The organism is Streptomyces sp. WMMC940, from assembly GCF_027460265.1.
In the GTDB taxonomy this organism is placed as follows: Bacteria; Actinomycetota; Actinomycetes; order Streptomycetales; family Streptomycetaceae; genus Streptomyces.
Genome location: NZ_JAPZBC010000001.1, coordinates 1,199,324 through 1,256,583 on the forward strand (window position 1 = coordinate 1,199,324; position 57,260 = coordinate 1,256,583).

A 57,260-nucleotide genomic window follows, 5' to 3' on the forward strand; every position below is an offset into this window, starting at 1 on the left:
GGACGACGTCGGTGAGGGCGCCGGCCGTGAAGCCGGCGGGCAGCAGCAGGATCAGCGCCGGAATGCGCAGCCTGCTCGCGACGATCTGGGAGCCGACCGCGAGCAGCACGGTCAGGGCGATGCCCAGGAGGAACTGGTCGGGGGGCAGCACGACGGGGCCGTCACTCGCTCCCGGCGGGGCCGGCGCCCCCGCCCTGCCGGAGATCGGACTCGGACAGGGACTCCAGCTCTCCGTGGGTGTCGAGCCAGTAGAGCAGGACGAGGGCCGGCCCGACGAGGAGCACCGCGACGAGGGTGACGATCAGCAGCCACACCAGCGTCGAGGGAGCGCCCGCCGCGTCCTCGACGGTCAGCGAGGTCGGGATGAGGTAGGGACGCTGGGCGACGCCCCAGGCGAGGACGGAAGCGGCGACCACGCCCACGGCGGTGAAACGGGACCAGCGGGCGTGTCCCCGCAGGAGCATCACCGCCGTCGCCACCGTGCAGGCCACGGCCACGAGGGCGAACACGAGCCCGGCTCCCCGGGTGAGCCCGCTCCACAGGTGGGGGGCGTCGCTCGGGACGACGAAGAGGGCGGCCACGCCGAGCAGCGCGGCGACGGCCAGGGAGGCCAGCGCCCGGCGCCGGAAGTAGCCGACGAGGTCGGGGGCGTCCCAGCGTTCGGCGTCGCAGGAGAGGAACACCGCGCCGAGGAAGGCGGTGGCCGTCACCGTGAGCAGCCCGAAGAAGAAGGACGTCGGGTTGGCCCAGGCGTCCGCCGACGCGGTGGTGCCGGGCGCGACCCGGCCGGAGGCGACGCCGCCGACGGCGGCGCCGAGGAAGTACGGGGTGAGCAGCGAGGAGACGGCGAACATCGCGCCGTACAGCCGCCGCCCGGCCACCCGCTTGATCGGCTTGCGCAGGGCGAAGCCGGCGCCCCGCAGGACCAGGCCGACCACGGCGAGGGCCAGCGGCAGCCACATCGACGAGAACACCGTCTGGAACAGCACCGGGAATCCGGTCCACATGATGACGAGGACGAAGATCAGCCAGACGTTGTTGACCTCCCACACGGGTGCCATGGCGTGGTCGATCAGCCACCGCGGCCGCTTGCCCCGCTCGGCGCCGCCCGCGGTGAGGTCCCAGAACCCGGCGCCGTAGTCGGTGCCTCCGGCGCAGGCGTAGGCGGCGACGGCGAGCAGCAGCACCAGGGCGACGATGCCTGCGGTCGTCATGGCGTACCGCCCTCGCCCGCCCGGGCCCCGGCGCCGGCGGCCGCGTCCGGCACGTCACCGCGAGGGCCGTAGGGCGTACCGGTCTCCGGGGCCTCGGCCGGGGGGCCCGTCCCCGCCGCCGCGTCCGCGAGCCGCCACCGGGTGCGCATCTTGAGCAGCACCGCGAGGAAGGAGCCGAAGATGAAGACGTACACGACGATCACGACGCCGAACATGATCCAGAGGGTGGAGGAACGGGTCGCCGTGACCGCCTCGGCGACCCGCATGTTCTGGTACACGATCCAGGGCTGTCGCCCCACCTCGGTGGTGATCCAGCCGCACTCGACGGCGATGACGGAGGCGACCCCGGCACAGGCCGCGCTGCGGTAGAACCACCGGGAATCCGGGAGCCGTTCGGCCGCGGGACGCTTCCGTCTGCGCCACACCACCCACGCGTACCAGAGCACGAGGAGCATCATCAGCGAGCCGATGACGACCATGATGTCGAAGGCCCAGTGGGCGATCGTGGCCTGGGTGGGGTTGGGCCGGTCGGAGGCGGGCACGGAGGTGAGGCCGGTGACCTCGGTGTCGGGCCGGAACCCCGCGAGGATGGAGTCGAGTTGGGGGATCTTGATGCCGCCGGTGACGGTGCCGTCCGGGTGCAGCCGGCCGAAGATGTACTCGGGCACGTGGGTGTCGGTCTCCCACACCAGTTCCATCGCGGCGAACTTCACCGGCTGCTCGTGGAACACGGAGCGGGCGATGGAGTCGCCGAGCACGAACTGGACGGGCGTGAGGACCGCGGCGACGGTGAACGGGACCGCGAATCCGAGGCGGTGGTAGCGGTCCCTGCGGCCCTTCAGGATCCCCACGGCGTAGACCCCCGCGACGACGTACCCGGCCGTCAGGAACATCGCCACGACGAAGTGCCAGTACTGCGGCCCGAACATCGGCGTGAAGATCGCCTTCCAGACGTCGACGTCCACGGGGTTGCCCGCGGAGTCGAGCCGGAAGCCGCGGGGGGTGTTCATCCAGGAGTTGGCCGCCAGGATCCCGAAGGCCCCCAGCAGGGCGGTGGCCGGCAGCGGCACCCCGAGGAGGAAGTGCGTCCGCGCCGGCAGCCGTCGCCAGCCGTAGAGGTAGACGGCGATGAGGACGGCCTCCAGGAAGAACGCCCATGCCTCCACGCCGAACCCGATGCCGAAGACGTCCCCCCAGCGGCCCATGAGCCCCGGCCAGAGCAGCCCGAACTCGAAGGAGAGCACGGTGCCGGTGACCACGCCGACGGCGAACTGGACGGCCATGACGGCCGACCACCGCCGGGCGAGCAGCAGGGCGGTGGGGTCGTTCCGGCGCAGCCCGCGGTAGTGCATGATCAGTGTGATCAGCGGCAGCGCCACTCCCATGGGCACCAGGATGATGTGGGAGGCGAGCGTGAACGCCATCAGCTCCCGGGCCGGGAGCAGCTGGGCGGGTGCCTCCGCGAGCAGCAGGTGCGCCCCGGCCGGCAGGGATACCGGATTGTGCATGTGTGCCTTCGGTCGTCGGAGCCCTTGAGGTCGGTCGCGGCGTCAGCCGCCGGTGGCGAACCCGGGGAAGAGGGTCATGCCTCCGTCGACGTACAGCGTGGTGCCCACCACGTAGTCCATGAGGTCGGACGCGAGGACGGCGACGGCGTGCGCGATGTCGTCGGGCTCCCCGACGCGGGCGTACGGGATGAGCGTGAGGAGGTCCCGTTCGGCGTCGGGCGTGTCCCAGGCGTCGGTGTTGATCGGGGTCTTGATGGCGCCCGGCGCGACGGCGTTGACCCGGATCTTCTTCGGCGCGAGCTCCTGGGCGAGGGTCTCCATCATCATCTGCACGCCGCCCTTGGAGGAGGCGTAGTTGACGTGGCCGGCCCAGGGGATGATCTGGTGGACCGAGCTCATGCAGACGATCTTCCCGGCGGCGCGCGACACCTCGGGGACGACGCCGCGCCGCAGGAACTCCTTGACCGCCTCCCGGGCGCACAGGAACTGGCCGGTGAGGTTGACGTCGATGACCTTCTGCCACTGGGCGAGCGTCATCTCGGTGAGCGCGGCGTCCCGCTGGAGGCCGGCGTTGGCGACGAGGATGTCGATGGTGCCGAACTCCTCGACCATCCGCCGCGTCATCGCGACGACCTGCTCCTCGTCGGAGACGTCGGCCTCGTGGGCGTAGGCGCGCACTCCGGCGGCGGTGATCTCCTTGACGACCGCGTCGGCCGCCTCCTGACCGGCCACGAAGTTGACGACGACGTCCGCGCCGGCCCGGCCGAGGGCGATCGCCGTCGCCTTCCCGATGCCCGAGTTGGCGCCGGTGACCAGCGCCTTCTGACCCTTCAGCAGCTGCGGAACCGGGTACGGTGCCGCTCCGGCCTGGGAATTCACGATGCCTCCTGGGACGTGCCTGCCTACGGCCCGGGGCCGAGGCGGCGACGGACGGAACCCGCGCGCAACGGAACCACCGGCGCGGGCCGCCGGGCGGACAGCGCACGGCCGCGTGGGCCGTTGGATGGCCGATGTTCGCCCGGTCGGCTCAGCCGCGGAGCCGCTCGGCCAGATGGTCCCCGACGCGCAGGGCGTTGGCGATGGCGGTGAGCGACGGGTTCACCGCGCCGATGCTCGGGAAGAAGCTCGTGTCGACCACGTAGAGGTTGTCGAGGTCGTGGGCCTTGCAGTTGACGTCCAGGGCGGAGCTCGTCGGGTCGTTGCCGAAGCGGACGGTGCCGGCCTGGTGGGCGGTCGCCCCGATGGGCATGCCCTTGTGCAGGTAGATGCTGTGCGGCAGCAGATGGTGCTCGTGCATTCCCAGCCGGCCGAGCATGCCCTGGAGTTTGTGGCGGAGCCGGTTGAGCGCGGTGATGTTGTTCTTCTCGTCGAGCGCGAGGTGGATGCCGCCGTCCCGGTCCAGGGTGACGCGGTTGCCGGGGTCGGGCAGATCCTCGCCGCACAGCCAGAAGTCGACGGCGTGGTGGGCCAGCACCTCGAAGGGCATCCCGGGCGTCACGGCGCCGGCCCAGCGCGGTGCCTCGCCGTGGATCTGCTCGGCGTCGGACTTGCCGAGCATCTGGATGCCGCCGAGGGGGTACTCCCAGTCGTCCGCGCCCAGGTACCAGTCGTGCAGGGCGAGGGTCTTCTGGAAGCGGGTGTCGTTGGGCTCCTTCGACACCGCCATCAGCGCCATGTTGTTGTGCCGCATGTAGTGACGGCCCACCACGCCGGAGCTGTTGGCGAGCCCGTCCGGGTGCCGGTCGCCGGCCGAGGCCAGCAGCAGGGCCGCGGTGTTGACGGCGCCGCAGGCGACGGCGACGAGGTGGGAGGAGAACCGGGCCTCGGTTCCGTCGGAGAGCTCCGCGACGACCGTGGTGACGCTGCGGCCCGTGGCGTCGGTCTCCAGCCCGGTCACGCGGGCGTCGGTGATCAGCTCCACGTTGGGGTGCTCCAGGGCGGGCTCCACACAGATGACCTGGGCGTCGGACTTGCCGCGCACCAGGCAGGGGAAGCCGTCGACCCGGTCGCACCGGATGCAGACGCTGGAGTGGGTGGCCCGGCCGTCGCGGTCCTGGACGAGGTTGACCCCGATGGGCAGGTGGAAGGGGTGCAGCCCCAGCTTCTCCAGGTCGTCGCTCAACCGCTGGATGCGGGGCTCGTGCGCGACGGGCGGGTGGAGGTACTGGCCGCTCACCATGCCCTCGGTGGGGTCCTCGCCGTGGTTGCCGTGCACGAGGTAGAGGTGCTCGGCCTGGGTGTAGTACGGCTCCAGGTCCTCGTAGCTCAGCGGCCACGCCGGGGACACGCCGCCGTGGTGGCGCAGTACGCCGAAGTCCTCCGGGCGCAGCCGGAAGAGGGCCGCTCCGTAGAACTTGGTGTTGCCGCCGACGTAGTAGTTGACCTCCGGCGGGAAGGTGTTGCCGTACTTGTCGTACCAGAACTCGGGCGCGCGGTACTTGCCCTTGACGAAGACGGCGGTGGAGTCCCAGTTGTCGCGTTCCCGGGGGAGGTAGCCGCCGCGTTCCAGCAGGAGGACGCGGCGCCCCGTGGGGGCGAGCCGATGGGCGAGCGTGCCGCCGCCGGCTCCGGTGCCGATGACGATGACGTCGTAGTGCGGGGATTCGGTCATGGCAGCCACCGTTCTCGCGGGTCCGGGCCTGGGACCGGGGTTCCGGCCCGGATGCGGGGGTCTCGGGATCGGCGTCGGGGGGTGGGGGCCGGGGGCGGCGTCGGGGGTCTGCTCCACTGGCTCCCGGCCGGGGACCGGCTTCGCTGAGGCGGCGTCACGGGACGGGGATTCACAGGACGGCGACCGGGTTGACGGGCGAGCCGGTGGCCCCCGGCAGCCGCAGCGGCGCGACCGCGCAGAGGAAGCTCCAGCGGCCCTCCTGCTCGCAGACCGGTGCCAGCTCCTCGAACTGCAGATAGTCCATGATGTGCATCCCGAGGGCGTGGACGGTCAGGACGTGGACGGGGAAGTCGACTCCTTCCACGGTGCTCGGTGCCGTGTCGCTGTTGCCGTCGCTGCCGAGCATCGCGACGCGCCGGTCGACGAGGAACTCGACGGCCTCCGGGTGGAGTCCGGCGCGTGCCTCCGCGGCGTTCCAGGGACCGAGTTCCCGGCGTCTGAGCCGGTGGCCCACCCGGACCAGCAGGACGTCCCCGGGTCCGGTGTGCACCCCCTGGGCGGCCTCGGCGGCTGCCAGATCGGCGGCGGTGACCTGGTCCCCCGGCTCCAGCCAGGACACTCCCCGAAGCCGGGGGATGTCCAGGAGCACTCCTCGGCCCACGACGCCGTCGCGTACGACGTCGACACCGAGCTCGGTGGCGCCCTCCGGGGTCACACTGCCGGCCGGCACGCCGTTGTACAGCGTTCCGTCGAACAGCACGTGGCACAGCGCGTCGAGGTGGCTGTCGGCGTCCCCGTGCACGTTCATCGCGAAGCGGTCGAGGGCGAAGGCCAGCCCTGCGGACGGCTGCCGACCGGGGCCGGGCGCCGTCATCCGGTGCCGGGCCGGCTCCGGGTTGTCGGGGCCGGGCCGGGTGTCCACGGGTGCGGAGAGCGAGACCGTCCGCCCGGTCATGACCTCGCGGGTCGCCGCCACCACCCGGGCGGGGGTGAGGTGGCCCAGGGTGCCGCGCCGGTCGTCGGGGCCGCGCCTCGTCCGCTCGCGGACCCGCTCGCAGAGGGCCCGGAACGCCTCGGCGCTCATGCTCCCGCTCACGACGCTCCCCGGGCCGCGCCGGCCGAGGTCGCCGGAGCCGACTCCGGTGGCGGCGCCCCGTGGGCCCCCGGCAACAGTTCGGTGGTGGTGATCGCGACCACCGCAGCCAGGATCACCACCGGCGTCATCGAGATGCTGCCGAGCAGCAGGGCCACGAGCACCACGCTGCTGACGGGCAGGCGCAGTGCGGCGCCGGCCGAGGCGGCCATGCCGGCCGCCATGCCCGGGATCACGCCGAGACCGGGCAGGGGCGCCAGCAGGACGCCGGTCGCGGCCCCCAGGAACAGCGCCGGGAAGATGGGACCACCGCGGAGGCTGCCCAGGCACAGCGCGTACGCGAGGCCCTTGAAGGCGAGGACGGCGACGAGCGCCCCGATCCCCCAGGAGGCCGGGTCGGACGCCAGTTGCACCATCGTGCTCTGGCCGGACGAGGCGACGTCGGCCGGGGTCCGGCCGGTGATCCCGGTGTAGAGGGCCGCGCAGACGCCCGCGCCCAGGGCGCAGAGGACGGTGAAGGGCACGGGCCGGGTGCGGACGAGACCGGCCGCCAGCCTTCCGCCGACCTGGATCCCGTGCACCAACACCCCGACGACCGCGCCGATGAGCAGGGTCCAGCCCACGTCCCCGGCGTCGAGATGCGGGAAGCCCCCGGACAACGGCAGCCGGAGGCTGCCCGTCTGCAGCCCGGTCCAGCGGCCGAAGCCGGTGAACACCAGTGAGCCGACGCCGCTCGACAGCAGCGCCGGGAGCATGACCGCGACCAGTCGGGGACCGCCCACGCCGATGATCTCCATCAGCAGTACGGCGGCGATCACCGGGTTGCCGAGCACGACGGCGATGGCCGCCCCGGCACCGGCGGCGCCCAGCAGTGCGGTGTTCTGCGACGTCGCATTGCCGCGGGCGAGGTTGCGGAACAGCAGCGCGAGACCGCCGCCGAGGGCGATGAGCGGTGCCTCGGGGCCGAGGGTGGCGCCGAGCGGCAGACTCGCGGTGGCGGCGATGACCACGCCGGGCAGGGCCTTGGCCGAGGCACCGCCGGGCTGGAGCCCGTAGGCGGGGACGTGGCCGCCCGCGCCGGGCAGCCGGGTCACGACCAGGCCGACGATCAGTCCCGCGACCGGGAGCAGCACCAGCGGCCACCACCACGGCGGGACCGGGCTCCCGAAGAGCGCCTTCGGCACGTGGTCCCACATCAGGTGCTCGAGCTGGTGCAGCGCGACGAGGAACCAGAACGCGATCAGCGAGATCGGGATCCCGATGAGCGCGGAGAACAGCAGAACCCGGCGGTAGGAGGCGCTGAGCAGAAGACCGCGCAGCACGTCGGGCTCCGGCCGGGGGCTCCCGGGCGCGGCGTTCTCCCGCTCCGGCCCGGCCTGCGGCTGCGTCATCGGCGGCGGCCCTCAGCCGAGGACCTTCTGCTTCTCGGCCGCGAACTCCTGCTCGGTGAGCAGGCCCTGGGCCTTGAGTTCGCCGAGTTCCTTGAGCCTGTCGATCTTCCGGCCCATGTCGTCGTCGGGCGGCATCGGCGGGGGTACGGCCGCCTGGGACGTGCCCGGGGCCGCCGCCCCACCCGGGGCCTGGGCCTGCTGCTGTTGCTGGTCCTGCTGTTGCTGGTCCTGCTGGGCCCAGCGGCCCGACTGCCGGCGCGACACGCGGTTGGACACCGCCGTGGCGGTGCCGGCGATGGCGGCGGTGCGGACCACGCTGCGGATGAGGCGGGGCATGTCGTCCTCCCGTTCGGGTGAGGCGAGGTCTCCGGTGTGTGTGACGGCGGCGCTGCGACGGAACCGCCCAGGGGCGGAGTGCGTCCGGCGCCGGCCGTCCGGTGCTCAGGCCGCCGACGTTCCCCGGCCGGACCCGCCCTCGACCTCGTCCAGCGCGGAGAGCAGGGCCTGGACGGGAATCCGCCCTCCCGCCACCAGCTGCGCCCCGCTGCGCCGCATGGCGCGGGCGAGCGGCGCGGCCCAGCTGTTCTCGTACACGAGGACGGCGGCGGAGTTGCCCGGCTCGACGGCCGCCGCGGCCTCTTCGACGTCGTCCTGGCCGAGCAGGCCGGAGGATGCTCCTTCGAAGACGGTCAGGTCCAGCGTGCCGTCGCCGTCCAGGTCGGCGAGTTCCAGGGCCGTGACGGTGCCGTCGGCGTCCTTGCGGACGAACAGCAGGTCGAGGATGCGGATGATCTTCCGGTCGACGAGGTCGACGAGCAGCGGAAGGCCCTCGCCCGTCATGCGGTTGCCCGGGAATTCGACCACCAGGTAGTCGACGGGTCCCATTTCTTCGAAGTCATCGCTCATGACCACTCCTTGCGAGCGCATCAGCGGTCCGGGGCGGCTCGCCTGCCGAACGCTCGGCGCGCCCTCGGGGCGCGTCCCGTAAGCCATTGGAGCACTCGCCCGAATGCTTCGCACCTCCGGCCGGGTGGCCGCCGTGGCCCGCGCCCCGGCCGGTACGAGGGGCGTTCGGCCGGCTCCCGCGACCGGGTCCGGTCCGGACGTGCCGAGCTCCTGCCGGCGGCCACGGCACCGGGTCTCCGCGGCCGAGGGCTCCCCTCAGGCGGTGAGCTGGTAGATGCTGTTGCCCGTCAGCCACAGGCCCATCACCAGGCAGCCGACGATGATGGCGGGCTCCTGGTGCTCCTGCAGCCAGCTCCGGAGCCGCCTCAGCCGCACCCCCGCCGCCTCGGGCGCGAACACCGTGTACAGCTCGGCCGTGAGCAGACTGGCGGTGGCGAGGAGGCAGAACCCGAACAGGGCCGCGTAGGACGCGAAGTGGGAGAGGTCCGCACGCACCACGACGGTCGCGGCGGCCGCGACCAGGCCCCAGGGCTGGAGGAAGACGGCGAGGGCGGCAGCCGACCAGGGCGAGATCCGGCCCGAACCGCCGTGCGGGTCGGCCGCGTGCCTGGCCCGGCCCTGTGGCTCGGCGGCCACGGGGGGTTCCCGGCGCTTGCGCCGGCGGTACTCGCCGTACCCGACCAGCCCGACGCCGATCGCGAGCTTGGCCGCGAGGGCGACCGTGGAGGGCGGCGACCTGGGCGGCGGCGGCTGACCGCCGGTGAACAGCAGCACCATGGCGATCACGGCGACGAGACAGGCCAGCCAGGCCAGGATGAAGACCAGTCCCCGCCACACGCCCCGGTATGCGGAGAGCACCAGCACGAAGGCCATGATGGGCAGCGGGTCGAGGGTGATGGCGACGGCGATGAGCAGCAAGTCGAGGACCATGACGCTCCCTCCGGCGGGTTCCCACGCCGTGCGGGCCGCTCGCGGGCCGGGACCGTGCCGCCGGCCGCCCCGCTCGAACGCGGGCCGTTTCCGGCCCGCTCCGTCCATGGTCACCTCCGGTGATGTCCGCCCGCAAACAGAGCGCCGCGCTCCCCCGGGCGGCAGGCGAGCGCTCCGTCCCGAGATGCCGGTGCGGTCCGGCTCCCGCACTCTTGGTGGCAGGGAAGGAGCAGGCCATGACCACGCGGCGCCGGGCTCCGGCCTTCCTCCGCCCGTCGTGGTGGTCGGGACGCTTCACGTCGTGGGGGGCCTCCGCGCGGTCGGCGGCCGAACGCACCGAGACCCGCTTCCCCGTCGTCACCCATCTGACGGCCCGTATGATCTCGGTCAACATCTTCGACTCCGCCACCCGGCTTGCCGCGCAGTGCTTCCTCACCGCCGTGCCGCTGCTGTTCGTGGTCGGGTCGTTCGCCCCCGAGGCGGTACGCGATCAGCTGGTCAGCTCGGTGTCGGCGATCTTCGGACTCACCGGGGCCTCGAAGGACCTGCTCGAACAGGTGTACAGGGCCACGGACGACAACCTCCGCGAGGCCACCGGCCTGATCGGTGCGCTGATGGTGCTGCTGTCCGCCACGGCCTGCAGCCGGGCGATGCAGCGGCTGTGCAAGCGGGCCTGGCTCGTCCCGAGGTCCGGGGTGCGGATCGCTCCCTGGCGCTGGCTGGCGTGGATCGGGGTGTGGCTGTCCGTGCTGCTGATCCAGGGGCCGGTGCGCGAGGGCTTCGGACTCGGGCTGTGGCTGGCCGTCCCGGTCACCATGTTGTCGCAGATCCTGTTGTGGTGGTGGTCCCAGCATCTGCTGCTGGGCGGGCTCGTCGGGTGGCGGCCGCTACTGCCCGGTGCGGTGCTTACGGGCTTCGCCGTGACGGCGTTGTTCATCGGCAGCAAGTACTACATGCCCCGCGCCATCGACAAGAGCCTGTCCGAGTACGGGACGGTCGGCACGGTCTTCACCCTGCTGTCGTGGCTGATCGTGCTGTGTGTCGCCATCGCGCTCGGTGTCACGACCGGGGCGGTCCTGGCGAGGGAGCCGTGGCTCGCGCGAAGACTCGGTGACACCGGCCCGAGCTGGACCGCGGCCGACGCCGGGTGGCGGCGCGGAAGGGCGGGCGGGGAGGACTGACCGCGGGCAGGCACGGGCGCCGGGCCGCGCGGAAAGGCGAACGGCCCGAAAGGGCGAGCCGCGCGGAGAGGCGAACGGGGACGAGTGACCGCGGGCAGGCACGGGCGCCGAGCCGCGCGGAAAGGCGGTCGGCGACCGCACCCGGCCGCGCGGGAGTGGGGCGGGGCGGTGGGGGACGGCCGGGCCGGGGGCCGGTGCCCCCCGTCCCGTCAGTGCCCCAGGTCGTGCCCTCCGACGTGCCGGGGAGCGGGGGCGCGCTCCAGTTCGTGGCGCAGGTCCTCCAGCTCGCTGCCGCCCGCCATCTGCCGGGTCAGCTCGTCCAGGGTGATCTCCGACTTCTTGTGACTCCCGGCCATCACCCCCCGCTTGAGCAGGACGAACCGGTCGCCGACGAGATACGCGTGGTGCGGGTTGTGGGTGATCAGGACCACCCCGAGCCCGGCGTCGCGCGCCGCCGCCACGTACTTCAGCACGACCCCGGACTGCTTGACGCCGAGCGCGGCCGTCGGCTCGTCGAGGACGAGGACCTTGGCGCCGAAGTAGACGGCACGGGCGATCGCCACGCACTGACGCTCGCCGCCGGACAGGGTGCCGATGGGCTGGTCGACGTCCCGCAGGTCGATGCCCATGCGCAACAGCTCGGCGCGGGTGGTCTCGCGCATGGTGCGGACGTCGAGCCGCCGGAAGGGCCCTCTGCCCCTGGTCGGCTCCGAGCCGAGGAAGAAGTTCCGCCAGACGGGCATCAGCGGGACGACCGCGAGGTCCTGGTAGACCGTGGCGATCCCGCGGTCGAGGGCCTCGCGCGGGGAGCCCAGCGAGGTCTCCTCGCCGTCGATGGCGAAGGTGCCGGAGTCGTGCCGGTGCAGCCCGGCGACGATCTTGATCAGGGTGGACTTGCCGGCGCCGTTGTCGCCGAGGACGCAGGTGATCCCGCCCGCGTGGACCTCCAGTGACACGCCTTCCAGCGCACGGATGTTGCCGTAGTACTTGCTGACGTCGTCGAGTTCCACGAGGGCCGTCATGTCGTCGCCTCCGCGCGCTTGCGGACCCATGCGTTCAGCAGGGTCGCCAGGAGCAGCATGGCTCCGAGGAAGAACTTGAACCAGTCCGGGTTCCACTCCGCGTACACGATGCCCTTGCTGGTCATGCCGAAGATGAAGGCACCGACCGCGGAGCCGATAGCCGAACCGTAGCCGCCGGTGATCAGACAGCCGCCGATGACGGCCGCGATGATGTAGATCAGCTCGTTGCCGACGCCCTCGCCGGACTGGACGACGTCGAACGAGAACAGCAGGTGCTGGCCGGAGATCCAGGCGCAGAAGGCCACGCCCATGTAGAGCAGGATCTTGGTCCTGGCGACCGGGACGCCGACGGCCCGCGCCGCGTCCGCGCCGCCGCCGACGGCGAAGATCCAGTTGCCGAAGCGGGTGCGCAGCAGGATCCAGGTGGCGAGGGCGACGAGGGCGATCCACCACAGGATGGTCGTCTTGACGTCGACGCCGCCGGCGGTGAACGAGGCGAAGACCTTCTTGGCCGCGGGGAAGCCCTCCATGTCGGCGATGGTCTTCGTCGACACCGTGCCGCTGACCAGCTTGGTGAAGCCGAGGTTCATGCCGGTGAGCATCAGGAACGTGCCGAGCGTGATGATGAAGCTCGGCAGTTTCGTGCGCACCAGCATGACGCCGTTGAAGGCGCCGATCGCGAGGGTGACCAGGAGCGACACCAGGGCGCCGACCCACACGTTCGCCGTCATCTGGTAGCTGAACATCGAGGAGACCAGCGCGGAGCTGGTCACCAGCACACCGGCGGAGAGGTCGAACTCACCGCCGATCATCAGCAGGGCGACCGGCACGGCCATGATGCCGATGGTGGACGCCGCGTACAGCACGGTGCTCAGGCTGGACGCGCGCAGGAAGGTGTCGGCCACGATCGAGAAGAAGAGGAACACGGCGGCCGCGCCGACGACCGAGCCCAACTCGGGGCGGCCGAGCAGCTTCTTCCACGACGAGGTGCGCAGCAGCCGCTCGTCGGACGGGCCGGTGCTGTCGTGGGCCGGTGGTGCGGTCGCGGTCATCGGGTCCCCCGCTCCGTGTAGTCCTGCAGTTCGGCGGCGTCCTTCTCGGTGATGATCTGCGGGCCGGTGAGGACGGGCCGTCCGCCGCCGAGCACATCGGCGTTGTAGCGGTAGAGCCACAGCAGGTCCACTGCCTCGTAGCCCTGGAGGTAAGGCTGCTGGTCGACGGCGAAGCCGAGGTCGCCGGCCTTGAGCCCGGCGGCGACCTTGGCGTTCAGGTCGAAGGTGTCGATCTCGGCCTCGCTGCCCGCGGTCCGCTTCGCCTGGACGGCGGCGTCGGCGAACGGAGCGCCGAGGGTGACGACCGCGTCGATGGACGGATCGGTCTGGAGCTTGGCCTCGATCGCCGCCTGGACGTCGGGCATGTTGGTGCCGTCGACGTAGAGGTTCTGCAGCGCGCCGTCGAAGGTCTTCCCCGCCCCCGAGCAGCGCTGCTCGTGGCCGACGTTGCCCTGCTCGTGCAGGACGCAGAGCGCCTTCTTCCGCCCGCGCCGGTCGAGCTCCTCGCCGACGGCCTCCCCGGCGACGGTCTCGTCCTGGCCGATGTGGGTCAGGGCCCCGTACGCCTTGGACTCGGCCGAGCCGGAGTTCACGGTGATCACCGGGATACCGGCCCTGTTGGCCTTGGCGACGACGTCCTTCATGGCGTCGGGCTTGGCGAGCGTGACGATCAGCCCGTCGACCTTCTGGTCGATGTACGTCTGGACCAGCTGGGCCTGCTGCTGCGCCTCGTCGCTGTGGGCGTACAGGAACTTGACGTTGTCCTTCACCGCGGCCTGCTTGGCGCCCTTCTGGACGATGTCCCAGAAGGTGTCGCCGTCTCCCGAGTGGGTGACCATCGCGAACGTCCAGCGCGGGGTGTCGACCGCCGCCCGGCCCTGCGCCTCCGCCGCCCTGCGGGCGTCCTCGGCGCGTTTGCCGCCGGTGGCGCTGCACCCCGCGAGGGAGGCCCCGAGCACCGCCGCCAGCACCGCGCCGATCGCACGTACCCCTGTCCGAACCCTTGCCACGACGCCGTGCCCCTCTTGCTCCGCCTGCTGTACTCCGGCGCAAGTATCCCCGAGCACGACCGCCGGGGCGGCCCGGTGGGTGGTGGTGAGGCAGGTCATCGGGTGCCGTCGGCCGTGAGCTTCTCCAGTGCGGGGACGTCCTTCTCCGTCACCAGAGCGGGTCCCGTGAGCACCGGCTTGCCGCCGCCGATGACGTTGCCGTTGGTCTTGTTGAGCCACAGTTCGTCGACGGCGAGGTAGCCCTGGAGGTAGGGCTGCTGGTCGACGGCGAAGCCGACCTCCTTGGCCTTGAGCCGCTTGACGACCTCGGCGTTCAGGTCGAAGGTGTCGATCTCGGCCTCGCTGCCGGCGCTCTCCTTCGCCTGCACGGAGGCGGCCGCGAACGGGGCCCCCAGGGTGACGACCGCGTCGATGTCCTGCCCGCTCTGCAGCTTCGCCTCGATCGAGGAGGTGGAGGCGGGCATGTTGGTACCGTCCACGTTGAGGTTCTCGACGGTGCCCGCGAAGGTCTTCCCGACGCCCGCGCAGCGCTCCTCCAGCGAGACGTTGCCCTGCTCGTGGATGACGCAGACGGCCTTCTTCCTGCCGCGCTTGTTCAGCTCCTCGCCGACGGCCTCGCCGGCGACCGACTCGTCCTGGCCGATGTGGCTGAGCGCGCCGACCTCCTGGGAGAACCGGCCTCCGGAGTTGATCGTGACGACGGGTATCCCGGCGGCGACCGCCTTCTTGACGACGTCCTTGACCGCCTCGGGTTTGGCGAGGGTGACGACGAGGCCGTCGACCTTCTGGTCGATGTACGTCTGGACCAGCTGGGCCTGCTCCTTGCCCTCCTTGTTCGCGGCGTACAGGAACTCGACGTTGTCCTTGGCGGCCGCGTCCTTCGCTCCGCGCTGGACGATGTCCCAGAAGGTGTCGCCCTCGCCGGAGTGGGTCACCATGGCGATCTTCAGCCGCTCGGTGGTCGCGGGCTTGCCGCCCGTGCCGCCTTCGGCCTTCTCCTCGGAGCCCTTGCCGCCGGAGCTGCTGCATCCGGCCACGGCGAGTGCGAGTGCGGCGAGCAGGACTGCTGCCGTGCGGGGTGTGCGCATGGTGGGGTCCGCCTTCTCTCCCGGCCGCCCGGTTGCGGCTGGTGAGTTTCTACGGGGGCGGCGCCACCCCGTCAATACTTTGTCCGAACATTCTTACGCGGGGTCGCGGCGGCGGAACGGGCCGGCCGCGCGCGGGTACGTCCGGCCGCGCCGCACGCCGCACCTGCCCGGCCGGGCGTCTCCGGCGGGGTCCGCCCGTACGGCACGGAACGTGGACGAGGCGCCGGTGCCGGGCGTCGTGACGGGGCGGACGTCGACCGACGCGGCACTACGGACGGACGAGGAGCTGGAACTCGAAGGCGTACCGCGAGGCCCGGTAGACGTGCGAGCCGAACTCGACGGCCCGCCCGGTGTCGTCGAACGTCGTCCGCTGCATCGTCAGCAGCGGGGCGCCGGGCTCCTCGCCGAGCAGCCCGGCCTCGTCGCCGGTGGCGGCGCGCGCCCCGACCGACTGCCGGGCGCTGTGCAGGGTGATGCCCGCGTTGCGCATCATCCGGTAGAGCCCCGTGGACTCCAACTGCTCGGTGTCCAGCGGCAGCAGTCCCGCCGGCAGATGGTTGCTCAGACGGGCCATCGGCTCGCCGTGCGCCGAGCGCAGCCGCTCCACCAGGTGGACGTCGCTGCCCTCCGGCACCCCGAGGGCGGCCGCGACCTCGGCGGTCGCCGGTTCGACGAGGTTGCGCAGGACCCGGGTGGCGGGCCGCTGCCCCGCCGCCTCCAGGTCGTCGTAGAGACTGCTCAGCTCCAGCGGGCGCCTGACCTGGCTGTGCACGACCTGGGTGCCCACGCCCCGGCGGCGCACCAGAAGCCCCTTGTCGACGAGCGACTGGATGGCCTGGCGGACGGTGGGCCGGGACAGGCCGAGCCGGCCCGCCAGCTCGATCTCGTTGCCGAGGAGGCTGCCGGGCGTGAGGGTGCCGTGCTCAATGGCCGCCTCCAGCTGCTGCGACAGCTGGAAGTACAGCGGGACCGGGCTGGCGCGGTCCACGCTGAGCTGGAGCGGAGCGGTGGCGTCCGTCGTGTCTCTCGGCTGCTTGGGCACGCTGCGAGGGTAGTCGCAGGGCCTGATGACGGGAAGTTGTGTCGTTCGATTGTCAGGACAAATGCTTGACAGGGCCCTTGGGCGGCCTCCAACTTTGGTCCATGCGCATCGGACTCATCGGAACCGGACGTATCGGCGCCTTCCACGCGGGCGTCCTCAGCCGTCATCGCGACGTCGGCGCCCTGGTGGTCGCGGACACCGACGCCCAGCGGGCCCGCGAGGTCGCGGCCCGGATCGACGCCACCGCCGCCCCTTCCGTCGACGAGGTCTTCAAGTGGGGCGTGGACGCCGTCGTCATCGCCTCGGCCACCGCCGCCCACGCCGATCTGATCGGCCGGGCCGCACGTGCCGGACTCCCCGCCTTCTGCGAGAAGCCGATAGCGCTGGACCTGCCGGGGACCCTGGAGGCGCTGCGCGAGGTCGACAGCGCCGGGACCGAACTCCAGCTCGGCTTCATGCGGCGCTTCGACGCCGGGTACGCCAAGGCCCGTGAGCTGGTGCGCTCCGGCCGGCTCGGCCGGCTGCACACGGTACGGGCCGTCACGGCGGACCCGGCCCCGCCGCCCGCCGCGTACCTGCCGCTGTCGGGCGGGCTCTACCGGGACTGCCTCGTCCACGACTTCGACATCCTGCGCTGGATCACCGGACGGGAGGTCGTCGAGGTGTACGCCACCGGCTCCGACGCGGGGCACGCGATGTTCCGCGAGGCGGGCGACGTCGACACCGCGGCGGCCGTGCTGACGCTCGACGACGGAACGCTGGCGTCGGCCACGGCCACGCGCTGCAACGGCGCCGGCTACGACGTCCGCATGGAGCTGTGCGGCGAGGACGACACGGTCGCCGTCGGCCTGGACGACCGTACGCCGATCACCTCCACCGAGCCCCAGGGACCGCCGCCCGCCGACAAGCCGTGGCCCGGCTTCCTGGAGCGCTTCGCCCCCGCCTACGAGGCCGAACTGGACGCCTTCGTCCGGGTCGCGACCGGCGAGCTGGACAACCCGTGCGACGGCCGGGAGGCGCTGGAGGCACTGCGCGTCGCCGAGGCGTGCGAGCTGTCCCGGCGGGAGCACCGCCCGGTGCGCCTGGAGGAGATCCCGGGGTTGTGAGCGCATCTGCGCCGGCTGCCCGTCGCCGGACGACGGGCAGCCGGCGCACACCTCGGATCAGCAGGCCGGGGAGCCGGTCGAGGCCTCCCGCCGGGCCGGCGGAGCGCCCAGGCAGTGGTGGATGCCGTGACCGGAGGCGAGACGGCCCGGGCCGCCCGCCGTCGCGGTGCGGCGGACGCCGAAGCGGTCGGACCCGGGGAAGCGGGCGGGATCCCGGTCCGGGGCCGCGGGCCGGACCAGGACGCGGGTGCCCTCACACGAGGCGCGACGCCGCGCTCGCGATCAGCATGTCCAGCGCCGCCGGATACGCGCTGACGTTCATCTCGGCGACGAGATACCGCGCCGCCGGGGCGATGTGCGGGTGCGTCTCCGCGGGCAGCCGCGCGTACGTGGCCTGCCACACCGCCTCGTCCGCCCGGCGCGCCGCCTCCGGGAGGGCGAGTGCCGCCGCGTCCAGCGCGGCGAAGGCGAGCGTCTGGTCGATGAAGCAGTGGTAGATCCGGACGGCCTCGGGCACCGGGAAGCCCGCGCGGTGCAGCACGCCGAGGACGGCCTCGTCCGCGGCGATCTCGTGAGCCCGCCCCGAGACGCGGCTGGCCGTGAGCACCGCCGCCTGCGGATGGGCCAGGTACGCGGCATGGATGCGCAGCCCCAGCTCACGCAGGTCCGCGGCCCAGTCGTCGGTGGCGCTCCAACCCCTGAGCGCCCGGCCGATCAGCTCGTCGCCGACGGCGAGGGTCAGTTCGTCCATGCCGCGGAAGTAGCGGTACAGGGTGCTCGGGTCGGCGCCGAGCGCCGCGCCGAGCCGGCGAGCGGTGAGCCCCTCGCCGCCGTGCTCGCGCAGCATCCGCAGCGCCGTCGTCACGATCAGCTGCTCCGAAAGGACCACACCGGTCTTCGTGGGGCGACGGCGCCTGCGCGCCCCTTCCGGAACCACTTTCTTCGGCAACGCACTGCCCCTTCCGCGCGGTTGGCGCCCGCAGGCCCGGACCGGGGCGCTTATGCCAACGCCATTGACGCTATCAGGGGGCGGTGAGTTTCATCAGGGCCCGGAAGAGTCCTGGTGAAGAGGGAAAGGAAGAGGTCATGCGCATCTTGCTGGTCGGCGCCGGCGGAGTGGGGACAGCAGTCACCCGGATCGCCGCTCGCCGCGATTTCTTCGAGCACATGGTCGTCGCGGACTACGACGAGGCCCGGGCCCGGGCCGCCGTGGCCGGTGTCCCACGGGCGGGCCGTGGGGCCTCGGCCGGGACGGGCGACGGCGCCGAGGCCGCCGACGGCCGGTTCACGGCCGCCCGGATCGACGCCTCGGACGAGGCCGCCGTCAGGGAGCTCCTGGAGCGGGAGCGCTGCGACGTGCTGCTCAACGCGACGGACCCCCGGTTCGTGATGCCGCTGTTCCGGGCCTCGCTCGCCGCGGGCGCGAACTACCTCGACATGGCGATGTCCCTGTCGCGGCCGCATCCGCAGCGACCGTACGAGGAGTGCGGCGTGAAGCTCGGCGACGAGCAGTTCTCCCTGGGCGAGGACTGGTCGGCGTCCGGCCGGCTCGCCCTCGTCGGCATGGGGGTGGAGCCCGGACTGTCGGACGTCTTCGCCCGGCACGCGGCGGATGAGCTCTTCGACTCGATCGAGGAGATCGGCGTCCGGGACGGCGCGAACCTCACGGTGGACGGCTACGACTTCGCGCCCTCGTTCAGCATCTGGACCACGATCGAGGAATGCCTGAACCCCCCGGTGGTCTTCGAGACCGGTCGCGGATGGTTCACCACACCGCCGTTCAGCGAGCCGGAGGTGTTCGACTTCCCCGAGGGGATCGGCCCGGTGGAGTGCGTGAACGTGGAGCACGAGGAGGTGCTGCTCATTCCGCGCTGGGTCGACGCCGACCGCGTCACGTTCAAGTACGGCCTCGGCTCCGACTTCATCAACACCCTGCGGGTCCTGCACCAGATCGGCCTGGACCGTACGGAACAGGTCGCCGTGCGCAGCGCCGGCGGCCCGGTGCAGGTGTCGCCGCGTGACGTCGTCGCGGCCTGTCTGCCCGACCCGGCCACGCTCGGCGACCGGATGCGGGGCAAGACGTGCGCGGGTACGTGGGTGAAGGGCGTCAAGGACGGGCGGCCGCGCGAGGTGTACCTGTACCACGTCGTCGACAACGAGTGGTCGATGAAGGAGTACGGCAGCCAGGCCGTGGTGTGGCAGACGGCGGTCAACCCGGTCGTCGCCCTGGAACTGCTGGCGACGGGTGCGTGGTCCGGAACGGGCATCCTGGGCCCCGAGGCCTTCGAGGCGCGCCCCTTCCTGGATCTGCTGGAGGACTACGGCTCTCCCTGGGGCATGCGCGAGCAGTGACCGGCGTCGCGGGCGGCGGGAGAGCGGCGCGGCCGGGCCACGGGGCACCGGTCGCGCCGCCTCCGGCTCAGGCGAGCACCTTCAGCGCGCCCGGCTGCACCCGCACCGTCACCGGCAGCGTCGCGTCGACCTCGCCGTCAGCGCCGTACGGGAGGCTGCGGTCGGCCTCGATGCGGATCTCCCTGCCGCGCAGGACCTCCACCTCGGGGCGCTCCAGGTGCGCGCCCGTCTTGAGCTCGTTCATCATCGCGAAGAACAGCCGCTTGGGCGCGTGCCGGATGACGACGACGTCGAGCACGCCGTCGTCGAGGCTGGCCCCGGGGGCGATGTTGCGGCCGAAGCCGTAGTAGCCGGAGTTGGCCGCGACGACGGTGTAGCCGCGCAGCTCGTGGAGCGAACCGTCCACGGTGATGCGGTACTCGGCCGGCCGCCACGCGGCCACGGCCCGCAGCCCGCCCGCGTAGTAGGAGGCCGCTCCGCGCAGCAGCCTCGACGTGTTGGCGTGCCGGTTGGCGACGGCGTCGACACCCGCGTAGACGCTGCCGAGGACGGACACCCCGGCGTGGACGGACGACTCGACCCGGATGGTGTCGACCGCCCGCGGTGATCCCGCGAGCAGTACGGCGGCGAGGGCGGCGGCGTCGGTGGGCAGGCCCAGCGCCCGGGCGAAGTCGTTGCCGCGCCCGGCGGGTACGAGGCCGAGGACCGTGTCGGTGCCGCTGAGCGCGCCTCCGACGCCGCCCGCCATCCCGTCGCCGCCGACGGCGAGCACGATGTGCCCCTTGCGTCCGGCTTCCCGCGCCAGCTCCTGGGCGTGTTCCAGGTCGCGGCTGTACCGGGTGTCGAGCCCGGCTCCGGCCTCCCTCAGCAGGCGGGCCAGCGGGAGCAGGGCCGCCGTACCGCTGGAGCCGCCCGCGGTGGGGTTGACGACGGCGGTGAACTGTCGCATGGATGCGCCTTTCGGAAGGCAGGGGCCGGTCAGCGGACGGGGATGAGCACACCGGGGTTGAGGATCCCGGAGGGGTCGAGCTCGGCCTTGACGGCCTGCAGCACGCGGACGCCGACGGGGCCGACCTCCCGGGTGAACCAGTCGCGGTGGTCGGTGCCGACGCCGTGATGATGGCTGATGGTGCCGCCTGCCGCCAGGATCGCGTCGTTGGCCGCCCGCTTCACCGGCGCCCAGTGGGCGACGGGGTCCTCGCCCTGGGCGGAGACGACGGTGAAGTAGAGCGAGGCGCCGTTCTCGTACACGTGCGAGATGTGGCACATGACCAGCGGTGGGGTGCCCGCCTCGGTGAGCGCGGCGGTGAGTGCCTGGCGCACCGCGTCGTAGAGACCGGGCAGGGCCGACCAGAAGGCGGCGGTCTCCAGGGTCTCGGCGAAGGCGCCGGCGTCGAGGAGCGCGTCGCGCAGGTACGGCGCGTCGTAGCGGCCGTGGGCCCAGCGCTCGCCCGGCTCCTCGCCGACGAACTCGCCGCCGCAGGCGAGAAGGACCTCGCGGGCACGGGCGCGCCGGTCGGCGGTGTCCTCGGCGGTGCCCTCGTAACCGGCGATCGCCATGCACCCGGTGGCCTGCGGGGCGCCCTCCCCGCCGATCCGGTCGGGCTGGGCGAGTCCGATGAAGGACTCCGTCTCGTCGGACAGCCGGAGCACGGTCGGGCGGGGGCCGTCCTGGGCGAGCCTGCGGAGCGCGGCGGCGCCTGCCTCGAAGGAGGCGAAACGCCAGCCCTCGTAGACCCGGGTCTGCGGGAGGGGGCGGATCCGGACGGTGACCGAGGTGATCACGCCGAGCGCGCCCTCGGAGCCGAGGACCAGCTGGCGCAGGTCCGGGCCGGCCGCCGAGCGGGGGGCGCGGCCGGCCTCCAGGGTGCCCTCGGGGGTGGCGACGGTGACGCCGAGGACCATCTCGTCGAAGCGCCCGTAGCCGGCCGAGGCCTGGCCGCTGGAGCGGGCGGCGGCGAACCCGCCGATCGAGGCCCACTCGTAGGACTGGGGGAAGTGGCCCAGGGTGAAGCCCCGTTCGTTGAGCAGGGCCTCGGCGTGCGGCGCGCGCAGTCCGGGCTGGAGCACGGCGGTGCGGGAGACCTCGTCGAGGGCGAGGAGTCCGTCGAGTCGGCGCAGGTCCAGGGCGACGAATCCCTGCTCGGCCTCGGGGGCGAGACCGCCGACGACGGAGGTGCCGCCGCCGAACGGCACGACGGCCAGGCCGTGTCCGGCGCAGGCCCGCAGCACGGCCAGCACCTCGTCGTGGCTCGCGGGGAGCACGACGGCCGCTGGGAGGTCGTCGACCTCGCCGGCGCGGATGCGCAGGAGGTCCGGGGTGGACTTGCCGCGCGTGTGGCGGATCCGGGTCTCCGCGTCGGTGCGTACGTGCGCGGTGTCACCGACGGCGGCGGTGAGCGCGTCGCGGGCGGCTCCGGTCAGCGCGGAATCGGGGACGGGGATGTCGCCGAGGTCCGCGGGGCCGCTCTCGCGGGGGGTGACGCCGAGCAGATCGCGCAGCAGACCGATCACCGAGTCGGGCAGCGGGGCCGCCTTGGCCGGGTCGCCCCAGCCGCTCCACAACATGTCCACTTCGCCTGTCCTTCACCGTCGGTTTCGCGGGGCGCGGTGCCGCGCGGCCTGCACTGGCATTACACTGTGACAGATGACGCCTATTCGTCACAACCATGCGGACGGAGATGCCGTGCTCGACGCGGCACGAGACTGCGTCCTCGCCGTCGGCGTACGCCGGACCACCCTGACCGACGTGGCCCGGCGCGCCGGTGTGTCACGCATGACCCTGTACCGCCGCTGGCCGGACGTGCGGACCCTCGTCGGTGATCTGATGACCCGGGAATGGATCGCGCTCGCCGTGGGCGCCATGCCCCCGGCCGACCCTGACCGCCCGACCCGGACCCGGCTGGTCGACGGACTCGTCGGCGGGGTCGCGGCCTTCCGGTCGCACCCGCTGTTCCACAAGATCGTCGACGTCGATCCGGAACTGCTGCTGCCGTATGTGCTCGACCGCCGCGGCGCCAGCCAGGACGCGCTCCTCGGGCTGATCACCGGCGCCCTCGCGGAGGGCCACGCCGACGGCTCCGTCCGGCAGCTGCACCCCGACCTGCAGGCCCGGTCGCTGCTGCTGGTCGCGCAGTCCTTCGCCATGTCGCTGCGCACGATGACCGAACCGGACGACCCCGAGCTCACCGACGCGGCCTTCCTCGAAGAGCTGCGGACCCTTCTGGAGAGGACCCTCACGCCATGAGCACTCCGAGTCCCGCCTCCTCCCTGAACGCGGCGCGCCGCGCGCGGGAGCTCGCCGCACTCTCCGACGGCGCCGAGGTCGACGTGCTCGTCGTCGGCCTCGGCGCGACGGGCGCCGGAGCGGCCCTCGACGCCGCTGCGCGGGGACTGTCGGTCGCCGCGATCGACGCCCACGACCTCGCCTTCGGCACCTCCCGGTGGAGCTCCAAGCTCATCCACGGCGGACTGCGCTACCTGGCGAGCGCGCAACTGGACGTCGCCCACGAGAGCGCCGTCGAGCGCGGCATCCTCATGGAGCGCACCGCCCCGCATCTGGTGCATGCCCAGCCGTTCGTCCTGCCGCTGACGCCGCTGGTCCCGCGCGCCCAGGCCGCGCTGGCCCGGGCCGGCTTCCGGGCGGGCGACCTGCTGCGGGTCTCCGCCCGCACCTCGCGGACGACCCTGCCCGCGCCGCGCACCCTGTCCGCGGTGGAGACCCGCCACATGGCGCCCGCGCTGCGCCCGACCGGGCTGCGCGGCGGGCTGCTGTCCTGGGACGGCCGGCTGACCGACGACGCCCGGCTGGTGACCGCCGTCGCCAGGACCGCCGCCGCGCACGGCGCCCGGATCCTCACCCGGGTGCGCGCGCTCTCCCTCGGCGGCTGGGGCGCCGCCGTACGCGACGAACTCACCGGCGAGGAACTGCAGATCCGGGCCCGCACGGTGATCAACGCCACCGGCGTCTGGGCGGGCGGGCTCGTCGACGACGTACGGCTGCGGCCCTCCCGGGGCACCCATCTGGTGCTCCGCTCCGAGGTCCTCGGCGGTCTGTCGGCCGGACTGCACATCCCGATCCCCGGCGAGACCAACCGCTTCGTCCTCGTCCTGCCCCAGGGCGACGGCCGGGTCTACGTGGGCCTGACCGACGAGCCGGTCGACGGCGACGTACCCGACGTGCCGGAGGTGCCCGAGACCGACATCGGCTTCCTCCTCGACGTCCTCGGCTCCGCGCTCGACGTGTCCGTGGGCCGTGCGGACGTGGTCGGGGCGTTCGCCGGGCTGCGCCCGCTGCTGGACACCTCCGGCGCCGGCGGTCCGGGCCGCACCGCGGACATCTCGCGCAGGCACGCCGTCCTCACCTCGGGGGACGGTGTGATCACCGTCGTCGGCGGCAAGCTCACCACCTACCGGCGAATGGCCCAGGACGCGGTGGACGCCGCGGTCACGGCACGCGGACTGCCCGCCGGGGGGTGCCGCACGGCCTCGCTGCCGCTGGTCGGCGCAGCCCGTCCGGACGCGCTCGCCGCACTGGACGCGCCCCGCCGGCTGGTGCGCCGCTACGGGACCGAGGCCCCTGCCGTCCACGCCCTCGGCCTCGCCGACCCCGAGCTGGCCCGGCCGGTCGTCCCCGGCCATCCCGTCACCGGCGCCGAACTCCTGTGGGCGGTACGGCACGAAGGGGCCCTGGACGAGTCCGACCTCCTCGACCGCCGTACCCGGATCGGTCTGGTGCCGCACGACCGGAAGACCGCGCTGGAGGCCGCGCGCGGGGCACTGGCGACCCGGGTCGGCTGAACGGCCCCTCGCCCTCCGGAGCGCTCGGGCCGGCCCGAACCGCCCGTCGGTTCGGCAGCGTCCGGGTACTCACTCGGCGAGCCCGCACGCGCCGCACTCGGGGTCGCGGGTGCCGGGGGCGTAGCCGGCACGTCCACCTCTACATCCTTCGGTGTAGCGGGGATTCGTCACCCGCCAGGACGAATCGCCGCGTGACGGCGCGGACGATGAGGACATGACCAAGACTCTGTCCACCCCGGTCGGCGCGCCGGGCGCCTCGGGCGGCCGGCTGGCCCTGCTCGACGTACTGCGCGGCACGGCGATCCTCGGCACGCTGATGACGAACGTGTGGGTCTTCACGACGCCCGGCGCGGAATGGGGGAGCCTCACGGGCGCCGGCGGCATGCCGGGGTTCACCTCCCTGCCCGACGGCGCCGAGACCCTCTTCCGGCTCGTGGCGGACGGCAAGTTCCTTGCCATGCTGACGATCCTCTTCGGTGTCGGGCTCGCCATCCAGTTCGACTCCGCCGCCCGGCGCGGGCTGCCCTGGCCGGCCACCTACCGGGGACGGGCGCTGTTCCTCCTCGCCGAGGGCACCGTCCACTTCGTCCTGGTCTTCGCGTGGGACGTCCTCATGGGGTACGCGGTCACGGCGCTGCTCGTCGCCCGGTTGCTGGCCCGCTCGGACCGGGCCCGCCGCCGGGTGATGTGGTGGGCGGGCGGTCTGCACCTGCTGCTGATGGGCGGGCTGACGGCGGCCCTGGCCACGGCCGGGGACGACGGCGGCACGGGGTCCGGCGGGGACGTCCCGCGCGAGGTCGTCGACCTGTACGCGCACGGCGGTTACGCGGACCAGATCGCGTTCCGCCTGGACAACGCGGTCGCCCTGCGTCTGGAGCCGGTGCTGACGTTCGGTCTCCTGGTCTTCCTGTTCCTGCTGGGCGTACGGCTGTACCGGGCGGGGGCGTTCGGCGCCGAGGCCGCCGGCCGGCGCATACGCATCCGGATGCTCGGCTGGGGGCTGGGACTCGGCGTACCGCTGACCGGCCTGTCCGTGCTCGCAGGGCCCGACGGCTTCCTGCTCGAGCGCTACTGCGTCGCCCCCCTGGTGGCGGTCGGCTACATCGGCCTGATCGGCACCGTCGTGGACCGGGTCCGCCGCGAGGGCCGGTTCACGAAGGGGCTGGCCTCGGTCGGGCGGACGGCCCTGTCTGCCTATGTGCTGCAGAACGTCCTGTGCGTGCTCGTCTCGTACGGCATCGGTCTCGGCCTCGCGGAACGGCTCGGCGAGTCGGGCCGGCCCTGGTGGGTGATGGGACTGTGGGCGGCGGTGTGCGCGCTGCTGACGGCGGGCTCCACGGTGTGGCTGCGGCGGTTCCCCAAGGGGCCGCTGGAGTCCGTGCAGAGCCGGGTCCTGCGACGCTGAGAGCCGCTCACCACCGGCGTCGGCGCCGGACGGCGCGGGAGGCCGCCCATCACCGCGGGCCCGGCACCGTGGCGGCGGGCTGGGACGCGCCGGTGCCGTAGGAACCGGTGCGTCCCGGGCGGGGCGGTGCCGTAGGAACCGGTGCGTCCCGGGCGGGCCGATGCCGCGGCCGCCCGTGCGGAAGGTTCCGTCAGCCGCCGAGCTCCCGGTGCCGGGCCGCCAGAGCCGCCGAGCCCTGCTCGGTGAGCGAGCCGAGGAGCCGCAGCCGGGAGAAGCCCCCGTCCGGGAAGATGTCGATGCGGACGTGGGTGCCGACCGCCGGGGCGTCGAGCACGAAGCGGTGGTTGGTGTCGGGCTGCAGGCGGGTGCGCGGCAGGAACTCGGTCCACTCGCCGTCCTCGCCCGTCCTGACGGACAGGGCGGCCCAGCCGGCGGAGTTGCCCTTGAGGTACGCGGTGTCGATCTCGACGGCGCGGATCTCGGACTCGGCCACCAGCCGGTACCGGATCCAGTCGTTGCCCCGGTCGCGGCGGCGCGCGGTCTCCCAGCCGTCGTCCATCTTGCGGGAGCGGCCCGGGGTGATGGTGTTGGCGGGCGGCGAGTAGAAGCGGTTCGAGGCGTCCTGCACGGCGCCGCCGTTCTCCAGCGCCACGACGTCGAACGTGCCGAGCGTGGCGAGCCACTTCGGGTCCGGGACGACCTCCCCGTACACGCGCAGCCGTGCGATGCCGCCGTCGGGGTGCTGGTTGACGCGCAGATGTGTGAAGCGCTGCTCGGCGGTGACCTCGAAGCCGTTGGCGGCGTGACCGCCCACGGGGGTACGCGGCACGAGGGTCGTCCACTTCACGCCCTCGGAGAGCAGTTCCTCCGGGGTGGGCGCGCCCTCGGCCCCTTCCCAGGTGGTGCCCTCGACGGACACGGCCTGCGGCATGTTGCCGCGGAAGTGCGCGGTGTCGACCACGATCCCGCGGATCACGCCGGGCGCACCGAGGCGGATCAGCGCCCAGTCGTGGGCGTCGGCCGCGGGCCAGGGCTGCTCGGCCGAGACACCGCGGCGGCGCCGCGTCTCCCAGCCGTCCATGATCTTGCCCTTGTGGCCGAAGTGCTCGGGGTCGAACTCGGCGGGCTCGGGCACCAGCAGGTTCTCCCGCTGGGCGAAGAACTCGTCGTTCGCGGCGATCACACCCGCGCCGAGCCGACGGTCGGCGAGGTTCGCGAGACCGGTGAACGGGAAGTCCGCGGTGCGGTAGTCGGCGTACGGGTCTCCGCCCCCGTACGGGTGCGCGTTGCCGGTGAAGGACGGTATCGCCACGGTGTCAGTCGTTCCTTTCGAGCAGCCGGCCGGTGGGCTCGGCGACGGTGCCGTTCTCCACGATCCGCGTGCCGCGCAGCCATGTCGACTTGACGACACCGTGCAGGGTCCTGCCCGCGTAGGCGGTGACCCGGTTGCGGTGGTGGAGTTCGGCGGGGTCGACGGTGAAGGTCTCGTCGGGGGCGAGTACGGCGAAGTCGGCGTCGCGCCCGGCCTCGACCGCCCCCTTCTGCGTGAGGCCGGCGAGTTCCGCCGGGGCGGCGGACATCCAGCGGGCGACGTCCTCCAGGGTGTGGCCGCGCCTGCGGGCCTCGGTCCAGATCGCGGGCAGTCCCAGCTGGAGCGAGGAGATCCCGCCCCAGGCGGAGGCGAAGTCCGGGGTCTTCAGGTCGCCGGTGCAGGGCGAGTGGTCGGAGACGACGCAGTCGATCGTGCCGTCGGCGAGCCCCTGCCAGAGCACGTCCTGGTTCCGCGCCTCGCGGATCGGCGGGCAGCACTTGAACTCGGTGGCGCCGTCTGGCACTTCCTCGGCGGTGAGGGTGAGGAAGTGCGGGCAGGACTCGACGGTGATCCGTACGCCCTCGGCCTTGGCGGCGGCGATCAGCGGCAGCGCGTCGGCGGAGGACAGGTGCAGCACGTGCACCCGTGCGTTCAGACGCCGGGCCTGCGCGATCAGGTTCGCGATCGCCGTGTTCTCCGCGTCGCGGGGGCGGGAGGCGAGGAAGTCGGCGTACCGGGGGCCCGGCCGCTGGGGCGCGGCCGCCAGGTGGTGCGGGTCCTCGGCGTGGACGATCAGCAGTCCGCCGAAGCCGGCGATCTCGGCCAGGGACCGGGCGAGCTGCTCCTGGTCGAGCTCGGGGAACTCCTCGACGCCGGACGGCGACAGGAAGCACTTGAAGCCGAAGACGCCGGCGTCGTACAGCGGCCGCAGGTCCTTGACGTTGCCGGGGAGCGCTCCGCCCCAGAACCCGGTGTCCACATGCGCCTTGGGCCGCGCCACGTCCTGCTTGACGCGCAGGTTGCCGACCGTGGTCGTGGGCGGGAGGGAGTTCAGCGGCATGTCCAGCAGCGTGGTGATGCCGCCCGCGGCGGCGGCGCGGGTGGCGGTCCAGAAGCCCTCCCACTCGGTGCGGCCGGGATCGTTGACGTGGACGTGGGTGTCGACGAGGCCGGGCAGGACGACGTGGTGGCCGACGTCCTCGAGCCGGGCGCCGGCCGGCACCTCGGCGTCGTGCGGAAGCACCGCCGCGATCCTTCCGGCGGCGACGGCGATCGACGCGGGGCGCGTGCCGCCGGGGGTGACGACCCGTGTCGAGCGCAGCACCAGGTCCACGTCCGTGACGTGCGTGTCGGACACTCTGCCCCTCACTTCCGTACCGCGGTACTTCCGCACGGCGAAATTCAACGAACTGTTGAAGAAGTCTTCCCCTCCACCTCCGGACAGTCAAGACCTCACGGGACCCTCTCGAGTGCGTTCGCAACGATCAGACGTTTCCACAAAGTGGAACTATAATTTCGACAAGCAGAACCTAGTGATGCGCATGGGCAGCACCGCGGGACCATCGGGGACGACCGGCCAGACATGGACAAACACGCCCTGACCCGCATCGACGCCCCCGCGCGAGCGGTGTGCGCCGCGACACCGCCCGGTAGGCTGCTGCCTTGCCCGCCCGCCTGAAAGGACCGTTGACGTGCCGACGTCCAGCGCCAGCGCCACCGACGCCGCAAAGCCCGCCGCGAACAGCGGCGGTGTGCAGTCCCTCGAGCGCGCCTTCGACCTGCTCGAGCGGATGGCCGATGCCGGGGGCGAGGTCGGGCTGAGCGAACTCTCCGCGAGCAGCGGGCTCCCGCTGCCCACGATCCACCGGCTCATGCGCACCCTGGTCGTCTGCGGCTACGTCCGCCAGCAGCCGAACCGCCGCTACGCCCTCGGCCCCCGCCTGATCCGCCTCGGCGAGAGCGCCTCCCGGCTGCTCGGCACCTGGGCCCGCCCGTACCTCGCCCGCCTCGTCGAGGAGACCGGCGAGACCGCGAACATGGCGCTGCTCGACGGTGACGAGATCGTCTACGTGGCGCAGGTGCCGTCCAAGCACTCGATGCGGATGTTCACCGAGGTCGGGCGCCGGGTGCTGCCGCATTCGACCGGCGTGGGCAAGGCGCTCCTCGCCCACTTCCCGGCGGACGAGGTGCGAGCGCTGCTCGCCCGCACCGGCATGCCGGCCGCGACGGAGAAGACCATCACCACGCCCGAGGGCTTCCTGGAGGCACTGCAGCAGGTCCGCCGCGCGGGCTACGCCGTCGACGACAACGAGCAGGAGATCGGGGTGCGCTGCCTCGCCGTCCCGGTGCCCGACTCCCCCACGGCCGCGGCGATCTCCATCTCGGGCCCGGCGGGCCGGGTGACGGAGGCCGCGACGGAGAAGATCGTCCCGGTCCTCCTGACGGTGGCGAAGGAACTCTCGGAGGCCCTGGCGAACACGTCGGCGCCACGGGATTAGCGACCGCACGCGCCCACCCGCGACACGGGAGCAGGCACCGCACGCGCTCACCGGGGGCCGCTCCGGCAGACGCCGCGGAAGCGGGTGGCGCACACCAGCAGCCGCCGCACGCGCCGCGGCCGGACCGGCCGCCGCCTACTCCGCCACGATGCGCTCGACCGCGGCCGTCACCAGTTGCTCCCGCTCCGCCTCCGTGAAGACGTCCGGCAGGGTGAGCTGTTCGACGATCAGCCAGTTAAGGGCGAGGATCAGCAGCTTCACGGCCATCGCGTCGCCGGGAAGGCCCGATGCCTCGTGGTAGGCGAGGTTGGCGTCGACATCGGCCCGGACCCGCTCGGTGAGGACCTCGCGCAGCGCGGGCCGGCGAGTGGCCTCCAGACGGAGTTCGAGCAGCGCCAGGTACCCGGTGCGGAAGGCGGCGACGCGGCCGACGAGTTCGCGCATCAGCTCCGCGTACGTCTCGCGGTCGCGTCCGGCCGACCGCTGGCGGGCGATCGTGGCCTCGTCGGGCTGGAGCCGCTCGTAGACCCGGGCTCCTGCCTGCGTGAGCAGCTCGTCGCGGCCGGCGAAGTAGTTGGACGCGGTGCCCGCGGGGACGGCGGCCTCGCCGTCCACCGCCCGGAACGTCAGACCCCGCGCGCCTTCCCTGGCCAGCACCTCGATCGCGGCGTCGACGAGGGCCGCGCGCCGTTGGTCGTTCCGCCTCACCATCGGCACACCACTCCGTCCGCAGCACCCGCACTCAGACCACTTCAGTCATAGTACTACGCGCTGAGTTGGACGGGGCCCGGTGCGGCACCGGGCCCCGTCCAGGGCGCCTTCCGCGAGGAGACCGAGGGCGCGGGATGCACGCCGGGCCGCTCACCCCCGGTGCCGGGCCACCACCATCGCGCAGCGCGGGGCACCGTCGGAGCGTCGTCCGAGTCCTTCGAGAGGGACCAACTCCACGTCGAAGCCGACCAGTCGGAGCTCCGCGAGCACCTCACCGATCGGGAACGTGCGGTAGTACATGACGAAGGCGGGCCGCCACACCCGGTTTCGTACGCGCATCACGGCGTCGAAGCCGAGCATCGCCCAGTACGGCAAGGTCCCGAAGCGCGGCGGCGCTCCGACGGGGAACGCGAAGACACCGCCCGGGCGGAGGGCGGAGTGCACCTGGGCGAAGAGTCCGGAACGTTCGCGCGGCAGGAAGTGCCCGAAGGCGCCGAAGCTCACCGCGAGGTCGAAGACCGGGCGGAACGGCAGGGCGCGGGCGTCGGCGCGGACCCAGTCCGCCGCGGGATGGGCCCGGCGGGCCTCGCGCAGCATCCCGGAACTGAAGTCGACACCGACGACCCGCTCCTCGCAGAGTCCGCGCAGCACTCGCACGCCCGCCCCCGTGCCGCAGCAGACGTCCAGCCCGTCGTGGAACGGACCGAAGTCCCGCAGCGCACCGGCGGTCTCGTCGAGGATGCGGTCCGGGGTGCGGAACGGGGTCAGGTCGAACTTGGGCGCGAGCAGGTCGTATCCGCGCTCGACCGACGACAGCGCCTGCACGGCGAGTTCGCGGAGGGTGGGGCCCTGGGAGGTGAACATCGGCTCCCAGCGTAGTCAGCGCGGGCGCGGGAGGTCTCGGGCGCGGGAAAGTCAGGCGCGGGAAAGCCGGGCGTGGAAAGGCCGCCGGCTCGTGGGCACGGGCGCGGGAAAGTCAGGCGCGGGAAGACCGCGCACAGGAAGGCCGCCGGCTCGTGGGCACGGGCGCGGGAAAGTCAGGCGCGGGAAGACCGCGCACAGGAAGGCCGCCGGCTCGTGGGCACGGGCGCGGGAAGGCCGCAGGCGCCGGGACAGTGCCGTGCGTGTGGACACGGTGCCGGCCGTCCGCGCGCGCTCAGCCCTTCGGCTCGCCGAACAGCTCCACCGCGTTCCGTACGTTCGTCAGTCCGGCCGCCAGTGCGCTGACCGAGCCGACCGCTCCGGCGATCAGCAGCAGGGACCGGCGGAGCCGCCGGATCTCCGGCACGCCGCTCAGCGCCATCGCGTCCATGGCCGCGAGTTCGTCCTCCGCGATGCCGCGGTCGGCGAACTCGGCCGGATGTGCGGCGAGTTCGCGTCGGAGCCGGGCGACGGCGGCACGCAGCTCCGTCACCCTCGGGTCCTCGCCGCTCCGTTTCTCCCGTGTCCGCCCCACACTCCGCAACACAAGCCCTCCCCTTCGCACGTCGTCGTGCTGCCCGGTGAACGATCCGCCGGACGGTGGTCGAACTCCTGGGGTCGCGGGCCAGTCAACGCCATTCCGTAGGCACTCCGCCACTCCGTGGTACGAAATCCAGCTCGACGTGTCCACTTTTCCCGCGACTCGGACCCGCAGGGCGCGGCACCGGCTGCCCGTGCGGCCCGCCCGCCGGCGCCGCGGGGCGAGGCGGGACCGTCCGCCGGGCCGGGTCGTCACGCCACGGCGTCGCCTGATGGGGTAAGCAGGGTGCATGGCTCACACTTCAGACAAACCGCAGGTCGCGGGACTGGTGCTGGCAGCAGGCGGCGGACGCCGGCTGGGCGGGCGCCCGAAGGCGATGCTGGAGCACCGAGGACGCCCCCTGGTGGAGAACGCGGTGCGGGTCCTGCGGGCGGGCGGCTGCCGATCCGTGCACGTGGTGCTGGGCGCGGCGGCGGAGGAGGTGACGAGACGGGCCGACCTGGCCGGCTGCGTCGTGGCCGTGAACCCGGACTGGGAGGAGGGGATGGGCTCCTCGTTGCGCGTGGGCCTGGCGTCGCTCGCCGCGGGGGGCGGGGGGCAGGACGCGGCCCTGGTGTCGCTCGTGGACCAGCCCGGCATCGGGGCGGCGGCCGTGGCCCGGGTCGTGGCGGCGTGCGACTCGCCGTCCGCGCTGGTGTCGGCGGCGTACGACGGACGCCGGGGCCATCCGGTGCTGTTCGGCGCCCGGCGCTGGGAGGCGGTGGCGGCGCGCGCCTCGGGCGACCGCGGCGCCAGGGACTATCTGGCGGAGCACGAGGCGGAGATCGCGCTCGTCGAGTGCGGGGACGTGGCGGAGGCGTACGACATCGACACGCCGGAGGATCTGGCGCACCTCGATTGAGCCGGAGGGCGTCGGGCACCCGGGACGCGGCACGCCGCCACCGTCCCGCCGCCTCGCGGGCGGCGCAATCCGGAGCACGCGCCCCGGCGCGGGACCCGGCGCGGCGGCGTCGCGTCATGTGAGGAGCCTGGCACCGAGCGCCACGATATGTCGACCAGAAGAATCTCGACATCAACAAACCATTGAACTTCCACCATGCGGTAACTACTATCCACTGATCAGAAGCGCCCGACCCGCGAACGGCGCCCCCGGCAGCACCGCAGCAGCCCTGGCACCGAGTGCCACCCCACTGTGCTCCGCAGCCACCCGCCCGTGAAGCTCGCTGAAGGAAGTGACAGCTCATGTCCGCACCAGCGCCGTCCCCGCTGGCCGTCGTCGAAGCCGAACCACTGCCCCGGCAGGAGGAGGTGCTGACCGACGCGGCACTCGCCTTCGTGGCGGAGCTGCACCGGCGGTTCACCCCCCGGCGTGACGAGCTCCTGGCCCGCCGCGCCGAACGCCGCGCCGAGATCGCCCGTACCAGCACCCTCGACTTCCTCCCGGAGACGGCGCGGATCCGTGAGGACGAGGACTGGAAGGTCGCGCCGGCCCCGGCGGCGCTCGACGACCGCCGCGTGGAGATCACCGGGCCGACCGACCGCAAGATGACCATCAACGCCCTGAACTCCGGGGCGAAGGTCTGGCTCGCCGACTTCGAGGACGCGTCGGCACCCACCTGGGAGAACGTGGTTCTCGGCCAGCTCAACCTCATCGACGCCTACGAGCGCCGCATCGACTTCACGGACCCGCGCTCGGGCAAGTCGTACGCGCTACGGCCGGCGGAGGAGCTCGCCACGGTCGTGATGCGTCCCCGCGGCTGGCACCTTGACGAGCGCCACGTGCTGGTGGACGGGCGCCCGGTCCCCGGCGCACTGGTGGACTTCGGCCTGTACTTCTTCCACAACGCCCAGCGGCTCATCGACCTCGGCAAGGGACCGTACTTCTACCTGCCGAAGACGGAGTCGCACCTGGAGGCCCGGCTCTGGAACGACGTCTTCGTCTTCGCCCAGGACCACGTCGGCATCCCCCAGGGCACCGTCCGCGCCACCGTCCTGATCGAGACGATCACGGCCGCGTACGAGATGGAGGAGATCCTCTACGAGCTCCGCGACCACGCGGCGGGCCTCAACGCCGGCCGCTGGGACTACCTCTTCTCGATCGTCAAGAACTTCCGCGACGGCGGGACCAAGTTCGTCCTCCCGGACCGCAACGCGGTCACGATGACCGCGCCGTTCATGCGCGCGTACACCGAACTGCTGGTCCGTACGTGCCACAAGCGCGGCGCGCACGCCATCGGAGGCATGGCGGCCTTCATCCCGTCCCGCAAGGACGCCGAGGTCAACAAGGTCGCCTTCGAGAAGGTCAAGGCGGACAAGGACCGCGAGGCCGGTGACGGCTTCGACGGCTCCTGGGTCGCCCACCCGGACCTGGTGCCCATCGCCATGGCCTCCTTCGACGCGGTGCTGGGCGAGCGACCCAACCAGAAGGACCGCCTCCGCGAGGACGTGCACGTCACGGCCGCCGACCTCATCGACATCGCGTCGCTGGACGCGCACCCCACGTACGAGGGCCTGCGCAACGCCGTCCAGGTCGGGATCCGCTACATCGAGGCCTGGCTGCGGGGCCTCGGCGCCGTGGCGATCTTCAACCTGATGGAGGACGCGGCCACGGCCGAGATCTCCCGCTCGCAGATCTGGCAGTGGATCAACGCGGGCGTCGTGTTCGAGAACGGCGAGACGGCGACCCCCGAGCTGGCCCGCAGGGTCGCCGCCGAGGAACTGGCCGCGATCCGCGCCGAGATCGGCGAGGACGCCTTCGCGGCGGGCAAGTGGCGGCAGGCCCACGACCTGCTGCTGCACGTCGCGCTGGACGCGGACTACGCCGACTTCCTGACCCTCCCCGCGTACGAGCAGCTGGTCGGCTGACCGCGCGTCGTTCACGGCCCGCCGCCCCCGGCACCGCACAGCGCCGGGGTCGGCGGGCCGTCGGCGTCGCGTTCCCGTCGCCCGCCGCAGCGGTGACGACGGCGTGACCGGAACCACACCGTACGCCGGACAAGGCCCGGAACACTCCCCAAGGGTTGGCCGGTCACCTATGCGTGGTATCGGAGGGGCAGTGTCCCCGGGCCCCACCCATCCCCGGGGAAGAGCGTTCGGCTGAAGCCCCACGGAGCCCCCACCGAGAGGCGACCACCCTCCGCAGCCCCCGGACGGCCCCGGTCGGTCCCCCCGCCTGCCGGGGCCTTTCCCCGGACCGGCACCTGCGGCCGATCGCCCGGGACGGGACGCGGGCCCGCCGCACGGCGACGCGCCCGGCCGCACCTCCGCCGCGCCCGGCGAGGCGCACCCCGGGCGGACACGACCGGCACGATAATTCCGCTGTGCTCCCTTCCCCTTCCGCGCCGGCCCCGGAACGGGTGGTCCGGCCCTTTCGCGTGCTCGTCGTCTGCACGGGCAATCTGCACCGCTCGCCGCTGGCGGAACGCCTGCTGAGAGCCAGACTCGCCGCCTCGCCCGGGATGTTCGAGGTGAGCAGCGCCGGCACCGCCGGCACCACCGGCACCCCCATGGACCCCTTCGCCGCGTCCCTCCTGGCCGAGCTCGGCGGCGATCCGCGCGACGCCTTCGCCCGCCGGCTGACCACGGCCCATGTGGAGGACTCCGACCTCGTCCTGGGCGCCGCCGCGGAGCATCGCGAGGCGGTCGTGCGGCTCTCCCCGCTGTGGGCACTCCAGCGTGCCTTCACCCTGCGGGAGTTCGCCCGGCTACTGAGGCCGGAGGACGCCGCGGGCGTCGCGGATCCCGCCGTGCGGGCCGCCGCGCTGGTCGGCGGAGCCGCGGCACGGCGGGGGAACACGGGCGGGGCGGACGACGACGACGTGGCCGATCCGCACGGGGCTCCCCCGGAGACGGCCCGGGAGGTGGCCCGGCGGATCGCCGAGCCGGTGGAACGCATCGCCGCGGCCGTGCTGGCCGCGCCGCGCTGAGCGGGAGCACCCGCGCCGGCCGCCCGCCGCGGGTGGTCCCTCCCGCACACCGGCGTCCGTGCCCGCCGGGCCGCGGACTGCATCAGCCCGACCACGCGCGAGTGCGGTGGACTGCCCGCGCCCCGGGAGGACCGGCGGCTCAGCCTCCGCAGGGACGGGGTGGCCGCGCCGTGACCCGCAGGGGCTGGACGAGCCGCTGGTGCAACAGCGTCGGGGGACGGTCCGAGGGACGTTCCACGAGTTCCAGGACGAGGGTGCGCGTGGCGCCGCGGGGCAGCTCCATGTCGACGGTGTAGACCGGGTGGCCGCGTTCGGTCAGCTGGTTCAGCATGGCCGGCCGGCCGTCCACGGTCGCCCTTTCCAGCCGTGCCCCCTCGGTCGCGTAGTACGAGACCAGCAGCCGGTTGTCGCCGGGCCGGGTCCTGTAGGGCGGGCTGTCCACCCGCTGGGTGACGTAGGCGGGCAGACCCGAGCCAGGCGCCCTGTTCGTCAGCGACGCGGTCACGGTCACCTCGCGTCCGGCCTCCGTGCACCGTCCGGCGGTCCAGTCCAGGCGCCGGTCCAGGTAGTAGTCGAGTTTGGTACCGGCCGCATTGTTGACGACCAGTCCGGCGAACGGGGCGGGGCCGTCGGGCAGGACGCCCCCGAAGGGGTGCGCCGCCAGCTCGCGCTGCTCGGCCGGATGGGCACTCCACACCTTGACCCGCCCCTCCCGCAGCTGGCCCCGCAGCGCCGCGAAGAGCGCGGAGCGTCGCGCCGGGTCGCCGGCACCGCCCAGGAGCACCTCGGAGGTGGCGCGGGCGACGTCGAGGAAGTACGCCTTCCGCTCGGCGGTGTCGGGGAAGGCCGCGTAGCTGGTCCGCTCGGTCAGGTCCACCACGTTGGCGGCGGTGACGGCGGTCCCGTCGGGGAGCCTGGCGGGGCCCGCGGCGGCGAGCAGCCCCGCCAGCGCGCCGGGGTCGAGGGCGAACGCGCCGTCCAGCCGCCGGCCGCTGTGCTCCCGCCACATGGCGGTCCAGATCCGTGCCGCGTACGGGAAGTGCGGACTGACGTTGGAGTTGACCCAGACACCGGTGGGCGCGTGGCGGCCGTACATCGCGGTGTACTCGGCGCCCAGGTCGACGGACGCACGGACCTCCGCCAACTCGCTGTCGTTGCCGAAGCGTTCGAATCCCAGACGGCCGCGGTCCGCGGTGAGGATCGCGAAGGCGCCGGGCAGTCCGCCGGTGCCGCGCGCCTCCGCCGTGTTCTCGAAGACCACCAGGTACCGTCGCGGGCTCTTCTCGCCGAGCATGGACGGCATCACCCGCGCCGCGGCCGCGGCCTCGACCGTGGCGGGGACGAGGCGGTCGAGCTGATCGGCGAGCAGGGCCCTGGCCCGGTCGGCGGCCGGCAGCCAGGTGCTGCGGGGCAGCCCGGCCACGTCGGCGCGCACGTCGGAGGCGCTGCGCGCCGCCTCGTGGAGGGCGGGAGCGGCACGGCGCAGTGCGGAGAGATCGAGATGACCGCCGTCCGCCCCGGCGCCGGCGACGAGTTCGCCGGCGGTGTCCGCGAGGGGCGAGAGCACGTCGCGGGTCAGCCGGTCGGCCGCCTCCGCCGCGCCGCGTACGGTGCGGACGGGACCACCGAGGACGGGCAGGTGCGCCGCGGCGTACCAGGCCGGCCCGGTGGTGAGGCGGTGCGCCCCGGCCGCCCGGTCGGCGGCCTCGCGCACGGCGCCCTCCGGGGTGCTCGTCGTCGGCGCGCCCGCCGCGGCCGGGCCGCGCAGTGATTCCAGGCTCCGCTGGGCGGCCAGCAGTTCGTGGCGGGCGAGCACGCCGGTGACGGCGATCCAGACGGCGCCGGCCAGAAGCAGCCCCGCGGCGGCGCACATCGAGGCCGCGGCGGGCCGGCGGCGGCACCAGCGCACCGCCCTGTCCGCGACGCGGGTCGCGAAGCCTTGTTCCGGACGCGGCATGCGCGTCTCCCTCCGTCGGGCAGCGGTGCGTCGCACGCCGCGTCAGTAGGCGCCGTCGCCGCGCGCGACGGCGGGCAGCGTGCGCACGAGGATCTTCAGGTCCATGCGGATCGACCAGGCACGCACGTACTCCAGGTCGAGGCGGAGGGCCTCCTCCCAGCCGAGGTCGGACCGTCCGCCGATCTGCCACAGGCCGGTGAGGCCCGGCCGGACCAGCAGCCGGCGCCGGGCCTCCTCGGTGAACGCGGAGTCCCGGACCGGCAACGGCCGTGGACCGACCAGCGACATCTGGCCCATCAGCACGTTGACCAGTTGCGGCAGTTCGTCCAGGGACCAGCGGCGCAGCCAGCGGCCTGTCGTGGTGACCCGGGGGTCCTCGCGGATCTTGAACAGATGTCCGTCGGACTCGTTCCGGGCGTCGAGCCCGGCCCTCATCCGTTCCGCCCCGACGTGCATGGTGCGGAGCTTCAGCACCTCGAACTCCCTGCCGTGCCGGCCCGTGCGCTTCTGCCGGAACAGGACCGGACCCGGGGAGTCCGCCTTCACCGCGACGGCCGCCGCGAGGAGCAGCGGCGCGAGCAGGAGGAGCAGGGCGGCGGCCCCCACGAGGTCGATGGTCCGCTTGACGGCGAGACGTCCGCGCCTCGGCCGAGCGGGACCGTGCCCGGCCGTCACTGCGACGGGCGAGGCCACCCCACCGTCCTCTTCAACTGAACGAGGGAAAGTTGCCCATCGCGGAGGCATATTCAGTCACCTAACGTCTCGAATAGTCGATAACCGACAAATAGATGCAAACACGATGTCGGGGCAGGCCTCGGCAATGACACATCACCTTGCCGCCGTCGACCCGCGACGCGGCGGTCGAGAGGACCTTCATGCGTGCTGTAGTGACGGGTGGGGCCGGGTTCATCGGCTCCCATCTGTGCGAGCGCCTGCTCGCCGCAGACCACTCCGTGCTGTGCGTGGACAATCTCGTGACGTCCAGCGAGGACACCGTCGCCCATCTGATGGGAGACCCGCGCTTCCGGTTCGACTGCCGGGACGTCACCGCGGGCCTGAGCGTGAGCGGACCGGTGGACGCCGTGTTCCACCTGGCCTCGCCCGCCTCGCCCGCGGACTACCTGAGGCTGCCCCTGGAGACGCTGCGCGTGGGGTCGGCCGGCACATGGCACGCACTCGACCTGGCCGCCGCCAAGGGCGCCCGGTTCCTGCTGACCTCCACCTCGGAGTCGTACGGAGACCCCCGGGTGCACCCGCAGCCGGAGAGCTACTGGGGCAACGTCAACCCGGTGGGCCCGCGCTCGGTGTACGACGAGGCGAAGCGCTTCGGCGAGGCCCTGACGATGGCGTACCGCAGGGACCGCGGCGTCGACGCCAAGATCGTGCGCATCTTCAACACCTTCGGGCCCAGGATGCGCCCGGACGACGGCCGGGCGATCCCCACGTTCATCCGCCAGGCACTGCGGGGAGAGCCGATCACGGTCACCGGGGACGGCAGCCAGACCCGGTCGCTGTGCTACGTGGACGACCTGGTCGAAGGGCTGATGCGGATGATCGGGAGCAGCCACGGGGGCCCGGTCAACCTCGGCAACCCGCACGAGATCACGATGCTCGAACTGGCCCAGTGGATCAGCAAGCTCACCGAGTCCCCGTCCGAGATCGTGCTGGTCCCCCGGCCGCAGGACGACCCCGGCAAGCGCCGTCCGGCCATCGACCTGGCCCGCGAACTGCTGGACTGGAATCCCACGACACCGGTGGAGCACGGGCTCCGGGAGACCATCAAGGACTTCCGCCGCCGGATCGACTACGACGACTTCGGCACCGCCCCCCGCCGGCATCCCGTCACCGTGCTGAACGGCACGGCCCGCCGATGACGCCGGTCGGCGGCCGGACCGCCACCGGCACAACGGCCGTTCCCGTGGTCTCGTGCCTCGGCGTTCCCGTCACGGCGCACACCCCTGAGGGCGCGGCCCGCCGGGTGGTGCACCGCGCCCTGCACCTCCGCGACGCCCGCGAGGCGCACCGGACGGGAGATGCCGGGGGAACCGCCGCCCCCGGGGGGAGCGACGTGCACCTGTGCAACGCCTACACCCTCGCCCTCGGCGACAGGGACCCGGACCTGCTCAGGACCCTCCGCCAGGCGTTCCTCAACCTCGCCGACGGGCAGCCGGTGGTCTGGGCGAACCAGCTCCTCCACCGGGGCACGGCGCTGCCACGCAGACGCGTGTACGGACCGGACCTCATGCTGGACGTCCTCTCCATGAGCCAGGGCACCGGGCTGCGGCACTATCTGCTGGGCTCCACACCGGAGGTGCTGGCCGCGTTGCAGCGCGAGGTGCGGCGGCGCTTCCCCCGTGTCCTGATCGCCGGCGCCTGTTCCCCGCCGTTCCGGTCGCTGACCGCCCAGGAGCTGCGGGAACAGGAGGAGGACATCCGCGCCCGCAGGGCCGACATCGTCTGGGTGGGTCTCGGCACCCCCCTGCAGGACCACCGGGCGGCCGAACTCAGTGCCGCGCTGCCCGTGGTGACGGTGGCGGTGGGCGCGGCGTTCGACTTCATCGCGGGCAACAAGCGGCAGGCACCGGCCTGGATGCAGAACGGCGGTCTGGAGTGGATGTTCCGGCTGGCCTGCGAGCCGCGCCGGCTGTGGCGGCGCTATCTGTTCGGCAACGCCCGGTTCGTCGGGGGCGTCGTCCGGCAGGCGGCCCTCCGGACGGCTCCGGAGGCTTCCGCCGCGACCGGGCGGCCGTCGAACGGCGGAACGGCGCTCGTCAGCGGGCGGGAGAGGACGCGTTGACGGCTCCGACCGGTGAGGCCCCGGACGTGGACCGCGGGCACGGCGTCCGCCCGCCCGCCCGCGCGCTGCGCATCGTCCTGGCCTGGGCGGCAGCGCGCCGAGCTGCTGTACGAGGCCGCTGTGAACCGTCGCTGAACCGCCGACGGCCCCGTGCCCCCCGGCCGGTGATCCGCCACGCCCCGCCCGCCCGCTACGGAAGAGAGCAGCAGAGCGCATGCCCGCACAACAGGCACCCCGTCTCCGGACGGGCAGTCCCCCGAGGAACCCGGCGGCCTACCGCGTGGCGCTGGTGCACAGCTTCTACTCCTCCCGCCGGCCGAGCGGCGAGAACGCCGCCGTGCTCGACCAGGCGGAGGCGCTGCGTGCCGCCGGGCACGACGTCACGCTGGTCGCCGCCCACACCGACGCGCTGGAGAGCGAGCGCGGCTACACCCTGCGCGCGGCGGTCAGGGTCGCCACGGGCCGCGGCCGGTCGCCGCTGACGGAACTGCGCCGGCTCGGCCCCGATGTGGTGCACGTGCACAACCTCTTCCCCAACTTCGCCACCGACTGGCTGGACCGCTGGCCCGGCGCCGTGGTCGCCACGCTGCACAACTACCGTCCTGTGTGCGCCGCAGCCACGCTCTTCCGCGACGGGAGGACGTGCACGGCCTGCCCCGACGGCGACCGTTGGACCGGACTGCGGCACGGGTGCTACCGGGGGCGCCGCGGCGCGACGCTCCCCCTCGCCTGGGCCGGCCGGCGCGGCGCGGCGGCCCATCCCCTTCTGCGGCGCGCCCAGCGGCTGGTGACGCTCTCCGAGCGCAGCCGGGACCTGTACCTCAGGTTCGGCGCACCGCCGGAGAAGCTCGCCCTGGTACCCAACTTCGTCGGCTTCGGCGGTCCGGCCGCCCCGGAGGACCGCACCACGACGGCGTCCCGGGCGGACCGGGCGACGGCCCCGGGGGCGGCGGCGCGGTGGGTGTACGCGGGCCGGCTGAGCGAGGAGAAGGGCATCCTGCCGCTGCTCCGGAGCTGGCCGGAGTACGAACCCCTCGACGTGATCGGTTCGGGCCCCCTGGAGTCCGCCTGCCGAGAGGCCGCGCCCGGCGGCGTCCGGCTGCTCGGGGCCCTGCCGCGCCGGGAGATCACCGCCCGGCTGCCGCGGTACACGGGTCTCGTCTTCCCCAGTGTCTGCCCCGAGTCCGCCACCGCCCTGGTCTGCCAGGAGGCGCTGGCGGCAGGAGTGCCCGTGCTCGCCCTCGCCGGATCGGCGGCGGCGGACAGTGTCCGCGGGGACGGTACGGGCGCGGTCTACGCCGGCCCCGACGAACTGCCGCACGCCCTCGCGACGGCACGCGAGCGCTTCCCCCGGCTGCGTGAGCACTGCCGCCGGGTGCACGCCGAGCGGTACAGCGCCCGGTCCTGGACGGCCGCCATGGAGTCCGTCTACGCACAGGCCCTGGCGCACGCGCCGGGCCACCGGCCGGCGGGCGTCGCGGAGCGGGCGTGCTGACCGGCGGAGGCGCCCGGCGCCGCGTGGCCGTGGTGCAGCCGTACGTCCCCGGCTATCGCACGTCCTTCTTCGACCAACTGCACGCCCGGCTGGCCTCCGAGGGCGTGGACCTGGAAGTGCTCCACGGCCCGGCGTCCCCGCACCAGGCCGCACGAGGTGACGCCGCCTCCTGCTCCTGCGCGCGCGAGGTCCCCGTCCGGCGCCTGTCCCTGCCCGGCGGACGGTCGCTGCACTGGCGCCGGGTGCGGCGCCGGGCAGCTTCCGCCGACCTCGTCGTACTGGAGCAGGCGCTGCACAACCTGGAGTCGTACCCCCTACTGCTGCGGTCGGCGGGACGGCCGGCCGACAGCGCCCCCAGAGTGGCCTTCTGGGGACACGGCCGGACCTACACCAAGCCGCCGAACCGTCTGGAGGCCGTGGCGAAGAGCGCGCTGACCCGGCTGGGATCCTGGTTCTTCGCCTACACCGAGGGCGGGGCGGCGCACGTCGCCTCGCGCGGCTTCCCCCGCGACCGGATCACCGTGGTACGCAACTCCGTCGACACCGGGGAGCTCGCGGCCGCGCGCGCCCGCGCCGCGCTGCCGGGGACGGCGGAGTCGGCCGAGGCCGCGCTGCTGCGGAGACGGTACGACCTGACAGGGGGACGCACCGCGCTGTACCTCGGCGGGCTGGACGCGCCCAAGCGGATCCCGTTCCTGCTGGACTGCGCCGACCGCATCGCCGCCGCACTCCCGGGCTTCAGGCTGCTGGTGGCGGGCGACGGCGCGGACCGGCACCTGGTCGACGCCGCCGCCTCCCGACCCGGCAGCCCGGTGATCGCGGTGGGTCACACGGGCGGAACGGGCACCGCCCCGCTCGGAGCGGTCAGCGACGTCATGCTGATGCCGGGGCGGGTCGGACTCTGCGCGGTGGACTCCTTCGCCCTGCGCACGCCCGTCGTCACGACGGACTGGCCCTGGCACGCTCCCGAGTTCGAGTACCTGGTCGACGGCCGCAACGCGCTGGTCACGCCCGACGATCCCGCGGCGTACGCCGGCGCCGTGACCGCGCTGCTGCGCGACCCCGCACGACTGGAGGCCCTCCGAACCGCGTGCGGGGACGACCTTCCCGCGTACACGACGGAGGGCATGGCGGCGCGTTTCTGCGACGGGCTGCTGAAGGCGATGGAACGACACCAAAGGAATCCGCATGCAGGTACATGAAGCCGACCTCCTCGGCCGTACCGCCAAGGCCGCGGCACCCCGGCTGTGCCGGCTGGCGAGCAGCCGGCGAATCCGGCAGGGGACCCGTCTGCTGGAGATCTACCTGGAGATCCTCCAGGGACGGGGCGCCGGGACCGGCTGGGACCTTCACGGCGAGATCGTCGCGGCGCGGCGCTGCCTCCGGGGGGTCGAAGCCCCGGTGATCTTCGACGTCGGGGCGAACCACGGTCAATGGTCGACGGGGCTGCACTCGGCACTCGGCACACGGAACGGCCGCTCTTCCTCTTCGAACCACAGCCGGCCTGCAGGCCGGCACTCGCCAGGGCCCGGGTGCCGAACCAGGTGGTCGTTCCCGCGGCCGTGAGCGACGAGGAGGGCTCCGCGACGATCTTCGCCGACACCCCGGGCTCGTGCGTGGCGTCCGTCCACCGGCGCCGCGACTCCTACTTCGGTGACATGACGGCACACCAGGAGAAGGTGCCGGTCATCACTGCTCGAGCACTTCCGCGGGGTGAGCAACTATCTCGCGTCTCTGGGGACGCCGGAGTCCCGCACGCCGCGCAGGCCCGCCGACAGGAAACCGACGGCGTCCGTCGCCGGGTGAGCTCCGGCCGGGTCCGCGGGAAATCCGCTGCGCACCACGTCACTGGTGCCGAGGAGTGAAGCGGCGGGCAACAACACCGACACTTCGGCGTTGGCCGCGGATCTCCGCGGCCGCTGCCGTACGTTGAGCCGCGTGACAGTGCACGACACCTTGCGTAGCGCCCGCGATTCGCTGTTCCGGTTCCCCGGTGTGCAACGGGCCGTCCGACTCGCCACGATGCGCGGCTGCGTGCCGAACGCCGTCTGGAAGCGCCTGCACCCCACCGGCGTGTGGACGCTGCGCGCTCCGGACGGCAGCGGGTTCCACTACGCCAGCGATGCCGACGACATCCTGGCCCGCAGCCTCATCTGGACGAACATGCGCCACTGGGAGGAGACCACCCACCCGGTCTTCTTCGACCTCGCCCGCAGTGCCAGGGGGTTCGTGGACGTCGGCGCCTTCTCCGGCATCTACACCCTGCTGGCCTGCCGGGCCAACCCACGGCTCCGCGCGGTCGCCGTCGAACCCAACCCCGCCGCGATGCGCAAGCTGCGCCGCAACATCGAGGTCAACCGCCTCCAGGACCGGGTCGTCCTGGTCGAGAAGGCGCTCTCCGGCGCACCCGGCCGGGCGCTCCTCGGGATCCCGTCCGACACCACGGCCGCCTCCCTGCTCGCGGCTGAACCCGCGCAGGACACGGTGGAGGTCGAGGTCACCACCGGGGACGACGCGATCGGGGACGTCCCCGTCGACCTGGTGAAGATCGACGTGGAGGGGCTGGAACCCGAGGTGCTGGGCGGCATGAGCCGCACGATCTCGGCCCACCGTCCGACGATCATCGCCGAGTGTCTCGACGGAGCCGCCCTGGAGAGGCTGCGCGGAGCGGTCCTCGAACTCGGCTACCGCCGGATCCGGCACCTCGGGAAGCACGGGGTGGCGCCGGCCCCGCCCGGGTTCGTCCCACCGCCCCGCTACGCCAACTTCCTTGTCGACTGACGTTTCCGGGCCGGCCGAGGAGCCCTCGGAGACCCGGGGCGGCACTGGGCCGGGACGCGAGGAGCAGCAGTGAGTGCACCGGTGGTACTGCACCTCAACAACGAGCCCGAGCTGACCCGGCGCAGCCGGTTCACCGGCGCCTTCCGGAGGCTGCAGGCCGAGGGGCGCCTCGGACACGTGCCCGTCGCGCCACGGGCCGCGCTGCTCCGCGGCGGACGCCGGGCCGCCCTCGACGCGCTGGAGAGAGCGGTCCTCGACTCCCGCCCCGACGTGGTCTTCGTCCAGTCCCCGCACGGATTTCCCTTCTCCTACGAGGAGATCGCCCGGCTGCTGCGGCTGGCGGGCTCGCCACCGGTCGTCTACCAGGAGGGCGACGCGTGGGGCGGCAACAAGCGGCTGCCCGAGTCCAGCCGCTCGTGGCTCCGTGTGGCGGACGCCGTGTTCAGTGTCGCCGGAGGCGCGCAGCTGGCCATGCTCCAGCGCATCGCGCGGAAGCCGGTGCGCTACGCGCCGCACACACTGCCGCTGGACTGCTTTCCCGAGCAGGACCGGCCGGCTCCCCCGGGCGACGCCGCCGTCTTCGACGTGGTGACCATCGGCAACAGCGTGGTGCGGGCCCGGGTCATCCCCCGGCTGCCGGGCGCCGGTGAGCGGGCCCGGGTCGTCCGCGGGCTGGGACGACTGGGCTGCCGACTCGGTGTGTTCGGATCGGGGTGGCACGGCCCAAACGCCCTGGGTCCGTTGCCCTTCGAACGGCAGATCGCCGTCCTCCGCTGCGCGCGGATGAGCGTGGGATGGGACCACTACGGGCGCTACCCCGGGTACTTCTCCGACCGGCTGCCGATCTCCGGGGCCGCGGGACGCGTCCACGTCAGCCAGAGCAGACCGGGCATGGAATGGCTGCCCGGCCCGCAGGACGGCCTCCATCTCATGCGCACCCCCCGGGGCGTCGTGGACCGGGTGGCGCAGTTGCTGCACGAGGAACAGCACGAGCTGGACTCCGCCGGGGAAAGGCTTCGCCGCTGGGTGCACTCGCACCTGACCGACCTCCACTCCGTCCAGTTCATGCTGGGTGCGTTCCTGCCTCTGCCGTCGCCCCCCGCCGACCCGTGGCAGCGGATCGCCGCAGGGGAGGGCGACCGGAGGTGAGTACCGGCGGCGATCCGGCGGGAGGGGCACGGACGGGGAAGGAGGCCGCCATCCCCGGTGAGCGCCCGCACTCCCACCCGGTCGTCACCGGGACGCTGTGGAACTACGCGGCGGCCGTCGTGGCGGCCATCCTCCAGCTCGGCTACACGGCCTACACCGGACGGACCGTCAGCGCCGCCGCTTTCGGGGCCCTCGCCTCCGCCCTGTCCATCACCCAGCTGCTGGGCTACTTCGCCAACGCCGGACTCGCCACGACCGTGCTGTGTTCGCGCGAGCTGACGCGCGGCCTGCTCGTGGCGACGGTCCGCCTGGGCCTGCTGAGCGGCCTGCTGTGCTTCGCCGTGGTGGAAGCGACGGCCCCGCTCTGGGCGGAGCTGTGGAACGCCCCCGAGACGACGGGGCTGTTGCGCGTGCTGGGCCTCCAGTTCCTGTTCCTCCCCGTGGGGGCGGTGAGCGCGGCCGGCCTGCGGAGGCTGCAGGCCCAACGGGCCGCGGTCCTGGTCGAGACCGGGGCGCTGGCGGCGGGGCTGCTCGCGGGAACCCTGATCCTGGCGGCCGGCTGGAACCCGCTGGGCCTCGCCGTCACCTCGGTGACCACCCAGCTGGGCATCGCGGTCCTCGCCGGCGTCCTGGTCACCCGGCGGCTGCCGCCGGCGTCCGGCGGGTCCGCCGAACGGCCGGTCAGGTATCGCGAACTCGTCGGCTCCTCGGGATTCCTCGCCGGACACCAGCTCGCCCAGTACACGACGAACACCGTGCCGCTGTGGGCGGCCGGTACGATCCTCGGTCCGGTGGCGGCCGGCTACTACTCGCGGGCGACACTGTTCACCGGGCTGCTCCTCACCACGCTCGCGGCCGGCCTGACCCGGGTCACGACCCCGGCCCTCACCAAGGTGCGTGCGCAGGCGCCGGAGCCGGCGACGGCGCCGTCGCCGTCGCCGGACGCGCGCCCGCCCGAAGGCCGGGAGGAACCCGCTGTCCGCAGTGCGGCGACCGACATCCTGCTCGCGGCCTCCGCGCTGTCCTTCCTGCCGTTCGGGTTCCTGGCCGGGACCGGGCCCGGCGCGCTGCAACTGCTCCTGGGACCGGGCTGGAGCGAGGCGGCCCGGCTGGTGCCCCCGCTCTGCGTCTTCTCCGCCGTCGCCGTCGTGTACGCGGTCGGGCTCTCCGTGGACACGGTGTGCGGCTCCCACCGCCGGATGACGGCCGCCCAGGCCGCGGCGGCGGTCGCGACCCTCGCCGGGGCGGTGGTGGCCATCGCCGGAGACAGCCTCGCCACGCTGGCCCTGGCCGCCCTGGCCGGTCAGGTGAGCGGTCTCGTGGTGCAGATGTGGAAGTGGCGGCGTGGCGGCGTGGTCGAGGCACGTCGCCTGTTGAGCGGCTACGCGGTGCACGCGGCCCTGGGGCTCGCGGCGTACGCGGCAGGAGTCGCCCTGTCCCGGATGGCCGACGGCCGCCCCTCCCCGGCCGTCATCCTGGTACCGCCGGCCGTCGGGCTCGTCGTGGTGTTCTGCCGTCCCCTGCGCACCCGGCTGCCGCTCTACCGGGTGGCGGCCGGCCGTGGTCTGCTCCCCCTGCGGCTGCCCTTTCGGGTACGGGGCCCTCGGCGCCGGGGAATCACCCGGCCGCAGGCACAGTGATCAGTCCCGGGTGCCGGTCGGGCCGGATCGCGTCGCGGGTTCGCGGAGGAACACCGCGTCGCACTGGAGCATCTGGCCGGTCCTGAGATCGGTGAACCCCGGCACCACCGCCATGAGGGTCAGGCCGTAGCGCCGCTGTGCCGTGCCCACCACCTCGTGCAGCAGCGGGCCACCCTCGTACAGGGGGACGCAGGACGCCTCCAACTGCAGACCGCAGCAACGGCGCGCGAGGTCCTCGGCTCCTCGCAGCACGGCTTCCTCGTACCCCTGGACGTCCAGCTTGACGAAGACGCGGTCGTCGGGGCCCACCAGTTGCGGCCACAGGTCGTCCAGGCGGTACTGCTCGGCCTCCTGGCGGCCCACGTAGCGCGAGTCCGGGCACGCTTCGGCATGTCGGGACAGCATCGGCAGTACGGAGCTGCTCAGTCCATTGTTTCCGGCCACGTTCAGGGTGACGGTTGCCCGCCTGTCGCCGAGGGCGTGCGGGAGCGCGGTCCACAGGGGGTCCGCGTCCGCTCGGCTGCGAAGGGCCTCGAACGCCGCGCGCAGCGGCTCGAAGGACACGATGCGCCCCCGGTACCCGAACCGCCGCAGGCCGAGTCCGTACTGACCGCGGTTCGCTCCCACGTCGAGCACCACGTCGGCGCCGGAATGACGCAGCAACTGCACAGCGCGGTAGTCGTGGGAGCACTCCGGAAACCGATTCACGTCGAAGCCGAGGCGCTGGACGCCTTTCCGGGCCCGGTGGAGAAGAGTCACCCGCCCATTGTGGGCGGATCATGTCGGATTTGTCACCGATGGCGGCGTTCTACACGCCGTGCCCTTTCGGACGCCCGCCGGTCTTCGACAGGGTGCCGTCCTCCCGCTCCCTGACGACGGGTCGGGCCGAAGGCACTGGAGTAGGCATGGGTGCCGCGGGGTCGGGAACGCCGGGCGACGGCGTTCCCGGGGGCCCGCCGGCCGTTCGGACCCGCGCCTGCCACAGGCAGAACCCGAGCAGCACCGCCTGCTCGGAAAAGGCCGAGTAGGACACGAACAGCACCAACTGGCCGACCATCACGACACGGAGCGCCACGGTCGCGGCGCCGGCGCGCGCGAGCCGTCGCCAGGTCTGGAAGTAGACGACGAGCAGCGCCAGCAGGCCCACCAGTCCGAGGCGCAGCATGATGTGCAGGTAGTAGTCGTGCGGGGACACCGTCACGAGCCCGCCCCCGATGAACCGCTCGTAGCCGGACCCGAATGGCGCGCCGACCAGCCACTGGACGAGCGTTCGCGGCGCGTCCAGCAGGTCCTGCCAGCCGAGCACCCGCCAGGCGAAGGTGCTGCGGGTTCCTTGTGTCTCCTTGAACGAGTCCGCGAGAGAACCGCCGATCGCGCCGAAGGCGCCGACGGCGTAGAGCAGGGCCGTGAGGGAGAGCACGAGCGCTCCCGCCCCGGCCGACACGAAGCGCTGTCCGCCGCGCGCGGGCCGCAGCACCCACCAGGCCAGCCCCATCATCGCGGTGGCCACCCAGACGGTCCGGTGCTGGAGAAGCAGCACAAGAAGGAGGAACAGCAAGGCCGCCAGGTGTCTGCCGTTCACTCGCGGTCCGCCCGAGGGGCCACCGCGGTCCGTCACATCGGGTGCCGGCGCGGCGGGTGCGCGCGGAGCCAGCAGCAGCATCGCGGCCTGGGCCAGGACCAGCGCCGCGGCAGCGGGCACCGGCCGGGAGTCCACCGTCACGCCGTCGACGGCGAGATATGCGTTCGCCGCATGCACTCCGCGGTCCGCCCAGCCGGCCGCAGTGAGCAGCGCGTACGCAGCCGCGGTGGCCAGCCAGACCCGGGGAACGACCCGGCTCAGCGGGGAGCTCAGCGGCGCGGTGGCCAGATACAGGGTGATGGCGAGGAAGTGCCAGAAATAGACCCGGGAGTCGTTGCCCGCGGCCTGCAGTCCGAAGGCGGCCGCCCCCCGGAGGGTGGACCAGGCGGTGAGAACGACCATGGCGAGCAGGGCCGCCGACCCGGCGTGGGCGGTCAGGTTGCGGCGGGGCACACGCGCCATGGCGACACAGATCGCGCACAGACCCAGGACGTCGGTCGGGTACACGGAAACGCCGATTTCCAGAACCGCTGTCTGCCCACCCATGGCGACGGCCCAGACCTGGGCGCCCAGCAGCAGCCCGATCGCGATCCCGCAGTGCCGGGCGAAGACCCACAGCAGCAGCCCCACGAGCGGAAGCGCCGTGAGCAGCATCAGCAGGGTCTGCGGGTCAACGGGAAGGAGTCGCACCGTGATCCGTTCTGGGATGTGGGAATGCGCTGGGGGGTGGACCGGGTCCCTGCGGCAGGCGGCACGGTCGGCCGTCCGCCGGGCTAGGCCGCCCGACTGCCGCGTTGCCGGTCGTTCAGGGGTCCGCGCGGAGGGACGTGTGCCGGCGCCGCGGCAGGGCTCCCGGCCGGCGCACGGTGGACCTCAGGACGGTCTTCACGTACGGGGAGCAGAAGACCAGCGGGGCCCAGGGGCCGAGGTGCCGGCGGCAGTACCGCCACCAGGGCGCCGGCGGCTGCTCCCGTACCGAGGCGAGCCGCCGCAGCGCGGTGCGCGCGTCGAGGCCGGGTTCGGCCGAGGTTCCCCCGACGGCACCGGAGTTGTCGTCGCAGGTGCCCACGTGACCCGGTGCCAGCAGCAGCGGGATGCCGGCCCGGCGGGCACGGAGCCCGTAGTCGTGGTCGCCCATGCGGTGCGGGAAGGCGGGGTCGAGGTCGCCCAGCACACGCCGGGCCGGGGCCGTGACCAGCACCGCGTTGCCGTTGCAGGTGTCGCACGGCGTGGCCTGCCGGGCGTCGGGTTCGACGCGTTCCAGGGCCGGGGGGCGCAGGGGTGGCCGGACGAGGCGGTAGCCGCTGTAGGTGGTGCGGGTTCCGTCGCCGGAGCGCGTGGCGCCGACGGCCACGGCCGGGCGGTCGAGGGGTGCGGCGGTGCGCAGCAGCGCGGCGAGGGCTCCCCGGTCGAGGACCACGTCGTCGTTGAGCCACAGCACATGGGCCGCGGGGTCGGCACGGGTGGCGGCGATCCTGGTGCCGGTGCCCCAGAAGACGTCCGGCCCGACCGTCACCACATCGGTGCCGGGGAAGGCGGCCCGCACCTCGTCGGCGGTGCCGTCGGCGCTGCCGGCGTCGACGAGGTGGACGGTGCAGCGGGTGCCGGCCGGAAGGCCGGTCTGGGCGTGCACCGAGGAGATGGCCGCGAGCGTACCGTCCCGGCGGTTGTGACAGGTCATCAGCACGGCGACGCCGCGCGGGGCGCCCCCGGGTGGAACGCGATCGGCGTGCACCGGGTCACCGCGCGGCCGGAGCGGGGACGGCGGAGGGCACGGCCCGGTCTCCCGGAGCGAGGCCGTTCCTGAGGACGTCGAGCTCCGCCTCGACCATCAGACGGGCCAGTTCGGGTGCGCGCACGGTGGCCCGCCATCCGAGCCGCGTCTCCGCCTTGGAGGCGTCGCCGATCAGATGGTCGACCTCGGTCGGGCGCAGATAGCGCTCGTCGAAACGCACGTGGTCGCGCCAGTCGAGTCCGACGTGCGCGAAGCACTGGTCGACGAACTCGCGCACGCTGTGGCTGGCACCGGTGGCGATCACGTAGTCGTCGGGCTGGTCCTGCTGCAGCATCAGCCACATGGCCTCGACGTACTCGGCGGCGTAGCCCCAGTCCCGGCGGGCGTCGAGGTTGCCGAGGTGGACCACGTCCTGCAGGCCGGCCTTGATCCGGGCGGCGGCCACGGCCACCTTGCGGGTGACGAAGGTCGGGCCGCGGCGCGGGGACTCGTGGTTGAACAGGATGCCGTTGACGGCGTACAGACCGTACGCCTCGCGGTAGTTGCGGGTGATCCAGTACGCGTACACCTTCGCCGCCCCGTAGGGCGAGCGCGGATGGAAGGTTGTGCTCTCGTCCTGCGGCGGAGGGGCCGCGCCGAACATCTCCGAGCTGGAGGCCTGGTAGAACCGGCAGGGCAGGCCCGTCCTCCTGATGGCCTCCAGCAGCCGGGTGGTGCCCAGCCCCGTGGTGTCACCGGTGAATTCGGGCTCGTCGAACGACACCCGCACATGTGACTGGGCGGCGAGGTGGTAGACCTCGTCCGGCTGCACCTGCTCCAGCAGGCCCGTCATCCGCGTTCCGTCGGTGAGGTCGCCGTAGTGCAGGAAGAGGCGCGCTTCCGGGTCGTGCGGATCGCGGTAGAGGTGCTCGATGCGCTCGGTGTTGAAGGTGGAGGCGCGGCGGACGATCCCGTGCACCCGGTAGCCCTTGTCCAGCAGCAGTTCGGCGAGATAGGAGCCGTCCTGGCCCGTGATGCCGGTGATGAGTGCCGTTCTGGCGGTCACACGCGCTCCTTGGCTGATGAGGTTTCACGAGGCGGCGGAAGGTCCCTTGCAGGTGGGCACCCCGGCACCGCACCAGTGTAGGGAACAATTACTGCATTTCTTATGCAATGTGGCGTTATGTCGTATTTCGCCCCTTTCGCCGTAAGGTGGGGCACCACCCCACCCAGCCCTTCACCGGATCCGATCGGGGACGGACACCTTGGACCTTCGCGACTACCTACGAGTCCTCTCACGCCGCTGGCGCGCCATCACCGCGCTGACCCTCCTCGGCACGGCGGCCGGCGTGCTCCTCACGTACACGGCCATCCCCGAATACCGGGCCACCGCCAAGCTCTTCGTCTCGCTGCAGGGCGGCACCGACGCCGACACCGCGCAGCTCGCCCAGGGCAATCTCTTCACCCAGGCCCGTGTGCGTTCGTACGCCGAGGTGGCGACGAGCCCCCTGGTGACCCGGCACGTCGTGAAGCAGCTGAGGCTGAAGATGACACCGGCCGAGCTGAGCAGCAAGATCAGCGCGACCGCCCAGCCCGACACGGTGCTGCTCCAGCTCACCGTCACCGACACCGAGGCGGCACGGGCGGCACGCATCAGCAATGCCGTCGCCGAACGGTTCACCGAGGTGATCCGCGGTCTCGAGCGCCCGATCGACGCCGAGTCGTCGCCGGTGCGGCTGAGCGTCACCGAGCCGGCCTCCGTGCCCGGCGCGCCCTTCTCGCCGCGGCCGGCCGTCAACGTCGCACTCGGGCTCCTGGCCGGGCTGGTCCTCGGGGCCGGCTTCGCCCTGGCCAGGGAGACCCTGGACTCGTCGGTCCGCACGTCCAAGGCACTGACCGACGCCCTGGCCGGCTTCGGCGGACCGCCCGTGCTCGGCAGCATCGTGCACGATCCCCAGGCGACCAGCCGGCCGCTGGCGCTCCGCGACGACATGCACGGGCTGCGCGCCGAGGGCTTCCGGCGGCTGCGCACCTGTCTGCAGTTCGTGGACGTGGACCGGCCGCCGAAGGTGATCGCGGTGACCAGCCCGCTGTCCGGCGAGGGGAAGACCAGTGTCGCGGTGAACCTCGCCGCGACCCTGGCCGAGACCGGTGCCTCGGTGTGCCTGGTCGACACCGACCTGCGCCGCCCCTCCACCGCCCGCACCCTGGGCCTGATCCGGGACGCCGGGCTCACCACCGCGCTCATCGGCCGGGCCGAGGTGCAGCAACTGCTCCAGTCCGCGGGGTCCTTCTCCGTACTGACCAGCGGCGCGGTGCCGCCGAACCCCACCGAGCTGCTCGGCAGCGCCCAGCTGAAGTCCGTACTCCGCGGTCTCGCCGAGAAGTTCGACCACGTCGTCGTGGACACCGCTCCGGTGCTCCCCGTGGCGGACGCCTCCGTGATCGCCTCCGAGGTGGACGGCTACCTCCTGGTCGTCCGGGCGTCCCGGACCAGCCGCGACCAGATCTCGGAGGCCCTGCGCGCCCTGCGGCACGTGGGCGCCTCCGTGGTCGGCACGGTCCTCAACATGGCCTCGCCGAAGGAGGACCGCGGCGCCCACGGGTACGCCTACGAATACCGGCCGCAGAGCCACACGATCGGCAGGTTCGCCCGTCTGTCCCGGCTCGCCCGCATCTCCCGTCCGGGCCGGCGCCACGGGGAGGCCGGGCGCCTGTCCGGCCTGGTCAGAATCGCGCGGGCGGTCGGACGCAGGCGGCCCGCCGGTACCGCCCCGGCCCTGCCGACTCCCGGCGGCGGGCCGGACGCCCGGCCCGCCGCCCCGGTGAAGGCACTCGCCGATGAGGCGCCGCGCCCGGTGGCCGCCGAACGGAGCGTGCAGTCGTGACCGCCGTGCTGTCGGAGCCGTACGGGGCCGTCCGCCGCCCCCTTGACCGCTCGGCCCGGGTGCTCGTGGCCGGACGCCGTGGACTCGTCGGTTCGGCGGTGTGGCGGCATCTGTCGAGGGAGGGCTTCACCTGCCTGATGGGGCCCGGTTCCGCGGAACTGGACCTGCGCGAGCGCCGCCAGGTCTTCGACTGGTTCGCCGCCGCCCGACCGGACGTGGTGGTACTGGCCGCCGCCCGCGTGGGCGGGATCAGGGCCAACGCCACCCGGCCCGCCGACTTCATCTCCGACAACCTGCGGATCCAGGTCAATGTGCTGGACGCCGCGCTGGAGCACGGGGTCGAGCGGCTGCTGTTCCTGGGGTCCAGCTGCATCTACCCCAAGTTCGCCGACCAGCCCATCCGGGAGGACGCGCTCCTCACCGGCCCGCTGGAGCCGACCAACGACGCCTACGCCATCGCCAAGATCGCCGGAATCCACCAGGTCCGGTCGGTACGGCGCCAGCACGGCCTGCCGTGGATCTGCGCCATGCCGACCAATCTGTACGGCCCCGGGGACAACTTCCACCCCGAGCACTCCCATGTGCTGCCGTCGCTGATCCGTCGCTTCGACGAGGCCCGCAGGAACGGAGCACCACGGGTGGTGAACTGGGGCTCCGGAACGCCGCGCCGGGAGTTCCTGCACGTGGACGACCTGGCCCGGGCCTGCCTCCACCTGCTGGAGCACTACGACGCGGACGACCCGGTCAACGTCGGCACCGGCACGGACCTCACCATCCGGGAGGCCGCGGAGCAGGTGGCGGAGGTCGTCGGCTACCGCGGAACCCTCGAATGGGACCCGGGGCAGCCGGACGGAACCCCGCGCAAGCTGCTGGACATCTCCCGGATCACCGCGCTCGGCTGGAAACCGGGGATCGGCCTGCGGGACGGCCTCGCCGACACCTACGCCTGGTACGCGGACCACCTCGACTCCGGCGCGCTGCGACTCTGATCGACCACGACGAGTCCGGTTCCGCCGGCCCCGGCGGGGCCGGACGTTCGCTCCCGGGCCCACGTCCCCGGGCTCGGACTTCCCCTCCAACGGCCCTGCGCGCACGTCGTGGACGCACGCCGCCGAGGCGCGTTCCCGGGTTCGGGGCTCCTGGCACACGGCCATGGCCCCGGGCACTCGAACGCACGCCTCCGCCCGTGACGGCGACCTTTCAGGTCCATCCGAGTGCTGCTCGTACACCGTCCTGCCGAACACCGTGGTGCGCCTGTTTCGGACGGGCCGGTTCATGTCTACGGATCGAAGCGCTTGATCTTCTCGAACGGTCTGACGGAGTACGACCACGAGTGCCGGTGGAGGCGGTGCGGAGGGCACGCGAGTGTCTGCTTTTGACATACCCATGCGAACGAAATGACGGCGAGCAGAAGGTGCCGGAGTTCCGGAGCCGCACACAGGCCCGGTCCGGTGCCGCTGGGCGCCCGGTGGTCGGGCACAGCGGTCGCCTCCCTCGTGGTCGTCCCCCGGCTGCCGTCGCAGTGGCCACGGCCCGCCGCGGGTGCGGCAAACAACCTGTCCTGCAAAGCGGTTCGAACCTCTCTTTCGAAAAAGCAATAACGATCACCACTCGTCAAGCGTCTTCCACTAAGGAGCCCGAAACCATGCCCAGACGCTCCGTACGGCGACTCGTCGTGGCCGCCGCTGCCGCAAGCCTCGTTGCCGCAGCCCCGTTGATCGCGGCCCAGCCGGCATTCGCGCAGTACCCGCCCGCCCCCAATCTGACCGTCGAGGACGTTGACCTCGTCCTCGAGGTCGGCCAGGTGGTCGACTTCCTCGGGCGGGGTTTCCGGCCGCTCGAGCAGACCACCGGTCGTCTCGTGCCGGTCGGCGGCGGAGGCGGCGCCGGCGGACCTGGCGGTGCTGCCGCGCTGGGCCGCTCCGCGGCGGTCCCGCAGTCCTTCACGGCGGCCGACCCCAAGCCCAGCCCGTCCACGACCCCCACCATGTCGGTCGGCGGCGGCGACGACCGGCCCGTCGTGACGGTCGGGACGTGGACCGCCGACGGGAGCGGCGTCGTGGACTCGACGTTCACCGTCCCCGCGGGAACTGCGGAGGGCGCCTACTACTTCCAGCTGACCGGCGCGCAGTCCGAGCTCGTCCTCACCGTTCGGGTGACCATCGACGCAGACGGCGACGGCGACGGCGACGGCGACGACGGTGACGGCGACGACGGTGACGGTGACGGGGACCACGGACGCCCCGGTGACGGGGACGGCGACCACGGACGCCCCGGCGGCGGTGACGACGACCACGGACGCCCCGGCCGCGGTGACGACGACCACGGCCACAACGGCAGCGACGACCACGACGGCCGCGACGGCCGCGGTCACGACGACCACGACGACGACGGGGACGGCGGCAAGTCCGACCACGACGACGACGGGGACGATGACAAGGACTCGGGCCCCTCGCTGGCCGACACCGGCTCGTCCGACGGAACGGTCGCACTGCTGACCGCGACCGGCGGTCTACTGCTGCTCGGCGGCGGCGCGCTGGTCGTCGCGAAGCGCCGGCGCAACGCCTCCCAGCGAGGCTGACGGTCCGGCCGCCCGCACGACGGCACCACCGCGGTACGGGAGAGCTCCCGGCAGCGCCTCGCTGTCCGGGAGCTCTCCCGTGTCCGGGGACGCGGCCGGGACCGCGGCGCAGGAACGCGACGGGGAGTGCGGCGTGGGGGCGAATCCCCCGGGTGAGCCGGTGGGGGGACAGCGGCGGGGGCAGCGGTTCGTGCGAGGGTGCGGGTCATGCGCGTCGCGTTCGTGACCCCCGTGGTCGTCCTGGTCCTCGCCGCAGGGGCCCTCGCACATTCCTGCACGGCGGACGGCGGAGCCGGCGGCCGGGCGCCGGCTCAGGGCCGGGCGGCCGCACCGGTCGAGCGCCTGCGGGTCGAGGTCGTCGGGACCCTGCCGCACGACCCGGAGGCCTTCACACAGGGCCTGGAGATGGCCCACGGCGCACTCTACGAGAGCACAGGGATCTCCGGCCGTTCGACGATCGGATGGGGCCCGCCGGGTGCCGCGCCCACCCGGCGGGCTCGACTGCCGGCGCCGCTGTTCGGTGAGGGGATCACCGTCGTGGGGCGGACGCTGTGGCAGCTCACCTGGCGCGACGGGGTCGCGATCGAGCGCGACGCAAGGACTCTCGCCGAGCTCCGCCGGGTCCCGTACGAGAGCGAGGGCTGGGGAGTGTGCCACCAGCCGCGCCGCGGCCGCCTGGTGACGAGCGACGGCTCCGCCCACCTCGTCTTCCGGGACCCCGGGACCCTCAGGAGGAAGGGCTCGGTCGTCGTCACCCTCGACGGGCGGCGGGTGGACCGGCTCAACGAACTGGAGTGCGTCGGCGACCTCGTGTACGCCAACGTCTGGCCCACCGACCGGATCGTGCGGATCGACACCGGCACCGGCCGTGTGACGGGGGAGATCTCCGCGAACGGCCTGATCGGCGCGGCCGAACGGCGGCGCGCCGACGTCCTCAACGGGATCGCGGCCCTCCCGGGAACCGATCAGTTCCTGCTGACCGGCAAATGGTGGCCGAAGATGTTCCGGGTGCGGTTCGTTCCCGCCGAGCACACGGCCGGCCCCGCACGCCGGACT

At 73.1% G+C, this 57,260-nt stretch carries 51 protein-coding genes (2 of these 51 running past the window's edge); 22 read left to right on the top strand and 29 right to left on the bottom strand.

Translation table 11 applies throughout. The features are described from left to right. The 10 genes from O7595_RS05375 to O7595_RS05420 form a co-directional block, all read right to left on the bottom strand. Window positions 1-151, bottom strand: partial view of a cation:proton antiporter gene (locus tag O7595_RS05375; RefSeq protein ID WP_269727575.1) — the beginning only. The gene continues 1,649 nt to the left of window position 1, outside the view; the window shows 151 of its 1,800 coding nt (coding positions 1-151); it begins with the start codon at window positions 149-151; the stop codon falls past the left edge of the window. 10 nt (window positions 152-161) lie between these two features. After that, the gene (locus tag O7595_RS05380; RefSeq protein WP_269727576.1) at window positions 162-1,214 is read right to left on the bottom strand and encodes a cytochrome d ubiquinol oxidase subunit II; all 1,053 of its coding nucleotides are present in this window, start codon (window positions 1,212-1,214) and stop codon (window positions 162-164) included. Beyond that, entirely contained in the window at window positions 1,211-2,722 is a 1,512-nt protein-coding gene (locus tag O7595_RS05385; protein ID WP_269727577.1) for a cytochrome ubiquinol oxidase subunit I, read from the bottom strand. Before O7595_RS05385 ends, O7595_RS05380 begins: the two co-directional genes overlap by 4 nt. A 42-nt stretch (window positions 2,723-2,764) precedes the next feature. Next, window positions 2,765-3,559, bottom strand: a complete 795-nt coding sequence (locus O7595_RS05390) for an SDR family oxidoreductase (protein WP_269732374.1) — start codon at window positions 3,557-3,559, stop codon at window positions 2,765-2,767. A 190-nt stretch (window positions 3,560-3,749) separates the two neighbouring features. Continuing rightward, a complete protein-coding gene (locus tag O7595_RS05395; protein WP_269727578.1) occupies window positions 3,750-5,333 on the bottom strand; it encodes a GMC oxidoreductase in 1,584 nt (527 codons plus the stop codon). 169 nt (window positions 5,334-5,502) lie between these two features. Further along, window positions 5,503-6,417 carry a cyclase family protein gene (locus O7595_RS05400; protein WP_269732375.1) on the bottom strand — a complete coding sequence of 305 codons (915 nt, stop codon included), beginning with the start codon at window positions 6,415-6,417 and terminating at the stop codon, window positions 5,503-5,505. An 8-nt stretch (window positions 6,418-6,425) separates the two neighbouring features. Continuing rightward, window positions 6,426-7,817 carry a chloride channel protein gene (locus O7595_RS05405; RefSeq protein WP_269727579.1) on the bottom strand — a complete coding sequence of 464 codons (1,392 nt, stop codon included), beginning with the start codon at window positions 7,815-7,817 and terminating at the stop codon, window positions 6,426-6,428. Window positions 7,818-7,829: 12 nt separating this feature from the next. Continuing rightward, window positions 7,830-8,153, bottom strand: a complete 324-nt coding sequence (locus O7595_RS05410; protein ID WP_269727580.1) for an SHOCT domain-containing protein — start codon at window positions 8,151-8,153, stop codon at window positions 7,830-7,832. A gap of 105 nt (window positions 8,154-8,258) precedes the next feature. After that, entirely contained in the window at window positions 8,259-8,723 is a 465-nt protein-coding gene (locus tag O7595_RS05415) for a DUF6325 family protein (protein ID WP_269727581.1), read from the bottom strand. A gap of 255 nt (window positions 8,724-8,978) precedes the next feature. Beyond that, window positions 8,979-9,653, bottom strand: a complete 675-nt coding sequence (locus tag O7595_RS05420) for a GAP family protein (protein ID WP_269727582.1) — start codon at window positions 9,651-9,653, stop codon at window positions 8,979-8,981. A gap of 236 nt (window positions 9,654-9,889) precedes the next feature. Between O7595_RS05420 and O7595_RS05425 the strand changes: the two genes are divergently transcribed. Next, window positions 9,890-10,834, top strand: coding sequence for a YhjD/YihY/BrkB family envelope integrity protein (locus O7595_RS05425; RefSeq protein ID WP_269727583.1), 945 nt, complete (start codon window positions 9,890-9,892; stop codon window positions 10,832-10,834). 209 nt (window positions 10,835-11,043) lie between these two features. On the opposite strand, the gene O7595_RS05430 is transcribed toward O7595_RS05425, so the two are convergent. The 5 genes from O7595_RS05430 to O7595_RS05450 form a co-directional block, all read right to left on the bottom strand. Further along, window positions 11,044-11,856: an ATP-binding cassette domain-containing protein gene (locus O7595_RS05430; RefSeq protein WP_269727584.1), complete on the bottom strand. Its 813-nt coding sequence runs from the start codon at window positions 11,854-11,856 to the stop codon at window positions 11,044-11,046. Continuing rightward, window positions 11,853-12,908 carry an ABC transporter permease gene (locus O7595_RS05435; protein ID WP_269727585.1) on the bottom strand — a complete coding sequence of 352 codons (1,056 nt, stop codon included), beginning with the start codon at window positions 12,906-12,908 and terminating at the stop codon, window positions 11,853-11,855. The genes O7595_RS05430 and O7595_RS05435 overlap by 4 nt, the downstream gene beginning before the upstream one ends. Then, on the bottom strand, window positions 12,905-13,918 hold the full coding sequence (locus O7595_RS05440; RefSeq protein WP_269727586.1) for a sugar ABC transporter substrate-binding protein: 1,014 nt from the start codon (window positions 13,916-13,918) through the stop codon (window positions 12,905-12,907). Before O7595_RS05440 ends, O7595_RS05435 begins: the two co-directional genes overlap by 4 nt. Window positions 13,919-14,013: 95 nt before the next feature. Beyond that, a complete protein-coding gene (locus O7595_RS05445; protein ID WP_269727587.1) occupies window positions 14,014-15,006 on the bottom strand; it encodes a sugar ABC transporter substrate-binding protein in 993 nt (330 codons plus the stop codon). Window positions 15,007-15,274: 268 nt separating this feature from the next. After that, window positions 15,275-15,994, bottom strand: a complete 720-nt coding sequence (locus O7595_RS05450; protein ID WP_269732376.1) for a GntR family transcriptional regulator — start codon at window positions 15,992-15,994, stop codon at window positions 15,275-15,277. A 155-nt stretch (window positions 15,995-16,149) separates the two neighbouring features. Between O7595_RS05450 and O7595_RS05455 the strand changes: the two genes are divergently transcribed. After that, entirely contained in the window at window positions 16,150-17,154 is a 1,005-nt protein-coding gene (locus O7595_RS05455; protein ID WP_269727588.1) for a Gfo/Idh/MocA family protein, read from the top strand. A gap of 253 nt (window positions 17,155-17,407) precedes the next feature. Here O7595_RS05455 and O7595_RS05465 read toward each other — a convergent pair whose 3' ends face one another. Beyond that, window positions 17,408-18,103, bottom strand: a complete 696-nt coding sequence (locus tag O7595_RS05465) for a TetR/AcrR family transcriptional regulator (RefSeq protein ID WP_269727589.1) — start codon at window positions 18,101-18,103, stop codon at window positions 17,408-17,410. Between the two features lie 137 nt (window positions 18,104-18,240). Between O7595_RS05465 and O7595_RS05470 the strand changes: the two genes are divergently transcribed. Then, on the top strand, window positions 18,241-19,506 hold the full coding sequence (locus tag O7595_RS05470; RefSeq protein ID WP_269727590.1) for a saccharopine dehydrogenase family protein: 1,266 nt from the start codon (window positions 18,241-18,243) through the stop codon (window positions 19,504-19,506). 67 nt (window positions 19,507-19,573) lie between these two features. Here the strand turns inward: O7595_RS05470 and O7595_RS05475 are convergent, their stop codons facing one another. Both O7595_RS05475 and O7595_RS05480 read right to left on the bottom strand, forming a co-directional pair. Continuing rightward, window positions 19,574-20,455, bottom strand: a complete 882-nt coding sequence (locus O7595_RS05475; protein ID WP_269727591.1) for a YegS/Rv2252/BmrU family lipid kinase — start codon at window positions 20,453-20,455, stop codon at window positions 19,574-19,576. Window positions 20,456-20,484: 29 nt separating this feature from the next. Next, window positions 20,485-22,080 carry an FAD-binding oxidoreductase gene (locus O7595_RS05480; RefSeq protein ID WP_269727592.1) on the bottom strand — a complete coding sequence of 532 codons (1,596 nt, stop codon included), beginning with the start codon at window positions 22,078-22,080 and terminating at the stop codon, window positions 20,485-20,487. Between the two features lie 73 nt (window positions 22,081-22,153). On the opposite strand from O7595_RS05480, the gene O7595_RS05485 reads away from it, so the two are divergent. The 3 genes from O7595_RS05485 to O7595_RS05495 all read left to right on the top strand — a co-directional run bounded on the left by O7595_RS05485 (window position 22,154) and on the right by O7595_RS05495 (window position 25,711). Continuing rightward, window positions 22,154-22,753: a TetR/AcrR family transcriptional regulator gene (locus O7595_RS05485; RefSeq protein WP_269727593.1), complete on the top strand. Its 600-nt coding sequence runs from the start codon at window positions 22,154-22,156 to the stop codon at window positions 22,751-22,753. Next, window positions 22,750-24,306, top strand: coding sequence for a glycerol-3-phosphate dehydrogenase/oxidase (locus O7595_RS05490; RefSeq protein ID WP_269727594.1), 1,557 nt, complete (start codon window positions 22,750-22,752; stop codon window positions 24,304-24,306). The genes O7595_RS05485 and O7595_RS05490 overlap by 4 nt, the downstream gene beginning before the upstream one ends. 214 nt (window positions 24,307-24,520) lie before the next feature. After that, entirely contained in the window at window positions 24,521-25,711 is a 1,191-nt protein-coding gene (locus O7595_RS05495; protein ID WP_269727595.1) for a DUF418 domain-containing protein, read from the top strand. Window positions 25,712-25,901: 190 nt separating this feature from the next. Here O7595_RS05495 and alc read toward each other — a convergent pair whose 3' ends face one another. Both alc and allB read right to left on the bottom strand, forming a co-directional pair. Then, on the bottom strand, window positions 25,902-27,023 hold the full coding sequence (alc, locus tag O7595_RS05500) for an allantoicase (protein ID WP_269727596.1): 1,122 nt from the start codon (window positions 27,021-27,023) through the stop codon (window positions 25,902-25,904). A gap of 4 nt (window positions 27,024-27,027) precedes the next feature. Then, window positions 27,028-28,380: an allantoinase AllB gene (allB, locus tag O7595_RS05505; protein WP_269727597.1), complete on the bottom strand. Its 1,353-nt coding sequence runs from the start codon at window positions 28,378-28,380 to the stop codon at window positions 27,028-27,030. Window positions 28,381-28,714: 334 nt separating this feature from the next. Between allB and O7595_RS05510 the strand changes: the two genes are divergently transcribed. Further along, complete coding sequence (locus O7595_RS05510) at window positions 28,715-29,521, top strand: IclR family transcriptional regulator (RefSeq protein ID WP_269727598.1); 807 nt, start codon at window positions 28,715-28,717, stop codon at window positions 29,519-29,521. A gap of 135 nt (window positions 29,522-29,656) precedes the next feature. Here O7595_RS05510 and O7595_RS05515 read toward each other — a convergent pair whose 3' ends face one another. The 3 genes from O7595_RS05515 to O7595_RS05525 all read right to left on the bottom strand — a co-directional run bounded on the left by O7595_RS05515 (window position 29,657) and on the right by O7595_RS05525 (window position 31,700). Beyond that, window positions 29,657-30,232, bottom strand: a complete 576-nt coding sequence (locus O7595_RS05515) for a TetR/AcrR family transcriptional regulator (RefSeq protein ID WP_269727599.1) — start codon at window positions 30,230-30,232, stop codon at window positions 29,657-29,659. Between the two features lie 150 nt (window positions 30,233-30,382). Beyond that, on the bottom strand, window positions 30,383-31,096 hold the full coding sequence (locus O7595_RS05520) for a class I SAM-dependent methyltransferase (protein WP_269727600.1): 714 nt from the start codon (window positions 31,094-31,096) through the stop codon (window positions 30,383-30,385). Between the two features lie 292 nt (window positions 31,097-31,388). Further along, window positions 31,389-31,700: a DUF5955 family protein gene (locus O7595_RS05525; protein ID WP_269727601.1), complete on the bottom strand. Its 312-nt coding sequence runs from the start codon at window positions 31,698-31,700 to the stop codon at window positions 31,389-31,391. 283 nt (window positions 31,701-31,983) lie between these two features. Between O7595_RS05525 and O7595_RS05530 the strand changes: the two genes are divergently transcribed. The 3 genes from O7595_RS05530 to O7595_RS05540 all read left to right on the top strand — a co-directional run bounded on the left by O7595_RS05530 (window position 31,984) and on the right by O7595_RS05540 (window position 35,620). Further along, complete coding sequence (locus O7595_RS05530) at window positions 31,984-32,595, top strand: nucleotidyltransferase family protein (RefSeq protein ID WP_269727602.1); 612 nt, start codon at window positions 31,984-31,986, stop codon at window positions 32,593-32,595. Between the two features lie 341 nt (window positions 32,596-32,936). Continuing rightward, on the top strand, window positions 32,937-34,559 hold the full coding sequence (aceB, locus tag O7595_RS05535; RefSeq protein WP_269727603.1) for a malate synthase A: 1,623 nt from the start codon (window positions 32,937-32,939) through the stop codon (window positions 34,557-34,559). A gap of 455 nt (window positions 34,560-35,014) precedes the next feature. Beyond that, the gene (locus O7595_RS05540) at window positions 35,015-35,620 is read left to right on the top strand and encodes an arsenate reductase/protein-tyrosine-phosphatase family protein (protein ID WP_269727604.1); all 606 of its coding nucleotides are present in this window, start codon (window positions 35,015-35,017) and stop codon (window positions 35,618-35,620) included. Window positions 35,621-35,759: 139 nt separating this feature from the next. Here the strand turns inward: O7595_RS05540 and O7595_RS05545 are convergent, their stop codons facing one another. Beyond that, window positions 35,760-37,577 carry a DUF4012 domain-containing protein gene (locus tag O7595_RS05545; RefSeq protein ID WP_269727605.1) on the bottom strand — a complete coding sequence of 606 codons (1,818 nt, stop codon included), beginning with the start codon at window positions 37,575-37,577 and terminating at the stop codon, window positions 35,760-35,762. A 42-nt stretch (window positions 37,578-37,619) separates the two neighbouring features. Beyond that, window positions 37,620-38,270, bottom strand: coding sequence for a sugar transferase (locus tag O7595_RS05550; protein WP_332328121.1), 651 nt, complete (start codon window positions 38,268-38,270; stop codon window positions 37,620-37,622). A 182-nt stretch (window positions 38,271-38,452) separates the two neighbouring features. Here O7595_RS05550 and O7595_RS05555 point away from each other — a divergent pair, with 182 nt between their 5' ends. The 8 genes from O7595_RS05555 to O7595_RS05590 all read left to right on the top strand — a co-directional run bounded on the left by O7595_RS05555 (window position 38,453) and on the right by O7595_RS05590 (window position 47,439). Next, window positions 38,453-39,451: a UDP-glucuronic acid decarboxylase family protein gene (locus tag O7595_RS05555; protein WP_269727606.1), complete on the top strand. Its 999-nt coding sequence runs from the start codon at window positions 38,453-38,455 to the stop codon at window positions 39,449-39,451. Continuing rightward, complete coding sequence (locus O7595_RS05560) at window positions 39,448-40,374, top strand: WecB/TagA/CpsF family glycosyltransferase (RefSeq protein WP_269727607.1); 927 nt, start codon at window positions 39,448-39,450, stop codon at window positions 40,372-40,374. The genes O7595_RS05555 and O7595_RS05560 overlap by 4 nt, the downstream gene beginning before the upstream one ends. Before the next feature lie 214 nt (window positions 40,375-40,588). Beyond that, window positions 40,589-41,869: a glycosyltransferase family 4 protein gene (locus tag O7595_RS05565; RefSeq protein WP_269727608.1), complete on the top strand. Its 1,281-nt coding sequence runs from the start codon at window positions 40,589-40,591 to the stop codon at window positions 41,867-41,869. Beyond that, window positions 41,863-43,071, top strand: a complete 1,209-nt coding sequence (locus tag O7595_RS05570; protein WP_269727609.1) for a glycosyltransferase family 4 protein — start codon at window positions 41,863-41,865, stop codon at window positions 43,069-43,071. Before O7595_RS05565 ends, O7595_RS05570 begins: the two co-directional genes overlap by 7 nt. Window positions 43,072-43,302: 231 nt before the next feature. Further along, window positions 43,303-43,734 carry a hypothetical protein gene (locus O7595_RS05575; RefSeq protein ID WP_269727610.1) on the top strand — a complete coding sequence of 144 codons (432 nt, stop codon included), beginning with the start codon at window positions 43,303-43,305 and terminating at the stop codon, window positions 43,732-43,734. 73 nt (window positions 43,735-43,807) lie between these two features. After that, the gene (locus tag O7595_RS05580; RefSeq protein ID WP_269727611.1) at window positions 43,808-44,650 is read left to right on the top strand and encodes an FkbM family methyltransferase; all 843 of its coding nucleotides are present in this window, start codon (window positions 43,808-43,810) and stop codon (window positions 44,648-44,650) included. 69 nt (window positions 44,651-44,719) lie between these two features. Further along, window positions 44,720-45,799 carry a glycosyltransferase family protein gene (locus O7595_RS05585; protein WP_269727612.1) on the top strand — a complete coding sequence of 360 codons (1,080 nt, stop codon included), beginning with the start codon at window positions 44,720-44,722 and terminating at the stop codon, window positions 45,797-45,799. Next, on the top strand, window positions 45,796-47,439 hold the full coding sequence (locus O7595_RS05590; protein ID WP_269727613.1) for an oligosaccharide flippase family protein: 1,644 nt from the start codon (window positions 45,796-45,798) through the stop codon (window positions 47,437-47,439). The genes O7595_RS05585 and O7595_RS05590 overlap by 4 nt, the downstream gene beginning before the upstream one ends. Here O7595_RS05590 and O7595_RS05595 read toward each other — a convergent pair whose 3' ends face one another. From O7595_RS05595 to gmd, 4 genes are all read right to left on the bottom strand, one after another. Further along, window positions 47,440-48,198, bottom strand: coding sequence for an FkbM family methyltransferase (locus O7595_RS05595; protein WP_269727614.1), 759 nt, complete (start codon window positions 48,196-48,198; stop codon window positions 47,440-47,442). It abuts the gene before it with no gap. Between the two features lie 49 nt (window positions 48,199-48,247). Beyond that, a complete protein-coding gene (locus O7595_RS05600) occupies window positions 48,248-49,711 on the bottom strand; it encodes an O-antigen ligase family protein (protein ID WP_269727615.1) in 1,464 nt (487 codons plus the stop codon). Window positions 49,712-49,826: 115 nt separating this feature from the next. Then, window positions 49,827-50,756, bottom strand: coding sequence for a glycosyltransferase family 2 protein (locus O7595_RS05605; protein ID WP_269727616.1), 930 nt, complete (start codon window positions 50,754-50,756; stop codon window positions 49,827-49,829). A 4-nt stretch (window positions 50,757-50,760) separates the two neighbouring features. Continuing rightward, complete coding sequence (gmd, locus tag O7595_RS05610) at window positions 50,761-51,801, bottom strand: GDP-mannose 4,6-dehydratase (protein WP_269727617.1); 1,041 nt, start codon at window positions 51,799-51,801, stop codon at window positions 50,761-50,763. 199 nt (window positions 51,802-52,000) lie between these two features. On the opposite strand from gmd, the gene O7595_RS05615 reads away from it, so the two are divergent. The 4 genes from O7595_RS05615 to O7595_RS05630 form a co-directional block, all read left to right on the top strand. After that, entirely contained in the window at window positions 52,001-53,623 is a 1,623-nt protein-coding gene (locus tag O7595_RS05615; RefSeq protein WP_269727618.1) for a polysaccharide biosynthesis tyrosine autokinase, read from the top strand. Further along, window positions 53,620-54,612, top strand: coding sequence for a GDP-L-fucose synthase family protein (locus O7595_RS05620; protein WP_269727619.1), 993 nt, complete (start codon window positions 53,620-53,622; stop codon window positions 54,610-54,612). Before O7595_RS05615 ends, O7595_RS05620 begins: the two co-directional genes overlap by 4 nt. 656 nt (window positions 54,613-55,268) lie before the next feature. Further along, entirely contained in the window at window positions 55,269-56,204 is a 936-nt protein-coding gene (locus tag O7595_RS05625; protein ID WP_269727620.1) for an LPXTG cell wall anchor domain-containing protein, read from the top strand. Between the two features lie 207 nt (window positions 56,205-56,411). After that, a protein-coding gene (locus O7595_RS05630) for a glutaminyl-peptide cyclotransferase (protein WP_269727621.1) crosses the window boundary here: on the top strand, window positions 56,412-57,260 show its 5' portion. It continues 6 nt past the right edge of the window; the window shows 849 of its 855 coding nt (coding positions 1-849); the start codon lies at window positions 56,412-56,414; the stop codon falls past the right edge of the window.

Coding starts and splice junctions, on each gene's coding strand:
- O7595_RS05380 (WP_269727576.1), bottom strand. CDS start 1,214: ATGACGACCGCAGGCATCGTCGCCCTGGTGCTGCTGCTCGCCGTCGCC.
- O7595_RS05385 (WP_269727577.1), bottom strand. CDS start 2,722: ATGCACAATCCGGTATCCCTGCCGGCCGGGGCGCACCTGCTGCTCGCG.
- O7595_RS05395 (WP_269727578.1), bottom strand. CDS start 5,333: ATGACCGAATCCCCGCACTACGACGTCATCGTCATCGGCACCGGAGCC.
- O7595_RS05400 (WP_269732375.1), bottom strand. CDS start 6,417: ATGAGCGCCGAGGCGTTCCGGGCCCTCTGCGAGCGGGTCCGCGAGCGG.
- O7595_RS05405 (WP_269727579.1), bottom strand. CDS start 7,817: ATGACGCAGCCGCAGGCCGGGCCGGAGCGGGAGAACGCCGCGCCCGGG.
- O7595_RS05410 (WP_269727580.1), bottom strand. CDS start 8,153: ATGCCCCGCCTCATCCGCAGCGTGGTCCGCACCGCCGCCATCGCCGGC.
- O7595_RS05415 (WP_269727581.1), bottom strand. CDS start 8,723: ATGAGCGATGACTTCGAAGAAATGGGACCCGTCGACTACCTGGTGGTC.
- O7595_RS05420 (WP_269727582.1), bottom strand. CDS start 9,653: ATGGTCCTCGACTTGCTGCTCATCGCCGTCGCCATCACCCTCGACCCG.
- O7595_RS05425 (WP_269727583.1), top strand. CDS start 9,890: ATGACCACGCGGCGCCGGGCTCCGGCCTTCCTCCGCCCGTCGTGGTGG.
- O7595_RS05430 (WP_269727584.1), bottom strand. CDS start 11,856: ATGACGGCCCTCGTGGAACTCGACGACGTCAGCAAGTACTACGGCAAC.
- O7595_RS05435 (WP_269727585.1), bottom strand. CDS start 12,908: ATGACCGCGACCGCACCACCGGCCCACGACAGCACCGGCCCGTCCGAC.
- O7595_RS05445 (WP_269727587.1), bottom strand. CDS start 15,006: ATGCGCACACCCCGCACGGCAGCAGTCCTGCTCGCCGCACTCGCACTC.
- O7595_RS05455 (WP_269727588.1), top strand. CDS start 16,150: ATGCGCATCGGACTCATCGGAACCGGACGTATCGGCGCCTTCCACGCG.
- O7595_RS05470 (WP_269727590.1), top strand. CDS start 18,241: ATGCGCATCTTGCTGGTCGGCGCCGGCGGAGTGGGGACAGCAGTCACC.
- O7595_RS05475 (WP_269727591.1), bottom strand. CDS start 20,455: ATGCGACAGTTCACCGCCGTCGTCAACCCCACCGCGGGCGGCTCCAGC.
- O7595_RS05485 (WP_269727593.1), top strand. CDS start 22,154: ATGACGCCTATTCGTCACAACCATGCGGACGGAGATGCCGTGCTCGAC.
- O7595_RS05490 (WP_269727594.1), top strand. CDS start 22,750: ATGAGCACTCCGAGTCCCGCCTCCTCCCTGAACGCGGCGCGCCGCGCG.
- O7595_RS05495 (WP_269727595.1), top strand. CDS start 24,521: ATGACCAAGACTCTGTCCACCCCGGTCGGCGCGCCGGGCGCCTCGGGC.
- O7595_RS05515 (WP_269727599.1), bottom strand. CDS start 30,232: ATGGTGAGGCGGAACGACCAACGGCGCGCGGCCCTCGTCGACGCCGCG.
- O7595_RS05520 (WP_269727600.1), bottom strand. CDS start 31,096: ATGTTCACCTCCCAGGGCCCCACCCTCCGCGAACTCGCCGTGCAGGCG.
- O7595_RS05530 (WP_269727602.1), top strand. CDS start 31,984: ATGGCTCACACTTCAGACAAACCGCAGGTCGCGGGACTGGTGCTGGCA.
- aceB (WP_269727603.1), top strand. CDS start 32,937: ATGTCCGCACCAGCGCCGTCCCCGCTGGCCGTCGTCGAAGCCGAACCA.
- O7595_RS05545 (WP_269727605.1), bottom strand. CDS start 37,577: ATGCCGCGTCCGGAACAAGGCTTCGCGACCCGCGTCGCGGACAGGGCG.
- O7595_RS05555 (WP_269727606.1), top strand. CDS start 38,453: ATGCGTGCTGTAGTGACGGGTGGGGCCGGGTTCATCGGCTCCCATCTG.
- O7595_RS05560 (WP_269727607.1), top strand. CDS start 39,448: ATGACGCCGGTCGGCGGCCGGACCGCCACCGGCACAACGGCCGTTCCC.
- O7595_RS05565 (WP_269727608.1), top strand. CDS start 40,589: ATGCCCGCACAACAGGCACCCCGTCTCCGGACGGGCAGTCCCCCGAGG.
- O7595_RS05575 (WP_269727610.1), top strand. CDS start 43,303: ATGGTCGACGGGGCTGCACTCGGCACTCGGCACACGGAACGGCCGCTC.
- O7595_RS05625 (WP_269727620.1), top strand. CDS start 55,269: ATGCCCAGACGCTCCGTACGGCGACTCGTCGTGGCCGCCGCTGCCGCA.